50 protein-coding genes and 1 other RNA gene (2 of these 51 cut by a window edge) are annotated in these 57,111 nt (G+C 67.9%); 26 read left to right on the forward strand and 25 right to left on the reverse strand.

Annotated features, from left to right (window positions below):
• The 5 genes from leuS to DIE04_RS05470 form a co-directional block, all read left to right on the forward strand.
• Positions 1–1,745, forward strand: partial view of a leucine--tRNA ligase gene (leuS, locus tag DIE04_RS05450; protein WP_124519977.1) — the 3' portion only. The gene continues 850 nt to the left of window position 1, outside the view; the window shows 1,745 of its 2,595 coding nt (coding positions 851–2,595); its start codon lies off the left edge, out of view; the stop codon is at positions 1,743–1,745.
• 38 nt (positions 1,746–1,783) lie between these two features.
• Positions 1,784–2,338: an LPS assembly lipoprotein LptE gene (gene lptE / locus DIE04_RS05455; protein ID WP_124519975.1), complete on the forward strand. Its 555-nt coding sequence runs from the start codon at positions 1,784–1,786 to the stop codon at positions 2,336–2,338.
• An 18-nt stretch (positions 2,339–2,356) separates the two neighbouring features.
• Positions 2,357–3,451, forward strand: coding sequence for a DNA polymerase III subunit delta (gene holA / locus DIE04_RS05460; RefSeq protein ID WP_124488266.1), 1,095 nt, complete (start codon positions 2,357–2,359; stop codon positions 3,449–3,451).
• Positions 3,452–3,589: 138 nt separating this feature from the next.
• Positions 3,590–4,861, forward strand: coding sequence for a glutamate-5-semialdehyde dehydrogenase (locus DIE04_RS05465; protein WP_044844155.1), 1,272 nt, complete (start codon positions 3,590–3,592; stop codon positions 4,859–4,861).
• A 17-nt stretch (positions 4,862–4,878) separates the two neighbouring features.
• The gene (locus DIE04_RS05470) at positions 4,879–5,301 is read left to right on the forward strand and encodes a CopD family protein (RefSeq protein ID WP_124519973.1); all 423 of its coding nucleotides are present in this window, start codon (positions 4,879–4,881) and stop codon (positions 5,299–5,301) included.
• A 151-nt stretch (positions 5,302–5,452) separates the two neighbouring features.
• Here DIE04_RS05470 and DIE04_RS05475 read toward each other — a convergent pair whose 3' ends face one another.
• Positions 5,453–6,301: a MurR/RpiR family transcriptional regulator gene (locus DIE04_RS05475; RefSeq protein WP_044844153.1), complete on the reverse strand. Its 849-nt coding sequence runs from the start codon at positions 6,299–6,301 to the stop codon at positions 5,453–5,455.
• Positions 6,302–6,594: 293 nt separating this feature from the next.
• On the opposite strand from DIE04_RS05475, the gene edd reads away from it, so the two are divergent.
• The 4 genes from edd (at position 6,595) to DIE04_RS05500 (ending at position 11,189) form a co-directional block, all read left to right on the forward strand.
• Positions 6,595–8,451 (forward strand): phosphogluconate dehydratase, encoded by a 1,857-nt coding sequence (edd, locus tag DIE04_RS05480; RefSeq protein WP_124519971.1) that lies wholly within the window; start codon positions 6,595–6,597, stop codon positions 8,449–8,451.
• Between the two features lie 19 nt (positions 8,452–8,470).
• Positions 8,471–9,097, forward strand: a complete 627-nt coding sequence (eda, locus tag DIE04_RS05485; RefSeq protein ID WP_044844151.1) for a bifunctional 4-hydroxy-2-oxoglutarate aldolase/2-dehydro-3-deoxy-phosphogluconate aldolase — start codon at positions 8,471–8,473, stop codon at positions 9,095–9,097.
• 219 nt (positions 9,098–9,316) lie between these two features.
• The gene (locus DIE04_RS05495) at positions 9,317–10,678 is read left to right on the forward strand and encodes a GntP family permease (RefSeq protein ID WP_044844150.1); all 1,362 of its coding nucleotides are present in this window, start codon (positions 9,317–9,319) and stop codon (positions 10,676–10,678) included.
• A gap of 13 nt (positions 10,679–10,691) precedes the next feature.
• The gene (locus tag DIE04_RS05500; RefSeq protein ID WP_044844149.1) at positions 10,692–11,189 is read left to right on the forward strand and encodes a gluconokinase; all 498 of its coding nucleotides are present in this window, start codon (positions 10,692–10,694) and stop codon (positions 11,187–11,189) included.
• A 147-nt stretch (positions 11,190–11,336) separates the two neighbouring features.
• On the opposite strand, the gene purB is transcribed toward DIE04_RS05500, so the two are convergent.
• Positions 11,337–12,725, reverse strand: coding sequence for an adenylosuccinate lyase (gene purB / locus DIE04_RS05505; protein ID WP_044844148.1), 1,389 nt, complete (start codon positions 12,723–12,725; stop codon positions 11,337–11,339).
• 263 nt (positions 12,726–12,988) lie between these two features.
• Here purB and DIE04_RS05510 point away from each other — a divergent pair, with 263 nt between their 5' ends.
• The 6 genes from DIE04_RS05510 (at position 12,989) to DIE04_RS05540 (ending at position 18,875) form a co-directional block, all read left to right on the forward strand.
• Positions 12,989–13,942: a LysR substrate-binding domain-containing protein gene (locus DIE04_RS05510; RefSeq protein ID WP_044848296.1), complete on the forward strand. Its 954-nt coding sequence runs from the start codon at positions 12,989–12,991 to the stop codon at positions 13,940–13,942.
• A gap of 276 nt (positions 13,943–14,218) precedes the next feature.
• Positions 14,219–15,505, forward strand: coding sequence for a Glu/Leu/Phe/Val dehydrogenase (locus DIE04_RS05520; RefSeq protein WP_044848295.1), 1,287 nt, complete (start codon positions 14,219–14,221; stop codon positions 15,503–15,505).
• Positions 15,506–15,757: 252 nt separating this feature from the next.
• On the forward strand, positions 15,758–16,651 hold the full coding sequence (locus DIE04_RS05525; RefSeq protein WP_185500314.1) for a glutamate/aspartate ABC transporter substrate-binding protein: 894 nt from the start codon (positions 15,758–15,760) through the stop codon (positions 16,649–16,651).
• An 84-nt stretch (positions 16,652–16,735) separates the two neighbouring features.
• Complete coding sequence (locus DIE04_RS05530) at positions 16,736–17,476, forward strand: amino acid ABC transporter permease (RefSeq protein WP_044848294.1); 741 nt, start codon at positions 16,736–16,738, stop codon at positions 17,474–17,476.
• Positions 17,476–18,153 carry a glutamate/aspartate ABC transporter permease GltK gene (gene gltK / locus DIE04_RS05535; RefSeq protein WP_044848293.1) on the forward strand — a complete coding sequence of 226 codons (678 nt, stop codon included), beginning with the start codon at positions 17,476–17,478 and terminating at the stop codon, positions 18,151–18,153. The genes DIE04_RS05530 and gltK overlap by 1 nt, the downstream gene beginning before the upstream one ends.
• Positions 18,150–18,875 (forward strand): amino acid ABC transporter ATP-binding protein, encoded by a 726-nt coding sequence (locus tag DIE04_RS05540; RefSeq protein ID WP_044848292.1) that lies wholly within the window; start codon positions 18,150–18,152, stop codon positions 18,873–18,875. The genes gltK and DIE04_RS05540 overlap by 4 nt, the downstream gene beginning before the upstream one ends.
• A 126-nt stretch (positions 18,876–19,001) precedes the next feature.
• Here the strand turns inward: DIE04_RS05540 and DIE04_RS05545 are convergent, their stop codons facing one another.
• A complete protein-coding gene (locus DIE04_RS05545) occupies positions 19,002–24,248 on the reverse strand; it encodes an autotransporter outer membrane beta-barrel domain-containing protein (protein WP_124519969.1) in 5,247 nt (1,748 codons plus the stop codon).
• Positions 24,249–24,893: 645 nt separating this feature from the next.
• Complete coding sequence (locus tag DIE04_RS05550) at positions 24,894–25,808, reverse strand: class II glutamine amidotransferase (protein WP_124551328.1); 915 nt, start codon at positions 25,806–25,808, stop codon at positions 24,894–24,896.
• Between the two features lie 201 nt (positions 25,809–26,009).
• Between DIE04_RS05550 and pyrC the strand changes: the two genes are divergently transcribed.
• From pyrC to rnpB, 3 genes are all read left to right on the forward strand, one after another.
• Positions 26,010–27,074, forward strand: a complete 1,065-nt coding sequence (gene pyrC / locus DIE04_RS05555; RefSeq protein WP_044848289.1) for a dihydroorotase — start codon at positions 26,010–26,012, stop codon at positions 27,072–27,074.
• The gene (locus DIE04_RS05560; RefSeq protein ID WP_124519967.1) at positions 27,071–27,949 is read left to right on the forward strand and encodes a DUF3025 domain-containing protein; all 879 of its coding nucleotides are present in this window, start codon (positions 27,071–27,073) and stop codon (positions 27,947–27,949) included. Before pyrC ends, DIE04_RS05560 begins: the two co-directional genes overlap by 4 nt.
• Before the next feature lie 12 nt (positions 27,950–27,961).
• Positions 27,962–28,373, forward strand: an RNA gene (gene rnpB, locus DIE04_RS05565) — RNase P RNA component class A.
• 69 nt (positions 28,374–28,442) lie between these two features.
• Here the strand turns inward: rnpB and DIE04_RS05570 are convergent.
• A complete protein-coding gene (locus DIE04_RS05570; protein WP_072465471.1) occupies positions 28,443–28,907 on the reverse strand; it encodes an OsmC family protein in 465 nt (154 codons plus the stop codon).
• A gap of 436 nt (positions 28,908–29,343) precedes the next feature.
• Positions 29,344–29,649 (reverse strand): DUF1090 family protein, encoded by a 306-nt coding sequence (locus DIE04_RS05580; protein ID WP_124487992.1) that lies wholly within the window; start codon positions 29,647–29,649, stop codon positions 29,344–29,346.
• A 311-nt stretch (positions 29,650–29,960) separates the two neighbouring features.
• On the opposite strand from DIE04_RS05580, the gene rplM reads away from it, so the two are divergent.
• The 3 genes from rplM to erpA all read left to right on the forward strand — a co-directional run bounded on the left by rplM (position 29,961) and on the right by erpA (position 31,372).
• On the forward strand, positions 29,961–30,389 hold the full coding sequence (gene rplM, locus DIE04_RS05585) for a 50S ribosomal protein L13 (RefSeq protein ID WP_009687896.1): 429 nt from the start codon (positions 29,961–29,963) through the stop codon (positions 30,387–30,389).
• A gap of 11 nt (positions 30,390–30,400) precedes the next feature.
• Entirely contained in the window at positions 30,401–30,793 is a 393-nt protein-coding gene (gene rpsI, locus DIE04_RS05590) for a 30S ribosomal protein S9 (protein ID WP_011883283.1), read from the forward strand.
• A 207-nt stretch (positions 30,794–31,000) separates the two neighbouring features.
• Positions 31,001–31,372 (forward strand): iron-sulfur cluster insertion protein ErpA, encoded by a 372-nt coding sequence (erpA, locus tag DIE04_RS05595; RefSeq protein WP_006401687.1) that lies wholly within the window; start codon positions 31,001–31,003, stop codon positions 31,370–31,372.
• A gap of 158 nt (positions 31,373–31,530) precedes the next feature.
• Here erpA and DIE04_RS05600 read toward each other — a convergent pair whose 3' ends face one another.
• Positions 31,531–32,679, reverse strand: a complete 1,149-nt coding sequence (locus DIE04_RS05600) for an anhydro-N-acetylmuramic acid kinase (RefSeq protein ID WP_124487991.1) — start codon at positions 32,677–32,679, stop codon at positions 31,531–31,533.
• A gap of 142 nt (positions 32,680–32,821) precedes the next feature.
• Here DIE04_RS05600 and tyrS point away from each other — a divergent pair, with 142 nt between their 5' ends.
• Genes tyrS through DIE04_RS05615 form a run of 3 tightly spaced genes read left to right on the forward strand, consistent with a single transcriptional unit; the run spans position 32,822 to position 35,204 of the window.
• On the forward strand, positions 32,822–34,063 hold the full coding sequence (tyrS, locus tag DIE04_RS05605; protein ID WP_044848285.1) for a tyrosine--tRNA ligase: 1,242 nt from the start codon (positions 32,822–32,824) through the stop codon (positions 34,061–34,063).
• Complete coding sequence (gene dtd, locus DIE04_RS05610) at positions 34,060–34,518, forward strand: D-aminoacyl-tRNA deacylase (RefSeq protein WP_124487990.1); 459 nt, start codon at positions 34,060–34,062, stop codon at positions 34,516–34,518. Before tyrS ends, dtd begins: the two co-directional genes overlap by 4 nt.
• Before the next feature lie 23 nt (positions 34,519–34,541).
• Positions 34,542–35,204, forward strand: coding sequence for a histidine phosphatase family protein (locus DIE04_RS05615; protein ID WP_124487989.1), 663 nt, complete (start codon positions 34,542–34,544; stop codon positions 35,202–35,204).
• Between the two features lie 40 nt (positions 35,205–35,244).
• Here the strand turns inward: DIE04_RS05615 and DIE04_RS05620 are convergent, their stop codons facing one another.
• The 9 genes from DIE04_RS05620 to DIE04_RS05660 form a co-directional block, all read right to left on the reverse strand.
• Positions 35,245–36,198, reverse strand: coding sequence for an oxygenase MpaB family protein (locus tag DIE04_RS05620; RefSeq protein ID WP_044848283.1), 954 nt, complete (start codon positions 36,196–36,198; stop codon positions 35,245–35,247).
• Positions 36,199–36,222: 24 nt separating this feature from the next.
• A complete protein-coding gene (ruvB, locus tag DIE04_RS05625) occupies positions 36,223–37,290 on the reverse strand; it encodes a Holliday junction branch migration DNA helicase RuvB (RefSeq protein WP_044848282.1) in 1,068 nt (355 codons plus the stop codon).
• A 108-nt stretch (positions 37,291–37,398) separates the two neighbouring features.
• Positions 37,399–37,980, reverse strand: coding sequence for a Holliday junction branch migration protein RuvA (gene ruvA, locus DIE04_RS05630; protein ID WP_044848281.1), 582 nt, complete (start codon positions 37,978–37,980; stop codon positions 37,399–37,401).
• Positions 37,981–38,166: 186 nt separating this feature from the next.
• The gene (ruvC, locus tag DIE04_RS05635; RefSeq protein WP_044848280.1) at positions 38,167–38,709 is read right to left on the reverse strand and encodes a crossover junction endodeoxyribonuclease RuvC; all 543 of its coding nucleotides are present in this window, start codon (positions 38,707–38,709) and stop codon (positions 38,167–38,169) included.
• Positions 38,710–38,860: 151 nt separating this feature from the next.
• The gene (gene purH, locus DIE04_RS05640) at positions 38,861–40,426 is read right to left on the reverse strand and encodes a bifunctional phosphoribosylaminoimidazolecarboxamide formyltransferase/IMP cyclohydrolase (protein ID WP_044848279.1); all 1,566 of its coding nucleotides are present in this window, start codon (positions 40,424–40,426) and stop codon (positions 38,861–38,863) included.
• A 44-nt stretch (positions 40,427–40,470) separates the two neighbouring features.
• Entirely contained in the window at positions 40,471–40,704 is a 234-nt protein-coding gene (locus DIE04_RS05645) for a Fis family transcriptional regulator (RefSeq protein WP_006476892.1), read from the reverse strand.
• A complete protein-coding gene (dusB, locus tag DIE04_RS05650) occupies positions 40,701–41,768 on the reverse strand; it encodes a tRNA dihydrouridine synthase DusB (RefSeq protein WP_006751898.1) in 1,068 nt (355 codons plus the stop codon). Before dusB ends, DIE04_RS05645 begins: the two co-directional genes overlap by 4 nt.
• A 136-nt stretch (positions 41,769–41,904) precedes the next feature.
• Positions 41,905–43,083 carry a UbiH/UbiF/VisC/COQ6 family ubiquinone biosynthesis hydroxylase gene (locus DIE04_RS05655; RefSeq protein ID WP_124487988.1) on the reverse strand — a complete coding sequence of 393 codons (1,179 nt, stop codon included), beginning with the start codon at positions 43,081–43,083 and terminating at the stop codon, positions 41,905–41,907.
• Between the two features lie 102 nt (positions 43,084–43,185).
• Positions 43,186–44,583: an aminopeptidase P N-terminal domain-containing protein gene (locus tag DIE04_RS05660; RefSeq protein ID WP_124487987.1), complete on the reverse strand. Its 1,398-nt coding sequence runs from the start codon at positions 44,581–44,583 to the stop codon at positions 43,186–43,188.
• 187 nt (positions 44,584–44,770) lie between these two features.
• Here DIE04_RS05660 and DIE04_RS05665 point away from each other — a divergent pair, with 187 nt between their 5' ends.
• On the forward strand, positions 44,771–45,382 hold the full coding sequence (locus DIE04_RS05665) for a glutathione S-transferase family protein (protein WP_044848297.1): 612 nt from the start codon (positions 44,771–44,773) through the stop codon (positions 45,380–45,382).
• Between the two features lie 94 nt (positions 45,383–45,476).
• On the opposite strand, the gene DIE04_RS05670 is transcribed toward DIE04_RS05665, so the two are convergent.
• The 4 genes from DIE04_RS05670 to DIE04_RS05690 all read right to left on the reverse strand — a co-directional run bounded on the left by DIE04_RS05670 (position 45,477) and on the right by DIE04_RS05690 (position 50,202).
• Positions 45,477–47,096: an FMN-binding glutamate synthase family protein gene (locus DIE04_RS05670; RefSeq protein WP_044848276.1), complete on the reverse strand. Its 1,620-nt coding sequence runs from the start codon at positions 47,094–47,096 to the stop codon at positions 45,477–45,479.
• A 400-nt stretch (positions 47,097–47,496) separates the two neighbouring features.
• Positions 47,497–48,666: a tRNA 2-thiouridine(34) synthase MnmA gene (gene mnmA / locus DIE04_RS05680; protein ID WP_124487986.1), complete on the reverse strand. Its 1,170-nt coding sequence runs from the start codon at positions 48,664–48,666 to the stop codon at positions 47,497–47,499.
• On the reverse strand, positions 48,663–49,172 hold the full coding sequence (locus tag DIE04_RS05685; RefSeq protein WP_124487985.1) for an NUDIX hydrolase: 510 nt from the start codon (positions 49,170–49,172) through the stop codon (positions 48,663–48,665). Before DIE04_RS05685 ends, mnmA begins: the two co-directional genes overlap by 4 nt.
• A gap of 109 nt (positions 49,173–49,281) precedes the next feature.
• Entirely contained in the window at positions 49,282–50,202 is a 921-nt protein-coding gene (locus DIE04_RS05690; protein ID WP_124487984.1) for a LysR family transcriptional regulator, read from the reverse strand.
• 80 nt (positions 50,203–50,282) lie between these two features.
• On the opposite strand from DIE04_RS05690, the gene DIE04_RS05695 reads away from it, so the two are divergent.
• A complete protein-coding gene (locus DIE04_RS05695) occupies positions 50,283–51,206 on the forward strand; it encodes a carbon-nitrogen hydrolase family protein (RefSeq protein ID WP_044848272.1) in 924 nt (307 codons plus the stop codon).
• Between the two features lie 155 nt (positions 51,207–51,361).
• On the opposite strand, the gene DIE04_RS05700 is transcribed toward DIE04_RS05695, so the two are convergent.
• The 5 genes from DIE04_RS05700 to DIE04_RS05725 all read right to left on the reverse strand — a co-directional run.
• Entirely contained in the window at positions 51,362–52,048 is a 687-nt protein-coding gene (locus DIE04_RS05700) for a YafY family protein (protein ID WP_124572910.1), read from the reverse strand.
• Positions 52,049–52,121: 73 nt separating this feature from the next.
• Entirely contained in the window at positions 52,122–52,532 is a 411-nt protein-coding gene (locus tag DIE04_RS05705) for a VOC family protein (protein ID WP_044848270.1), read from the reverse strand.
• A 279-nt stretch (positions 52,533–52,811) separates the two neighbouring features.
• Positions 52,812–54,110 carry a class I SAM-dependent RNA methyltransferase gene (locus DIE04_RS05710; protein ID WP_044848269.1) on the reverse strand — a complete coding sequence of 433 codons (1,299 nt, stop codon included), beginning with the start codon at positions 54,108–54,110 and terminating at the stop codon, positions 52,812–52,814.
• 166 nt (positions 54,111–54,276) lie between these two features.
• Positions 54,277–56,400 carry a site-specific recombinase gene (locus DIE04_RS05715; RefSeq protein ID WP_124487983.1) on the reverse strand — a complete coding sequence of 708 codons (2,124 nt, stop codon included), beginning with the start codon at positions 56,398–56,400 and terminating at the stop codon, positions 54,277–54,279.
• A 513-nt stretch (positions 56,401–56,913) separates the two neighbouring features.
• Positions 56,914–57,111 carry the final stretch of a membrane integrity-associated transporter subunit PqiC gene (locus tag DIE04_RS05725; RefSeq protein WP_044844013.1) on the reverse strand. The gene runs 540 nt beyond the window's last position, so 198 of the gene's 738 nt are visible here — the last part of the coding sequence; the start codon falls outside the window, past its right edge; its stop codon occupies positions 56,914–56,916.

Consider the following 57,111-nt stretch of genomic DNA (forward strand, 5'->3'; position numbering starts at 1 on the left):
ACGAATGCAAGCGCGGCGGCGTCGCCGAGGCCGATGTCGCGACGATGGAGAAGAAGGGCGTCGCGACCGGCTTCTCGGTCCAGCACCCGCTGACGGGCGAGCCGGTCGAGGTGTGGATCGGCAACTACGTGCTGATGAGCTATGGCGAAGGCGCGGTGATGGGCGTGCCGGCGCACGACGAGCGCGATTTCGCATTCGCGAAGAAATACGACCTGCCGATCAAGCAGGTGATCGCGGCCGAAGGCCGGACGTACTCGCTCGACGCATGGCAGGAGTGGTACGGCGACAAGGAAGTCGCGACCTGCATCAACAGCGGCAAGTACGACGGCCTCGCGTACGGCGCGGCGGTCGACGCGATCGCGGCCGACCTGAAGGCCGGCGGCTTCGGCGACAAGCAGGTCACGTGGCGCCTGCGCGACTGGGGCGTGTCGCGCCAGCGCTACTGGGGCACGCCGATCCCGATCATCCACTGCCCGTCGTGCGGCGACGTGCCGGTGCCGGAGCAGGATCTGCCGGTCGTGCTGCCGGAAGACCTCGTGCCGGACGGCTCGGGCAACCCGCTCGCGAAGTCGGAAGCGTTCCTGAACTGTTCGTGCCCGAAGTGCGGCGCGGCCGCGAAGCGTGAAACCGACACGATGGACACCTTCGTCGATTCGTCGTGGTACTTCTCGCGCTACACGGCGCCGGACGCCGAGACGATGGTCGACGCGCGCACCGATTACTGGATGCCGATGGATCAATACATCGGCGGCATCGAGCACGCGATCCTGCACCTGCTGTATTCGCGCTTCTGGACCAAGGTGATGCGCGACCTCGGCCTCGTGAAGTTCGGCGAGCCGGCGAAGAACCTGCTGACGCAGGGCATGGTGCTGAACGAGACGTTCTACCGCGAAGACGCATCGGGCAAGAAGACCTGGTACAACCCGGCCGACGTGACCGTCGCGTTCGACGAGAAGGGCCGCCCGGTCGGCGCGACGCTGAACGCCGACGGCCAGCCGGTCGTGCTCGGCGGCATCGAGAAGATGTCGAAGTCGAAGAACAACGGCGTCGATCCTCAGGTGCTGATCGACCAGTACGGCGCCGATACCGCGCGCCTGTTCACGATGTTCGCCGCACCGCCCGAGCAGCAGCTCGAATGGTCGGGCGCGGGCGTCGAAGGCGCGAGCCGCTTCCTGCGCCGCGTGTGGAGCTTCGGCGCGACGAACCGCGAAGCGCTCGCCGCGCGCGCGGGCTTCGACGCGGCCGCGCTCGGCGATGCCGACAAGGCGCTGCGCCGCGAGATCTACAGCGTGCTGAAGCAGGCCGATTTCGACTACCAGCGCCTGCAGTACAACACGGTCGTGTCGGCCGCGATGAAGATGCTGAACGCGATCGACGGCGCGAAGGGCGCGACGCCCGGCGTGCTGCGCGAGACGTACGGCGTGCTGCTGCGCGTGCTGTACCCGGTCGTGCCGCACGTCACGTTCGAACTGTGGAAGGCGCTCGGCTACGCGGACGAATTCGGCCCGCTGCTCGACGCCCCGTGGCCGAAGGTCGACGAGGCCGCGCTCGAGCAGGCCGAGATCGAACTCGTGCTGCAGGTGAACGGCAAGGTGCGCGGCGCGCTGAAGGTCGCGAAGGACGCGAGCCGCGAGGCGATCGAAGCGGCGGCGGTGGCCGACGAAGCATTCGCGAAGTTCAGCGACGGCAAGCCGGCGAAGAAGATCGTCGTCGTGCCGGGCCGCCTCGTGAACATCGTCGTCTGACGGCCGTTGGCCGCCGGGCGCACACAGAAGGAGCGAAGGTGATCCGCAGATCGTTTTTGATGCTCGCCGTCGGCAGCGCGCTCGCGCTGTCGGCATGCGGTTTCCAGTTGCGCGGCCAGCAGGACTACGCGTTCAAGCGCCTGCTGGTGGCCGGCGCGCCGGCGCCCGTCGAGGCGCGCCTGGTGCGCCTCGTCGAGGCCGGCAGCGACACGAAGATCGTCAAGTCGGCGGACGACGCCGATGCCGTGCTGCGCATGTGGGAGTCGCGTGGGCAGAACACGCTGACGCTCAACAAGTACGGCTCGGCGCAGGAATACGCGCTGTTCTATACGCTGAACTACACGCTGACGAGCAAGGACGGCACCGTGCTGATCCCGCCGAGCGCGATCGCGCTGAACCGCGCGATGACGTACAGCGACCAGTACACGAACGCGAAGGCGCAGGAAGCCGAGATCCTGTACGGCGACATGGAGAACGACGCGGTCGACCAACTGATGCGGCGTCTCGCGATCGTCCACACGCTGACGCCGGCGCCGGAAGACGTGGTGCCGGGCGTTGCACCGGGCGCACCGCTGCCGCCGCCGCCGCTCTGATCGCCGGCGCACGTATCGATGCAATTGCGACTTGATGCGCTGGAGCCGCACCTCGCGAAGGGGATGGCCGGGCTCTACACCGTCTACGGCGACGAGCCGCTGCTCGCGCAGGAAGCGTGCGACCGCATTCGTGCGGCCGCGCGCGCGGCCGGCTTCACCGAGCGTTCGGTGCACACGGTCGAGCGCGGTTTCGACTGGAGCGTGCTGCTCGGCGCGACCCAGGCGATGTCGCTGTTCGGCGAGCGTCAGCTGATCGAGCTGCGCATTCCGTCGGGCAAGCCCGGCAAGGAAGGCGCCGACGCGCTGAAGACGCTCGCGGCCGCACCGAACCCCGATGCGCTGATGCTCGTCACGTTGCCGCGCCTCGACGCGGCAACGCAGAAATCCGCGTGGTTTACCGCGCTGCAGAACGGCGGCGTCGCGCTGAAGATCGATCCGGTCGACCGCGCGCAGCTGCCGAACTGGATCGGCCAGCGTCTGTCGATGCAGGGCCAGCGCGTCGCGCCCGGCGACGACGGCCGGCGCGCGCTGCAGTTCATCGCGGAGCGTGTCGAGGGCAACCTGCTCGCCGCGCACCAGGAAATCCAGAAGCTCGGGCTGCTCTATCCGCAGGGCGTGCTGACGTTCGAGCAGGTGCACGACGCGGTGTTGAACGTCGCGCGCTACGACGTGTTCAAGCTGAACGAGGCGATGCTCGCGGGCGACGCCGCGCGGCTCGCGCGGATGATCGACGGGCTGAAGGGCGAGGGCGAGGCGATCGTGCTCGTGATGTGGGCCGTCGTCGAGGAACTGCGCACACTGCTGCGGATCAAGCGCGGCACGACGGCCGGCAAGCCGCTGGCCACGCTGCTGCGCGAGAACCGCGTGTGGGGGCCGCGCGAGCGGCTGATCGGCCCCGCGTTGAACCGCGTGTCGGAAGGCGTGCTCGAGAAGGCGCTCGCGTTCGCCGCGAAGCTCGACCGGCAGGTGAAGGGGCTGTCGGCCGTCACGCCGGGCCGCCGCACGCAGGACGAGCCGCCGCCCGATCCGTGGGACGGCCTGTTCCAGCTCGCGATGACGGTGGCGGGCGCGCGCGGCGAACGACCGCCGACCGCGGGTCGCGTGCGGCGTTAAGCCCCGTCCGGGCCTTCAGCGCACGCATCGCAACCCGCTTACAATATTTCGATAGCCGGCGCGGCCTTCCTGCCGCCGCGCCTCACGCTTCTCCACGAATTCATGCCGCGCCAAGCGGCTCGCTTCTCGAGTCACACGATGGATATCGACCAGTACATGACGGACCTGGGCCGCCGTGCCCGGCACGCTTCCCGCGCGATGGCGCGCGCCAGCACGGCGGCGAAGAACGCGGCGCTCGACGCCGTGGCCCGCGCGATCGAGCGCGACGCGCAGGCGCTGAAGGACGCGAATGCGCGCGACGTCGCCCGTGCCCGCGAAAAGGGGCTCGATGCGGCGTTCATCGACCGCCTGACGCTGTCGGACAAGGCGCTGAACACGATGGTCGAGGGCCTGCGCCAGGTCGCGTCGCTGGCCGATCCGATCGGCGAGATCGGCAATCTCAAGTATCGCCCGAGCGGAATCCAGGTCGGCCAGATGCGCGTGCCGCTCGGCGTGATCGGCATCATCTACGAGTCGCGTCCGAACGTGACGATCGACGCGGCCGCGCTGTGCCTGAAGTCGGGCAACGCGACGATCCTGCGCGGCGGCTCCGAGGCGCTCGAATCGAACGCGGCGCTCGCGAAGCTGATCGGCGAAGGGCTCGAGGCGGCCGGCCTGCCGCAGGACGCGGTGCAGGTCGTCGCGACCGCCGATCGCGCGGCGGTCGGCAAGCTGATCACGATGACCGAATACGTCGACGTGATCGTGCCGCGCGGCGGCAAGAGCCTGATCGAGCGCCTGATCAACGAGGCGCGCGTGCCGATGATCAAGCACCTCGACGGCATCTGCCACGTGTACGTCGACGATCGTGCCGATCTCGCCAAGGCACTGACGGTGTGCGACAACGCGAAGACGCACCGCTACGGCACCTGCAACACGATGGAAACGCTGCTCGTGTCGGGCGGCATCGCAGCCGCGCTGCTGCCGCCCCTCGGCAAGCTGTATCGCGACAAGCAGGTCGAGCTGCGCGTCGATGCAGCCGCGCGCGCGGTGCTCGCCGAGGCGGGCGTCGGTCCGCTCGTCGACGCGACCGACGAAGACTGGCACACCGAATATCTCGCGCCGGTGCTGGCGATCAAGGTCGTCGACGGCCTCGACGCCGCGATCGAGCACATCAACCATTACGGCTCGCACCACACCGATGCGATCGTCACCGAGGATCACGACCGCGCAATGCGCTTCCTGCGCGAAGTCGATTCGGCGAGCGTGATGGTCAATGCGTCGACGCGCTTCGCGGACGGCTTCGAATTCGGCCTCGGTGCGGAAATCGGCATCTCGAACGACAAGCTGCACGCACGCGGCCCCGTCGGCCTGGAAGGGCTCACGTCGCTGAAGTACGTCGTGCTCGGGCACGGCGAAGGCCGCCAGTAAAGCGAGGCGCACAACCGATGGCAATGCTCTGGGTCAAGACGTTCCATATCGTTCTGATCGCCGCGTGGTTCGCGGGACTGTTCTACCTGCCGCGCATCTACGTGAACCTGGCCATGGAGACCGATCCGGCCGCGGTGCGGCGCCTGCTGCTGATGGCGCGCAAGCTGTTCCGCTTCATGACGATGATCGCCGTGCCGGCGCTCGCATGCGGGCTGTGGCTGTGGCTCGTGATCGGCATCGGCCAGGGGCAGGGCTGGATCCATGCGAAGGTGACGGTGGTGCTGCTGCTCGTCATCTACCACGCGTATTGCGGGCACCTGCTGAAGATGTTCGAGCGCGGCGAGAACCGTCGCACCGACAAGTGGTATCGCGTGTTCAACGAACTGCCGGTGCTCGGCATGCTCGTGGCGGTCGCGCTGGTCGTGATCAAGCCGTTTTGAGCTGAGCGGCCGGTTGGCCGCACCGACTCAAGCGCAACGGCGCCCCGCGGGGCGCCGTTCTTCGTTTACGTGCGTGCCGGGTAGCGGCTGATGCGCCGGACCGTGCGTCGGTTCTGCATCGCTCATGCGCCGGCGGGGCGCCGTGCGTGGGTCAATCCTTCGTGCCGTCGTCGATCCGGCGGCGCGTAATCGCTTCCTTCGCGCGGCCGACGCGCTCCATCAATGCGGGCCCGCGCGACAGCGCGACGCCGACCGCGAGGATATCCCCGATCGCGAGATGCGACATGCGCGACGTCATCGGCGAGAACACGTCGGTTTCCTCCGCGACGTTCGACGCGAGGCTCACCGTCGCGAGCTTCGCGAGCGGCGAATGGCTCTGCGTGATCGCGACGACCTTCGCGCCGCACGCGAGCGCGGAGCGCGCGGCCTCGACGATGTCGCGCGTGCGGCCGGTGTTCGAGATCGCGACGACGACGTCGTGCGGCCCGAGCAGCGCCGACGACATCGAGAACGTGTGCGGGTCCGAATACGCGACGCTCGGCACGCCGAGCCGGAAGAACTTGTGCTGGATGTCCTGCGCGGCGATGCCGGAGCCGCCGGCGCCGTAGAACTCGATGCGCGACGCGTTCGACAGCAGCGCGATCGCGTCGGCGACGCTGCCGGCCGACAGGCTGTTGCGCACCTCGATCAGCGCGCCGATCGTGCGGTCGAACACCTTGCCGATGATGCCGGGCGCGGGCTCGTCGGGCTCGACGTCGCGATACACGGACGACACGCCCGGCGCGACGCTCTGCGCGAGCCGGATCTTGAATTCGCGAAAGCCGCTGCAGCCGAGCGCCTGGCAGAAGCGCGCGATGGTCGGCTGGCTGACGCCCGCGCGGGTCGACAGCTCGGTCATCGCGAGGTCGAGCACCTCGCGCGGCGCGGCGAGGATGTAGTCGGCGAGCTTGCGCTCGGACGGGCGCAGGTCGGCGCGGATCGCTTCAATGCGAGGCAGCATGGGACGGCGGATGGAAATCGGGTTCGGATGAGCGAGTGTATCGCAATCGAATTGTAGAAAATCTACATGAAAATGCTAGCTCTATCGTCGGCAATTTCTGCAGTGGACGATGCCGTGGATTAGGGTTTTCACTAGGAAAGCCTTGCTGGTGGCGGGGATGTGAGTTGCGCGTATGCTGATCCGCATTGCGCGCTTGTAGTTTTTCTACTAGACTGACTTCGTTCGTTCGATGCACTCGACCGTCCCCACGATTCCAACCGCCGGTGTCCGTCCGGCATACAGGAGCGCCCAGCATGACGTCGCTGCACCCCACCCTGGCGAAAGTCACCGATCGCGTGATCGCCCGCAGCCAATCGACCCGTTCCGCCTATCTGCAGCGCATCGACGGCGCGCAAGGCAAGTTCCCGGCGCGCGGCGCGCTGTCGTGCGCGAACCTCGCGCACGGCTTCGCGGGTCTCGAAGGCAGCGACAAGTTCCAGATCAAGGCGATCCGCGAGCCGAACATCGGCATCGTGTCCTCGTACAACGAGATGCTGTCCGCGCACGCGCCGTACAAGGATTTCCCCGACATCATCAAGGCCGCCGCGCGCGAGAACGGCGGCGTCGCGCAGTTCGCGGGCGGCGTGCCGGCGATGTGCGACGGCGTCACGCAGGGCAACCCGGGCATGGAGCTGTCGCTGTTCTCGCGCGAGGCGATCGCGATGGGCACCGCGATCGCGCTCACCCACAACATGTTCGACGCGGCGCTCTGCCTCGGCATCTGCGACAAGATCGTGCCGGGCCTCCTGATCGGCGCGCTGCAGTTCGGCCATCTGCCGACCATCTTCGTGCCGGCCGGCCCGATGACGAGTGGCCTGTCGAACGACGACAAGGCGAAGATCCGCCAGCAGTTCGCGACCGGCCAGGTCGGCCGCGACGCGCTGCTCGAAGCGGAATCGGCGGCATATCACGGCCACGGCACCTGCACGTTCTACGGCACCGCGAACAGCAACCAGATGCTGATGGAGCTGATGGGCCTGCACCTGCCGGGTTCGGCGTTCGTCCATCCGCACACGCCGCTGCGCGACGCGCTGACCGCCGAAGCCGCGCGCCGCGTGCTCGACCTGACGGTCGAGCGCGGCCACTACACGCCGATCGGCCACGTGATCGACGAGAAGGCGATCGTCAACGGGATCGTCGCGTTGCTCGCGACGGGCGGCTCGACCAACCACACGCTGCACCTCGTCGCGATCGCGCGCGCGGCCGGCATCCTGATCGACTGGAACGATTTCGACGAGCTGTCGGCGGTCGTGCCGCTGCTCGCGAAGATCTACCCGAACGGCAAGGCCGACGTGAACCACTTCCACGCGGCGGGCGGCGTCGCGTTCCTGGTGCGCAACCTGCTCGAGGGCGGGCTGCTGCACGAAGACGTGACGACCGTGGCGGGCAAGGGCCTGTCGCACTACACGAAGGAGCCGAAGCTGATCGACGGCAAGCTGACGTGGGTCGACGGCACGGCCGAGAGCCACGACACGAAGGTGCTGCGCGGCATTCGCGACCCGTTCCAGCCGGACGGCGGCCTGCGCCTGATGCAGGGCCGGCTCGGCCGCGGCGTGATCAAGATCTCGGCGGTCGCGCCCGAGCACCGCAAGGTGACGGCGCCCGCGATCGTGTTCGATTCGCAGGAAGCCGTGCAGGAGGCCTTCGATCGCGGCGAGCTGAAGCGCGATTTCGTCGCGGTCGTGCGCTTCCAGGGCGCGCGTGCGAACGGGATGCCCGAGCTGCACCGTTTGACGCCGCTGCTCGGCGTGCTGCAGGATCAGGGCTTCCACGTCGCGCTCGTCACCGACGGCCGCATGTCGGGTGCGTCGGGCAAGGTGCCGGCCGTGATCCACGTGTCGCCGGAAGCGCTGCTGGCCGGCCCGCTCGGCAAGGTGAAGACGGGCGACACGCTCGTGATCGACGCGGAAGCCGGCATCCTCGACATCGAGGTCGACGACGCCGAGTGGCAGGCGCGCCCGGTCGCGCAGCCGCTGCACCAGGCCGACAACGAAACGGGTTTCGGGCGCGAACTGTTCGGCGTGTTCCGCGCGGCGGCCGCGCCGGCCGAGCAGGGCGCATCGGTTTTCGGGACGCTGGTCGGCGAAACGGCCGTCAGCGTCGCTGCATGAATTTCAAGGAGTGTTCCAGATGAAGACGATTGCTGAAATCGTGAAGCTGGGCCCGGTGATTCCGGTGCTCGCATTCGACTCGGTCGAGCAGGGCGAACACGTGTCGCGCGCGTTGCACGCGGGCGGCGTCAAGGTGCTCGAGATCACGCTGCGCACGCCGGCCGGCCTGGAGGCGATCCAGCGCGCGAGCCAGCTCGCGGACGACATCGTCGTCGGCGTCGGCACGATCACGAAGCCCGAGCACTGCGAGCAGGCGAAGCGCGCGGGTGCGAAGTTCGGCGTGTCGCCGGGCCTGACGAAGGACCTGCACCTCGCGTCCCTCGACGCCGGCCTGCCGCTGCTGCCGGGCGTGATGACGCCGAGCGACATCATCCAGGCGCTCGAGTTCGGCTACGAGATCGTCAAGTTCTTCCCCGCGCAGCAAGCCGGCGGCGTGCCGATGCTGCAGGCGTTCCACGGTCCGTTCCCGGCGCTGAAGTTCTGCCCGACGGGCGGCATCACGGTCGACACCGCGCCGAATTTCCTGAAGCTGCCGAACGTCGTATGCGTCGGCGGTTCGTGGCTCACGCCGAAGGCCGCGCTCGCCGCGCAGGACTGGGCCGAAGTCACGCGCCTCGCGCAAGCCGCGAGCCAGCTGCCCCGTTAAGACTTGTACGAAACGAACGTTTGACCCTCGGTAAGCGAGCGCTTAGTGCTTGTTTTACCGAGGGTTTTTGCTGATGGAACCGGTTCTATCCGCGGACCGTAAAGATAAGTAAAATTCAGCGTCCTCGCGGGGTGGGAACCCCCGTGTTTCGGAGACCTGCATAGCCGGGCATACTCGCAACAACTCGCCCGGTTCGAACAATCCTAGGAGGAGTGCCACATGGGGGCTGTCCAAGGCAGCATGCTGCTCATTTATACCGTGATCGCGATCGTCGCGCTGATCGTGATGATCGCGCGGTTCAAGATCTATCCGTTCCTGGTGCTCATCATCGTCTCGCTCGGCCTCGGCCTCGTGGTCGGGATGCCGATGGACAAGATCGTCAAGTCGTTCGAGACCGGCAACGGCAACACGCTCGGCCACATCGCGGTGGTCGTCGGCCTCGGCACGATGCTCGGCAAGATGATGGCCGAATCGGGCGGCGCGGAGCGGATCGCGACCACGCTGATCGACTGGTTCGGCGAGAAGAACATCCATTGGGCGATGATGTTCGTCGCGATCATCGTCGGCCTGCCGGTGTTCTTCGAAGTCGGCTTCGTGCTGCTGATCCCGATCGCGTTCAACGTCGCGAAGCGCACCGGCAAGTCGCTGCTCGTCGTCGGCCTGCCGATGGTCGCGGGCCTGTCCGTCGTGCACGGGCTGATTCCGCCGCACCCGGCCGCGCTGCTGGCCGTCCAGCAATACGGTGCCGACATCGGCAAGACGATCGCGTTCGGCCTGATCGTCGGCGTGCCGACCGCGATCGTCGCGGGCCCGCTGTTTGCGCTGATGATCTCGAAGTTCGTCAAGCTGCCGGAGAACAATCCGCTCGCCGCGCAGTTCGTCGAATCGCACACGGAAGGCAAGCAGCGCGAACTGCCGAGCTTCGGCATCACGCTGTTCACGATCCTGCTGCCGGTGATCCTGATGCTGGTCGGCAGCTGGGCCGACCTGATCTTCACGCCGAAGTCGCTGCCGAACAGCCTGCTGCGCTTTGCCGGCAACTCGGACGTCGCGCTGCTGATCGCCGTGCTGGTGAGCTTCTTCACGTTCGGCAAGCTGCAGGGTTTCAACCGCGACCAGATCCAGAAGTTCTGCGGCGAGTGCCTGGCACCGATCGCCGGCATCACGCTGATCGTCGGTGCGGGCGGCGGCTTCGGCGGCGTCCTGCGCGACAGCGGGATCTCGCAGCAGATCGTCGAGACCGCGAAGCACGCGCACCTGTCGCCGCTGCTGCTCGGCTGGTTCGTCGCGGCGCTGATGCGTCTCGCGACGGGTTCGGCGACGGTCGCGATGACGACGGCCTGCGGCATCGTCGCGCCGATCGCGGCGGCGTCGGGCGCGGCGGTTCGTCCGGAGCTGCTGGTGCTCGCGACGGGCTCGGGCTCGCTGATCTTCTCGCACGTGAACGACGGCGGCTTCTGGCTGATCAAGGAATACTTCGGGATGACGGTTGGTCAGACGTTCAAGACCTGGTCGCTGCTTGAAACCATCATCTCGGTGCTCGGTCTGAGCTTTACGCTGCTGCTGAGCGTGGTTTTGTAACAAGGGGTAGTCAATGATTCTGATCGCAATGGGCGTGTCGGGCGCGGGCAAATCGCGAATCGGCGAAATGCTGGCAGAACGCCTGTCGTGCAGCTATACCGACGGCGACGCGTTTCACAGCGCGGCGAACAAGGAAAAGATGCACAACGGCATTCCGCTGACCGACGACGACCGCTGGCCGTGGCTGCGCACGATCCGCGCGGCCATCGAGGAAAAGCAGCGTGCCGGCGAGACGGCCGTGTTCACGTGCTCTTCGCTGAAGCGGTCGTACCGCGACGTGCTGCGCGGCACCGACACCGACGTGCGGTTCGTGTATCTGAAGGGCTCGTTCGAGGTGTTGCACGAGCGCCTGAAAAGCCGCACCGGCCATTTCTTCGATCCGTCGCTGCTGAAGAGCCAGCTCGACACACTCGAGGAGCCGGGCCCGGACGAGGCGATCGAGGTCAGCATCGAGCTGACGCCCGAACAGATCGTCGATCAGGTGATGGCGAAGATCGGCCACGCGCACTGAGCGCGGTTCGCGGCAATCGTGATGCCGCAGTGAGACAGGCGCCCCTCGGGGCGCCTTTTTTCGTCGAGCGCGCGCGAGCCGCCAAAGAAAAAGCCCGATGCGAGCAATTTCGCATCGGGCTTTTTTTCCGTCCGGCGACGGCGGCGCTTACGCGATCCGCTTCGCGAGTTCGACGGCCTTGCCGATGTACGACGCCGGCGTCATCGCGAGCAGGCGGTCCTTCGCATCCTGCGGGATCGCGAGCGTGGCGACGAATTCCTGCAGCGCTTCGCGCGTGATGCCCTTGCCGCGCGTCAGTTCCTTCAGCTGTTCGTACGGGTTCTCGATGCCGTAGCGGCGCATCACCGTCTGCACCGGCTCCGCGAGCACTTCCCAGCAGTTGTCGAGATCTTCGTTCAGGCGCTGCGGGTTGACTTCGAGCTTGTCGAGGCCGCGGATCAGCGAGTCGTAGGCGAGCAGCGAATAGCCGAGCGCGACGCCCATGTTGCGCAGCACCGTCGAGTCGGTCAGGTCACGCTGCCAGCGCGACACCGGCAGCTTGTCGGCGAGGTGGCGCAGCGTCGCGTTCGCGAGGCCGAGGTTGCCTTCCGAGTTCTCGAAGTCGATCGGGTTGACCTTGTGCGGCATCGTCGACGAGCCGATTTCGCCGGCCTTCGTCTTCTGCTTGAAGTAGCCGACCGAGATGTAGCCCCACACGTCGCGATCGAGGTCGAGCAGGATCGTGTTCGCGCGCGCAACCGCGTCGAACAGCTCGGCCATGTAGTCGTGCGGTTCGATCTGGATCGTGTACGGGTTGAACGTGAGCTTCAGGCGGTTCTCGATCACGTCGCGCGAGAACGCTTCCCAGTCGAATTCCGGATACGCGGACAGGTGCGCGTTGAAGTTGCCGACCGCGCCGTTCATCTTGCCGAGGATCTCGACCTTCTCGATGCGCGTGATCGCGCGTGCGAGGCGCGCGGCGACGTTCGCGAGTTCCTTGCCGAGCGTCGTCGGGCTGGCCGGCTGGCCGTGCGTGCGCGACAGCATCGGCTGCTCGGCGAGCGCGTGCGACAGCGCGACGAGGCGCTGGTGGACCGTGCGCAGCGCCGGCACGATCACGTGCTCGCGCGCACCGGCGAGCATCATCCCGTGCGACGTGTTGTTGATGTCTTCGGACGTGCACGCGAAGTGGATGAATTCGCTGGCCTTCTCGAGTTCGGCCTGGCCCTTGACCGATTCCTTCAGCCAGTATTCGACGGCCTTCACGTCGTGGTTCGTCACGCGCTCGATTTCCTTGATGCGCGCGGCGTCGTGCGCGGTGAAGCGCTCCGCGAGCTGCAGCAGGAATTGTTCGGACGCGTCGGAGAAGCGCGGGACTTCCGCGAAGCCGGCGCGCGACAGCGCGATCAGCCAGTGCACCTCGACGGTGACGCGGTGGCGCATGAAGGCGGCTTCGGAGAGCCAGTCGCGCAGCGCTTCGGTCTTGCTGGCGTAGCGGCCGTCGATGGGCGAGAGCGCGGTGAGGGCGAAAAGCGTATCGGGACGAGTGTCGGACATGATCGGGCGGGCCTTGGGGCCGGGTCGAGCGAGGGGGGAAGAATCCGGCATTTTACCATCGCCGCGGGGCGATCCCGGCCGAACCGGTCCGGCCGCGGCCGCCGCGGGCGATCGGCACGCGCCCGGCGCCCGGGCGGCGCGCGACCGGCCTGCCGGCAGGCGCCCGCGCCGGCTCGCCGGGGCGCCCGCCACGCCGCCGGGCCGGCCCGCCCGCCGGTAGAATGCAGGCTTCTTCCCGACCGCCGCCCGCCGCGCCCGCCTGCATGGAACTGAAATGGCTCGAAGACTTCGTCTCGCTCGCGGAAACGCGCAGCTTTAGCCGCTCCGCCGAACTGCGGCACGTGTCGCAGCCCGCGTTCTCGCGGCGTATCCAGGCGCTCGAGGCGTGGCTCGCGACTGAACTGATCGATCGTTCGGTCTATCCGACGCGGCTCACGCAGGCCGGCCAGATCTTCTACGAGCAGGCGCTGACGATGCTGTCGCAGGCGCACGAGGCGCGCACGCTGCTGCGCGGCCACGTCGGCGCGCCGGTGCCGACGATCGAGTTCGCGGTGCCGCACACGCTGTCGCTCACGTATTTTCCGCGCTGGCTGCAGCGGATCGAGGCGAAGATGGGGCAGGTCCACACGCGGCTGCGCGCGCTGAACGTGCACGATGCCGTGCTGTCGCTCGTCGAGGGCGGCTGCGATCTCGTGATGGGCTACCACCACCCGAGCCACCCGGTCGCGCTCGACCCGGCCCGCTACGACATGCTGGTGCTCGGCAGCGAGCCGATCAGCGCGTTTTCGGCGCCGGGCCGCGCGGGCCGGCCGCGCTATACGCTGCCGGGCACGGCCGAGGCGCGCGTGCCGTACCTGTCGTATACGCCGAACGCGTATCTCGGCCGGATGACCGAAGTCATCGTGGCGAATGCACCGACGTCGCTGTTCCTCGATCGTGTTTACGAAACCGACATGGCGGAAGGGTTGAAGGCGATGGCGCTCGCGGGCCACGGCGTCGCGTTCCTGCCGCACAGCGCGGTCGAGGACGCGGTGGCGAGCGGCCGCCTGATCCGGCTTGACCGTTCCGCGCGCGGCGGCACCCATCCGTTCACGCTGACGATGGAGATCCGCCTGTACTGCGACAAGCTCGCGCTGCAGGGCGACGATCCGCATCAGAAACTCGTGCGCGCGCTGTGGGACGTCGTGCGCGACGAACTGCGCGAAACCACCGGTTAACCGTGGGCGGTTAACCGGGCCGGTCGGGCGCGAGCGACTGACGAGCCGCTTTCGGCGCCTGTCGGACGCCCGTCCGGCGGGCGTCCCGCGACTTTCACGACGATTTTTCACGCCCGCGATGCACGGCCGATCGCGGGCGTTCTTGCGCAAATCGACCGCGGATTTGCGAAAAATCACGATCATGCAAGAAACGCATAATCGAATAAGCAAACGGCATTGGATAAAAAAAACGGGTTTTTCGACAATGTGCGCAATCCGTTGAACGTTGGAGTGTCCATGTCTTCGCAACTGCAGTCCATCCCGTCCTACCTTCACGCCGACGATCTCGGCCCGTGGGGCAACTACCTTCAGCAGGTCGATCGCGTCGCGCCGTACCTCGGCTCGCTGTCGCGCTGGCTCGAGACGCTGAAGCGTCCGAAGCGCATCCTGATCGTCGACTGCCCCATCGAGCTCGACAACGGCACCGTCGCGCACTTCGAAGGCTATCGCGTGCAGCACAACGTGTCGCGCGGCCCGGGCAAGGGCGGCGTGCGCTACCACCAGGACGTGACGCTGTCGGAAGTGATGGCGCTGTCGGCATGGATGTCGGTGAAGAACGCCGCAGTGAACGTGCCGTACGGCGGTGCGAAGGGCGGCATCCGCGTCGACCCGCGCAAGCTGTCGCGTGGTGAGCTCGAGCGCGTGACGCGCCGCTACACCAGCGAAATCGGCATCATCATCGGGCCGAACACCGACATTCCGGCACCGGACGTCAACACCAACGAACAGGTGATGGCGTGGATGATGGACACGTACTCGATGAACCAGGGCCAGACGTCGACCGGCGTCGTGACCGGCAAGCCGATCGCGCTCGGCGGTTCGCTCGGCCGCAAGGAAGCAACGGGCCGCGGCGTGTTCGTCGTCGGCTCCGAAGCGGCGAAGAAGAAGGGCCTGGAAATCGAAGGCGCGCGCATCGCGGTGCAGGGCTTCGGCAACGTCGGCGGCATCGCGGCGAAGCTGTTCCAGGAAGCGGGCTCGAAGGTGATCGCGGTGCAGGATCACACGGGCACGATCTACCAGCCGGCCGGCCTCGATTCGAACAAGCTGCTCGACCACGTCGCACGCACGGGCGGCGTCGCGGGCTTCGAAGGCGCCGAGCCGATGCCGAACGACGAGTTCTGGACGGTCGAGACCGACATCCTGATCCCGGCGGCGCTGGAAAACCAGATCACGGAAAAGAACGCGGCGAAGATCCGCACGAAGATCATCGTCGAAGGCGCGAACGGCCCGACGACGACGGCGGCGGACGACATCCTGAGCGCGAACGGCGTGCTCGTGATCCCCGACGTGATCGCGAACGCGGGCGGCGTGACCGTGTCGTACTTCGAGTGGGTGCAGGACTTCTCGAGCTTCTTCTGGACGGAAGACGAGATCAACCACCGTCTCGAGCGCGTGATGCGCGAAGCGTTCGCCGGCGTGTGGGCGGTCGCGGAAGAGCACAAGGTGACGGTGCGTACGGCGGCGTTCATCGTCGCGTGCAAGCGCATCCTGATGGCGCGCGAAATGCGCGGCCTGTACCCCTGATCGGTCGTTGCCGATCGCCGATCGGTTGACTACGATCAAAGCATGACGCAATCCACCCGATTGCGCGCATGAACCTTCGCGGGCGATGCCGAATCCGGCATCGCCCGCGCGCGCATTCAGGCGCCGAAACGGGCGCCCGGAGCCGGGAGGACGGCTTCGCACAGCGCGATTCGTAGTGCGGTTAACAACCAGTACTTTCAAAAATATTACTTTGATACACTGGCGCGGGTTTTAGCCAAGGAGATGACCAAAATGAAATACCAGAAGGCAGTCCTGATGGTCGCGGCGCTGTGCGCGTTCGCGAGCGGCGCGCACGCACAGGAGACCGGCACGCTGAAGAAGATCAAGGACACGGGCGTGATCGCGCTGGGCCACCGCGAATCGTCGATTCCGTTCTCCTACTATGACCAGAACCAGCAGGTCGTCGGCTATTCGCGCGAATTCCAGTTGAAGGTCGTGGACGCGGTGAAGAAGAAGCTGAACCTGCCGAACCTGCAGGTCAAGAACATCCCGGTCACGTCGCAGAACCGCATCCCGCTCGTGCAGAACGGCACGGTCGACATCGAGTGCGGCTCGACGACCAACAACCTGGAGCGTCAGCAGCAGGCCGCATTCTCCGACACGATCTTCGTGATCGGCACGCGCCTGATGACGAAGAAGGATTCGGGCGTGAAGGACTTCGCCGACCTGAAGGGCAAGACGGTCGTGACCACCGCCGGCACGACGTCCGAGCGCCTGCTGCGCAAGATGAACAACGACAAGCAGCTGGGCATGAACATCATCAGCGCGAAGGACCACGGCGACTCGTTCAACACGCTCGAGTCGGGCCGCGCGGTCGCGTTCATGATGGACGACGCGCTGCTCGCGGGCGAGCGCGCGAAGGCGAAGCAGCCGGGCGAATGGGTGATCGTCGGCACGCCGCAGTCGGAAGAGGCGTACGGCTGCATGATGCGCAAGGGCGATGCGGACTTCAAGAAGGTCGTCGACGACGCGATCTCGCAAGTCGAGAAGTCGGGCGAAGCCGCGAAGATCTACGCGAAGTGGTTCGAGAACCCGATCCCGCCGAAGGGGCTGAACCTGAACTTCCCGCTGTCCGATTCGATGAAGAAGCTGTACGCGAACCCGAACGACAAGGCGCTCGACTGACCACGCGGCCGTTGACGCAGAAATGACGCTACTGAAACGGAAGAGGCCACGCTTCTTCCGTTTCTTTTTGCTGGAGTCTTGCCCATGTCTTACCACTGGAACTGGGGCGTCTTCCTGAGCCCCGTCTCGACCGGCGAGCCGACGACTTATTTCGGATGGCTGATGTCCGGCTTCTGGGTGACGATCGAGGTGTCGCTCGTCGCCTGGGTCATCGCGCTGATCGTCGGCTCGCTGTTCGGCGTGCTGCGCACGGTGCCGAACAAATGGCTGTCCGCGATCGGCACCGTGTACGTGTCGATCTTCCGGAACATTCCGCTGATCGTGCAGTTCTTCATCTGGTACCTCGTCGTGCCCGAGCTGCTGCCCGCATCGATCGGCACCTGGATCAAGCAGTTGCCGCCGACCACGCAGTTCTTCACCTCGTCGATCATCTGTCTCGGCCTGTTTACGGGCGCGCGCGTGTGCGAACAGGTGCGCTCGGGGATCAACGCGCTGCCGAAGGGCCAGCGCGCGGCCGGCCTCGCGATGGGCTTCACGCAATGGCAGACGTACCGCTACGTGCTGCTGCCGGTTGCGTACCGGATCATCGTGCCGCCGCTCACGTCCGAGTTCCTGAACATCTTCAAGAACTCGGCGGTCGCGTCGACGATCGGCCTGCTCGACCTGTCCGCGCAGGCGCGCCAGCTCGTCGACTACACCGCGCAGACCTACGAGTCGTTCATCGCGGTCACGCTCGCGTACGTGATCATCAACCTCGTCGTGATGGCGTTCATGCGCTGGATCGAAGGCCGCACGCGGCTGCCCGGCTACATCGGAGGCAAGTGATGCATCAGTTCGACTGGAGTAGTATTCCCGGCGCGATACCGACGCTGTGGACGGGGGCGATCGTCACGTTCAAGATCACGCTGATCGCGATCGTCGTCGGCATCGTGTGGGGCACGTTGCTCGCGCTGCTGCGGCTGTCGGGCGTGAAGCCGCTCGCGTGGTTCGCGAAGGCGTACGTGACGGTGTTCCGCTCGATCCCGCTCGTGATGGTGCTGCTGTGGTTCTTCCTGATCGTGCCGCAGGTGCTGCAGGGCGTGCTGGGGCTGTCGCCGACGATCGACATTCGCCTCGCGTCGGCGATGGTCGCGTTCTCGCTGTTCGAAGCCGCGTATTATTCCGAGATCATCCGCGCCGGCATCCAGGCGGTGCCGCGCGGGCAGGTCAACGCCGCGTTCGCGCTCGGCATGAACTACGCGCAGGCGATGCGCCTCGTGATCCTGCCGCAGGCGTTCCGCGCGATGGTGCCGCTGCTGCTCACGCAGGCGATCGTCCTGTTCCAGGATACGTCGCTCGTGTACGTGATCAGTCTCGCGGACTTCTTCCGCACGGCCGCCAACGTCGGCGATCGCGACGGCACGACCGTCGAGATGGTCCTGTTCGCGGGCGCATGCTATTTCGTGGTTTGCTCGGTGGCGTCTGCCCTCGTCAAAGGTCTCCAGAAAAAGGTCACAAGATGATTTCCATCAAGAACGTTTCCAAGTGGTACGGCCAGTTTCAGGTCCTCACCGATTGCACGACCGAGGTCAAGAAAGGCGAGGTGGTGGTCGTGTGCGGTCCGTCCGGCTCGGGCAAGTCGACGCTGATCAAGACCGTGAACGGCCTCGAGCCGTTCCAGCAGGGCGAGATCCTCGTGAACGGCCAGTCGGTCGGCGACAAGAAGACGAACCTGTCGAAGCTGCGCTCGAAGGTCGGGATGGTGTTCCAGCATTTCGAGTTGTTCCCGCACCTGTCGATCACCGAGAACCTGACGCTCGCGCAGGTCAAGGTGCTCGGCCGCGGCAAGGACGAAGCGGCCGAGAAGGGCATGAAGCTGCTCGATCGCGTCGGCCTGAAGGCGCATGCGCACAAGTTTCCGGGCCAGCTGTCGGGCGGCCAGCAGCAGCGGGTCGCGATCGCGCGCGCGCTGTCGATGGACCCGATCGCGATGCTGTTCGACGAGCCGACGTCCGCGCTCGATCCCGAGATGATCAACGAAGTGCTCGACGTGATGGTCGAACTCGCGCAGGAAGGCATGACGATGATGGTCGTCACGCACGAGATGGGCTTCGCGAAGAAGGTCGCCCATCGCGTGATCTTCATGGACAAGGGCGCGATCGTCGAGGACGACCGCAAGGATGATTTCTTCTCGAATCCGAAGTCGGACCGCGCGAAGGACTTCCTCGCGAAAATCCTGCACTGAGCGTTCGTGCAGCGCGTGCGCCGCATGCACGCCGATGAAAAAACCGCCCGGCTGAACACCGGGCGGTTTTTTTCGCGGGCTGCCCGTCGCCCGCCGGTGGCAGCGGACGGGTTGCCGAGTCGGGCGTTACCAGCTGTAGCGGTAGCCGACCTGCCCGGTCACGCCGCGCCGGTAATCGCCGCCGATGTTGCGCGCATATTTCACGTTCGCGTACAACGCGCCCGACTTGCCGAAGCCCGCGGTCACGCCAAGGCCGAGCTCGTACCAGGTGCGGCCCAGGTGCGTCGCGAACGGCGTGCCGCCGACGACGGTCTGGCCCGGCGACAGGAAGTCGTGCAGCACGTCGGCCGTGAAGTACGGTGTCGCGGCGCCGCCGCCCGCGTTCGCGTCGAGGTTCGGCCGGAAGACGCGCACGCCGACGCGTCCGCGCAGCGCGTGGGTCGTCGTGCCCGACACGGCCGATACGTCGTCGTTGAACCCGTTCAGCTTCAGGTACTGGTACATCAGCTGCGCCTGCGGCTCGACCGCGATCGGCGTGCCGCCGATCCCGAACGGCTTGCCGACCTCCTGCGACAGCGCGATGCCGAAGCCGTTCTGCGAGGCCTCGTTGCCGTAGCTGTCGCGATAGCGGTTGCCGTAGTGCGTGACCTGGCCGACGCTATCGAAGTAGGTGCCGTCGGACAGGTAGCGTGTCCAGTAGCCGCCGACGCTCTGCGCGTGCATCTCGACCGAGCCCGTCGACGTCGACAGCCCGGCCGTGTCGGCGCGTGCCGTGTCGCTGAAGCTCGCGTTCGCGACGCCGATGCTCGCCGTCACGCCCGCATGCGTGCTGCCGCCGGCGGGCGCCTGGTCGAGCGTCCAGTCCTTGCCGAACTGCGCGAAGAACGTGCGCTCGTCGGCCGCGAAGCGGCCCGCGTTCGCGTCGAGGCTCTGTCCGCCGATGCGGCCCCACACGCCGTCGCGGTTGCCCGGCGCCTGCTTCTCGAGGTTGTAGATGTCGCCGACGCGCTCGTGCAGCTTGCCAAGCGTCGAGAAGCCGTAGTCGGCGTTCAGCAGCGGCGTCATCGCATAACCCGCGACGCCAGGACGGTACGCGAGATTGCCGCCGTTGTTGCCGCCCTCGATGACGGACGGGCCGACCGGATCGCCGGGGTCCGTCGGGTCCAGTTGCGAGCGCAGGTACCAGCCGTTCGCATCGCCCTGTCCGCCGCGGTAGAGACGGTATTCGTACGCGCCGGCCTGTACGGGGCCCGCGAGATGGAACGCCGACGCGGTAGTCGTGCCGCCATTGGCCGTGACGACCACCGGAATCCCGTCGCCCGTCGTCTGCGCGCCGGTGCCGGCCGTGTTCGCGATTTTCAGCCCGGTCGTGCCGCTCGCGGTGCCGCCGTTCACGATCAGCCGGTCGGTCGGCGATGCGTCGGCGCCGAGGTAGGTGTTCAGCGCGATCGTGCCGCCGTTGCCGACGTAATTGCCGGTCGTCAGCGTCCGGTAGCTGGCGGCCGCCGTCGGTGAACCGGACGGTGCGGCGAACGCGACCAGGCCCGCGTTGTTCAGGCTGCTCAGCACGGAGCTGCCGGTCATGTGCCACGTGCTCGAGCCGTCGACGCTCAGCGCGACCGGGTCGATCGTGCCGGTCAGGGTCGTGCCGTTCGTCAGGAACACGTTGCCGGTGCTCGACGCGTCCGACACGATGTCGCCCGCGAGATTCACGGCCGATGCGTTGAAGGTCGCGGTGCTGCCGTTCGCGAGGTCCAGCAGCGTGCCGTTGCCGGCCGTCACGACGGTGCCGTTGCGCACCGCGATGTCGACGGTGCCGGCGCGTGCGGCGAACGCCGGCCCGGTGACGGACGCGACGCTGCCGCCGTCGACGCGCACCGAGCTCGTCGCGCCGGTCGCGAGCGTGTCCGTGCTCATGACGCCGGCCGTCGCGCCCTTGAGCGTCGTGCCCGTCAGCGCGAGCACGCCGCCGCCGTCGACGGTCGCGCCGTTGCCGGCCGCGCTCGCGAGCGACGAACCCGTGTCGCCGATACGGCCGCCGTTGCGCGCGACGAGACCGTCGGCTGCCACGCCCGCCGCAGAGACCTTCGTGCCCGACAGCCACACGGTCGCGCCGCTGCCCGCGACGATCGCATGCGCGCCGGCGCCGGTCGTCGCGACGGTCGTGCCGTCGGCCGCCAGCGTCGAATCCGCGCCCGTCACAAAGAGGCCGCGTGCGTTGTCGCCGGCGGTGCGTACGACGGTCGCCGCGTCGGTCGCGATGCGTGCGCCCGTGCCCGTCGACGACAGCCCGTCGGCGCCATTGCCGGTCGTGCCGATCTGCGTGCCCGACAGCGCGATCGTCGTGTTCGTGCCGAGGTTGTCGATGCCCTTGCCGGCGCCGCCCGCCGCGATCGACGTCGCGCCGGCCGCGATCCCGCCGTTCGAGACGGTCGAGTCGATCAGCACGCCGTCGGCACTGCCGTTCGCGACGACGGTGCCCGCGCCCGACAGCGCGACCGACGCACCCGCGCCGGTCAGGTGCACGCCCGCGACGCCGTCGTCGGCCTCGATCGTGCCCGCGTTGGCAAGCGTCGCCGACGCGCCCTGCACGAGCGCGCCGGTGCCGTTGGCCACGCGGATCGCCGACGCGTTGTTCACGGTGCCGAGCGTGCCGACCACGACGCCCGTCGAGCCTGCGCCGCTCAGCAGCACCGTGTCGCGGTTATCGAGCGTGCCGAGGTTCTGCGCGACGAAACCCGTCACGCCCGCGGTCGACGAGGTGACCGCGGCATCGTTGGTCAGCGTCGTCGCGACCGGTGCGCCGGCATTCGCGCCGGCGAGGTCGTGCGCCTGGCCGTCGACGACGCCCGCGATCGCGCCGGCCGCATTCAGGTTGATGGTCGCGCCCGAGTCGATCGTGCCCTTCGCGCCGCCTTCGACTGCAACCGCGATGCCGTTCGCGCCGTTGACGTTGTAGGTGGCGTGGCCGGTGGACAGCGTCGTGCCGGCGCCGGTCGCGAGCACGCCGCGCGCGCGCTGGCCGTTGACGTCGGTCGTCAGCGTGCCGGCGGCCGATGCCCCCGTATAGGCCGCGCCGCCCGCCATGCGGAACAGCGTCGAATCGTCGGTATCGACGCTCAGGTGCTGCGCGGCGACGTTGATCTTCGAGCCTGCGCCATACGCATAGAAGCCGATCTGGTTCGTGCCCGACATGAAGTGGGGCACCGCGTTCGCGTCGACGTTGATCGTCGCGCCCGAGCGCGCATGGACGCCGATCGCACCGGTGCCCGTCAGGTTGAGCGCGCCGTCGACCGTGGCCTTCGCGCGCGGCCCTTCGGCCCACACGCCGTAGTTGCGCGTGTCCGATGCCGGATCGAGCCCGCCGGCCACGTTGATCGTGCCGGTCGACGTTGCGGCCGTCGCGGTCGAGCCGGTGCCGACCACCATGATGCCGATGCCGTTCACGCCGTTCAGCGTGATCGTGCCGGTGTTGGTCACGGTCGCGGCCGTGTTGGCCGCGAGCATGCCGACGTTGGCGAACGGCGTGCCGGGCGCCGCGCCGTTCACGACGATCGTGCCCGCGTTGCGCAGCGTGCCGGACGACGAACCGATGCTCGCCATTCCGGCGCCGTTCTGCGTCTGCGAGCCGATCACGATCGAGCCGAGGTTGCTGGCGGTGCCCGACGCGCCGAGCAGGATCCCGTACGCATGCGCGGACAGCGCGACGTCGTTCGCCGCCGCCCCCGGCCCGTACTGGGCCGCGCGGCCGAGATAGATCGTGCCGCCGGCCGCGTTCGTGAAGGTGCCGCCCACCGCGAAACCGCCGATCACCTCGCTGTCGAGCGTCGTCGCGTTGACGCCGACGTTGATCGTGCCGGCGTTCGACGCGTTCGCGCCGCCCGTCACGGCCACCGCGTAGTTCTGCAGGTCGGGGCGGTCGCCGGCGAGCGTCCACGCGCCGACGTTCATCACGCCGTGGTTGACGAACGAGGTGCCCGAGCCGTTCGCGTACACGCCGTTGCCCTCGGTGTACGCATGGAACCCGAAGTTGTCGGGCGGCGTGCCGCTGCTCGTGTCGAAATTGTCGCCGGACGCGTAGCCGGACGAGATCACGCCATTGTTGACGCCGCTCGCGCCGCTCAGCAGGCGCACCAGCGTGAAATCGCCCGACAGGCGGCCGTCGTTGACGAAGTGCGCGCCGTTTTCCGCGAGAACGGCCGAACTCGATGCGATCGTGTTGGTGCCGCGGAAGTCGATCTGGCCGTCCTTGCCGATCTGCAGCGTCGCGTTCGCGCCGGTGCCGTGCATTGCCGACAGGTGATCGATCGGCAGCGTGTTCTTGTCGCCGGCGGACACGTTGTTCGCGTACTGGAAGGTCTCCTTCGAGAACGTGACGGCCTGGCCGAACGCGGTGTCGTACGCGGCCTGCGAGCCGAGCGCGCCGCTCCGGACCGAACGCACGAGGAAGTCGTTGTAGGCGGCGAGCGACGCGGCGTCGCTGACGGTCCACGTGCTGCCGTCGAACGCAGTGAAAGTGCCCGCATAGGCCGGCACGTCGAGCTGGAGGTTGCCGACGGAGCCGCCGCTCGCGAGGTAGTCGCCGGTGGTGAACCAGACCTGGTTGCGCGAATTCCAGTTGACGACGCTCGGGGTGGCGCCCGTCCCGTCCGCGACGGTGAGGTCCGTCTGCTTCGCGGCCATCGTGATTGCGTTGCCGGCCGAGCCGGGCGCGTTGGCGGGATTGCCGATCGACACGTTCAGCGTGCCGCCGGAGCGGTCGACGGTGCCGATCCGTGTGTTCACGTACTGGTCGCCGTTGACGTCGCGGTAGACGGGCACGTCGGTCGTGCCGACCGTCGACGCGGAGAACGCGGACGAGTCGTAGGTGGCGACCGACGTATGGGTGCCCGTGATCGTGTCGGGCGTGCCGATGTTTTGCGTCTTGCCGCCGAGCGACACCAGCGGCTGATCCGGATTTCCCGACACGATCGTCGTCGTGCCGAACGGGATGCGCGTGTAGCCGGCGTCGCCGCTGTTCTGCGCCGTCCATGCGCCCGTCACGCCGACCGCGTCGCCGCCGGACACGGTCGTGGCGCCGGCCAGGTTGTCGTTCACGGTCGGGCTGACGCTGCCGAGCGCGCAGCTGCCGCCGCTCGCGACCGCCGAACCGTCGCCGCAGCTCGACGCGTACGCGGAGCCGGCCGACAGCGCGGCCAGCGCGGCACCGAGCGCGGCGACGCGCAGCGGCGAGCGGCGGATCGCCGTGCGGCCGGCGCGGGTGCTTGCGCCCGATTCGCGGCCTGAACGCTTGCCGCGCGCCCGTGTCGTTTCCGCGACCGCGACCCAGCAGCCGGCGGCGTCGCTCCAGATCGATCGAAATGAGTGATTCACGACATGCCCTCTTTCTTGTTTTGACGTGTTATTCGCCGCATGCGGCGAATGCGCATTCCACGGTGCTGCGTGACGCGAATGGACATGCGGCAGCCGTGGCTGCATGACGCGCCGGTCGGGTTTCGTTACACCGAAGATGGAGCGAGTCTACTAATTGGCGGGGCGGGCGATTTTCAAAAAATAAGAAAATGTGGGGATGGTAACGGTATTGAGTGGTATTTCTGAGTTGTGTGGGTAACCGAACTGAAAGCCTTTGTGGGTAAGGGCTTGGTGGATTTTTTATAGAACAGGCGGAAGCGCCGGTTCGGTAGGCTGGCGCACGATAGGCGTGGGGATTTTGCTTTAAGCTGAGGCTTCCGGATTATCCGGTTTCGAATATCTTGTTTTATTTGTTTCGACGGTTAACTATTTTTACTTGAAAATTAATTAAATAAAAGTGAATGTCGTGTGGCGACGCACGCGTGCTTGAAATGGCAGCCTGAATGGAGTTGTCGGGGGGAGATTTTCAATGCGGGCAATCATCGGCGGATGCCGGGCGCCGGATGCGTGGTTCGACGATCCGGGCATGACGCGGGATCGCCGGGCCGCGACGCTGGCGGAACAGCGCAACGCATGAAGCGCGCGCCCGGCGGCGGCGCGGCGCGCTCAGAAATCGATCGAGTCGTCGGAATCGTCGTCGGCGCCGGCCGCGAGTGCGGCGTGCTGCGTACCGCACGGCGCGGACGCCGACGCGTCGAGCGCCGGGTTGCGCAGTTTCTCGAGCACGCACTCGGGCACCGGAATCTGCATCCGCGCGGCGACGTCGCCGCACTGGAACATGATCAGCTCGCCCGGTTCGAACGAGGTCCAGATTTCGTTGTCGGTCAGCGGCTGCGTGGCGATCACCGCGACGCGATCCTCGGGCGTCGTGTATTTCGCGAAGTCGATCGACAGGTCTTCGTCGACCAGATGCGCGGTCGAGAACGGCCAGCGCCGCACGAGGTAGTGCAGCCGCGTCGAGCAGTGCGCGAAGAGAGCCTGGCCGTTCGACATCAGGAAGTTGAACACGCCGTGATCGGTGATGTCGCGCGTCAGCTCGCCGACGCGCTCGAACAGCTCCGGCAACGGCGGCTGCGCGCCGGGGAACGCTTCGCGCAGCCCCTGCATCAGCACGCAGAACGCCTTCTCGCTGTCGGTGGTGCCGACCGGATGGTAGACGCTGCCGTCGAGATCGGGTTCGTACTCCTGCAGATCGCCGTTATGCGCGAAGATCCAGTGCCGCCCCCACAGCTCGCGCATGAACGGGTGGCTGTTCTCGAGCAGGATGTGGCCTTGCGTGGCCTTGCGGATGTGCGCGATCGTGTTCTTGGACTTGATCGGGTAGCGCTTGACCATTTCGGCGAGCGGCGACGTGGCCGATGCCTGGTGGTCGACGAAGAGGCGACAGGCCTTGTCCTCGAAGAACGCGATTCCCCAGCCGTCGGCATGGTGATCGGTGAGGCCGCCCCGGGCCGCGAAACCTGTGAAGGAGAATGTGACGTCCGTCGGCGCGGCGCAGTTCATTCCTAGGAGTTGGCACATTTTACTTGGGGCGGGGCGGAAGCAGGGTAACCAACCGGGTGAACCCCGGTACAATGTGGCTTCTAGCATATCACCGAGCCTTGAGCGGTAAAAAGCGGATTCCGCCGGCCGAAGGCCCCGTGTTGCGGTTTGCCGTCAGTCGGCCCGCGCACGCGCGTTCCGGCCCCGCAGATGGCCAGCCCGTTCCTCACGACGCCTCCTATGACTGCCTCGAACGCTTCCTCTCCGGCGACGCTCACGCTCGCCCGTCCCGACGACCTGCACCTGCACCTGCGCGACGGCGACATGCTGGCCGCGGTGCTGCCGCACACGGCGCGCCAGTTCGCCCGCGCGATCGTCATGCCGAACCTGAAGCCGCCCGTCACGACCACCGCGCAAGCGCAGGCCTATCGCGAGCGAATCCTGGCCGCGCTGCCGGCGGGCATGGCGTTCGAGCCGCTGATGACGCTGTACCTGACCGACAACACGTCGCCCGACGAAATCCGCCGTGCGCGCGACAGCGGCTTCGTGCACGGCGTGAAGCTGTATCCGGCCGGCGCGACGACGAATTCCGACCACGGCGTCAGCGATCTCGCGAAGTGCGCGAAGACGCTCGAGGTCATGCAGGAAACCGGCATGCCGCTGCTCGTGCACGGCGAGGTGACCGACCCGGCGATCGACATGTTCGATCGCGAGAAGGTGTTCATCGACCGCGTGATGACGCCGCTGCGCCGCGATTTCCCCGGCCTGAAGGTGGTGTTCGAGCACATCACCACGAAGGACGCGGCCGACTACGTGCGCGACGCCGATGCGGCGCCGGGCCTGCTCGGCGCGACGATCACGCCGCAGCACATGCTGTACAGCCGCAACGCGCTGTTCGTCGGCGGGATCCGCCCGCATTACTACTGCCTGCCGGTGCTGAAGCGTGAAACGCACCGCGTCGCGCTCGTCGAAGCCGCGACGTCGGGCAACCCGCGCTTCTTCCTCGGCACCGACAGCGCGCCGCACGCACGCGACGCGAAGGAAACCGCGTGCGGCTGCGCGGGCTGCTACACGGCGCTGCACGCGCTCGAGCTGTATGCGGAAGCGTTCGACAAGGCGGGCGCGCTCGACAAGCTGGAAAATTTCGCGAGCCGCTTCGGCGCCGATTTCTACGGGCTGCCGCACAGCACCGAGACGATCACGCTGCGCCGCGAGACCTGGGAACTGCCGCGCGAGGTGTTCGCGGGCGATACGCCGGTCGTGCCGCTGCGCGCCGGCGAATCGATCGGCTGGAAGTTCGCGTGACCGGCACGCCGCCGCGCGCGGCCGGCCACGCGGCCGGCGGCGGCGCGGCGGCGTTCGCGCGGATCGACTGGTCCGCGCCGTGGCTCGCGCGTTACGCGGAACCGGGCCGCACGCTTCAGGCGGCCGCGCTCGTCGGCGAGGCCGCGCTGCTCGACGCACTGAACGGCGCGCTGCGCGGTGATGCCCGTGTCAGCGGCCGCGGCAAGCCGCTGCGCTTCGTGCCGCAGGCCGAGCTGCCGCCCGGCATCGCATACGAAACCCATATCGCCGACACCGGCGGCGTCCCGACCCGCCACAATCTTCACGACTTCTTCAATGCGCTCGTCTGGTTCGCGTATCCGCGCACCAAGGCTGCGCTGAACGCACGCCAGGCCGCGGCGATTGATGCCGCGGGCGGCGTCGGGCCGGTGCGCGGCACGCTGCGCGATGCGCTGACGCTGTTCGACGAAAATGCCGCGCTGTTCGTGACGGCCGACCGCGCGCTCGCCGATGCGCTGCGCGGCTTCAGCTGGCAGCAGCTGCTGGTGGCGGCGCGCGACGCGTGGGGCACGCGCTGCGAGGCGCGGCTCGTCGGCCATGCGCTGCTCGAGAAGCTCGTCGCGCCCTACAAGTCGTGCACCACGCACGCATGGATCGTCGAAGTGGGCGACGACTATTTTTCGTGGCCTGACGCGCAGCGTGCCGCGCATGTCGATGCGCGGATCGCCGGCGAGCTCGCGACCCGCGACCTGACGAGCCGCGATTTCGCGCCGCTGCCGGTGCTCGGCGTGCCTGGCTGGTGCGAAGCGAATGCCGCGCCCGCGTTCTACGACGATCCGGCGGTTTTCCGCAGCGGCCGCCGCTCGCGCGCTGCCGGCGGCGGCGCACAGTGCTAGAATGCGCGTCGCAAAGCAGGCCAGGCAGTCGCGGCCTCGCCGCCTTCGGGCAGGCGGGGGCGAGGAAAGTCCGGACTCCACAGGGCAGGGTGATGGCTAACGGCCATCCGTGGCGACACGCGGAACAGGGCAACAGAAAGCAAACCGCCGATGGCCCGGCGCAAGCCGGGATCAGGTAAGGGTGAAACGGTGCGGTAAGAGCGCACCGCGGCGACGGCGACGTTCGCCGGCACGGTAACCTCCACCCGGAGCAATTCCAAGTAGGCAGGCGCGCATTTTCGGATGCAGGACGGGGCCCCCGTCTCGTCTGCGGGTAGGAAGCTTGAGCGCGTCAGCAATGGCGCGCCTAGAGGAATGGCTGCCACGCGCCGCGCGCTTCGGCGTGCAGCGTGCACAGAATCCGGCTTATCGGCCTGCTTTGCCGTTCGAATGCGAAAGGGCCGGCGCTCCGTCAGGAGCGCCGGCCCTTTTTTCATGCGTGGCCGCCGTGCGTTCAGTCGGCGACGATGTCGAACGAATGCGTGAGTTCGGCGGTCTTCGCGATCATGATCGACGCGGAGCAGTACTTGTCGTGCGACAGGTTGATCGCGCGCTCGACCGTGGCCGGGTTCAGGTTGCGGCCGGTGACGGTGAAGTGGAAGTGGACCTTCGTGAACACTTTCGGATCTTCGCTCGCGCGTTCGGCCTTCAGCGTGACCGAGCAGCCGGTGACTTCCTGGCGGCTCTTCTTCAGGATCAGCACGACGTCGTACGCGGTGCAGCCGCCGGTACCGACCAGCACCATTTCCATCGGGCGCGGCGCGAGGTTGTGGCCGCCGCCTTCCGGCGCGCCGTCCATCGCGACGAGGTGCCCGCTCCCGGTCTGGGCGGAAAACGCCATGCCGTCCTGACCCATCCAGCTTACTTTGCATTCCATGCTTGCACTCCAGCGTTGCCTGATTCGGATTCGATCCGGCATTGTAGCCCGCAGCGCTTCGCTCGGCTGATGCGCTGCACGACGCGCCACACCATGCCGCCGCGTGCGGCGCGCGGCGGGGCGCCGAACGGCGATTTCCCTGCTGTCTTTAGGGGTTTTACTCTAGGCGTGGCGGGCTTCCGGCTGCGCGCTTTCTTGCCAGTTGATTGATTTTAAAAGGGAAAATCCAATCATCGCGTGAGGCTTACCGGATTCCGCATTATGGTGTTGGATTTCGTAATGCAAATTTTCTTGTGAAGTCGGCGACGCATTCGTATAATGAGCCTCATTGGTTGTCGCGCTGCGGCAACCTCCGCATGTCTCCTCCACCCTCCTCCTAAGGTGGATTAAGCCCGAACCAGCCGTTCGGGCTTTTTTTCGTCCCATGCAAGCATCGGTGCGCAGTTTGCGCGCGTCGATATCCGTCATTGACTCCCGTTTACGCCGGCCGCCGCGCGGCTGGCTGCGATGCCGCGCCGGGCGGCGTGTCCGTCGAACGGGCGGCAGGGGCCGGAACGTGTGCGGCCGATGCATGGCCATGACCACGCGCGCAGAAGTGGCGCACGCGTTCGCGCACCGCGCGCAGGCGGGCGATGCGATCTTCGGCATGGGCGTGGCGGGCGTCGGCGATGCGGGCGTCGAGAGCGTCGAGCTTGGCCTCGCAGCCGGCCCGGGCGGCGACGGCGGGCGCCGCGGCGGCCAGCAGCGCGGCCGCGAGAAAGGGCGTAAGTCGTTGTTTCATCATGCTTGTTTGTTGTTTTCCGTGATCGGCCGGTCTGGCGCGGCAAGGTCAGGTGCCGCGCGTCGATGGGTGCCGCCCCAGGCGCTCGGTTCGCCTGGTGTATCGGGGCACGACCGAATTTTGGCCCATTTCGGGCGCCGCCGGCACGGGGCGTGGATTCTCTTTGACCGCGCTGCGGTATTTCCTTTATAATTCAGGGCTTTTCCGCATTCATGCCCACGGAAAAAGAACAGGGAGAGCCTGCACCGCGCCTCGAAGCGCACACAGACAAGCAGGAAGAACACATCGGGCAAAGCATTTTTTTTGGATCGATCATGAAGACGTTTTCCGCAAAAGCCCATGAGGTGACGCGCGAATGGTACGTGATTGACGCGACGGATAAGGTTCTCGGCCGTGTTGCCAGCGAAGTGGCACGCCGTCTGCGCGGCAAGCACAAGCCTGAGTTCACCCCGCACGTCGACACTGGTGATTTCATCATCATCATCAACGCGAGCAAGTTGAAGGTCACGGGCAACAAGACTCTGGACAAGAAGTACTACCGTCACTCGGGCTACCCGGGCGGTATCTATGAAACGACGTTCGGCAAGATGCAAGAACGCTTCCCGGGCCGTGCGCTCGAGAAGGCGGTCAAGGGCATGCTGCCGAAGGGCCCGCTCGGCTACGCGATGATCAAGAAGCTGAAGGTCTACGCTGAAGCTACGCATCCGCATTCGGCTCAACAGCCGAAGGCGCTCGAGATCTAAGGGGAGCCCACATGATCGGTAACTGGAACTACGGTACGGGCCGCCGCAAGAGCGCAGTCGCACGTGTCTTCATCAAGGCTGGCAAGGGCGACATCATCGTCAACGGCAAGCCCATCGCCGACTACTTCTCGCGTGAAACGTCGCTGATGATCGTGCGTCAACCGCTGGAACTCACGAACCACGGCCAGACGTTCGACATCAAGGTCAACGTCAACGGCGGCGGCGAAACGGGTCAGGCAGGCGCAGTGCGTCACGGCATCACCCGCGCGCTGATCGACTACGATGCAACGCTGAAGCCGTCGCTGTCGAACGCAGGCTTCGTCACGCGCGATGCACGTGAAGTCGAGCGTAAGAAGGTTGGTCTGCGCAAGGCACGTCGCGCAAAGCAGTTCTCGAAGCGTTAATTCCGCTTCATGGCCGCGCCGCTTCCGGGCGGCGTCCGCCGGAAAAACCGCCAGTTTTCGCGCTGGCGGTTTTTTTATGCCCGCGCGGCGGCGCCCCGCGGGCAGTTTCCTTTACTGAAATCAACAAGAACCTATTGATTTCATGGACATCAGCACGATCTTCTGATCGGCCCTACAATAGCGGCTAAAGCTTTTTGGAGAGTTCGCATGAACGCTGTTACCGAATCCGCAGCAACGACCACCGAAATGCCGGCACCGTTCGTCTTCACCGACGCCGCGGCCGACAAGGTCAAGCAACTGATCGACGAAGAGGGCAATCCCGACCTGAAGCTGCGCGTGTTCGTGCAGGGTGGCGGCTGCTCGGGCTTCCAGTATGGCTTCACGTTCGACGAGGAAGTCAACGAGGACGACACCGTGATGAACAAGAACGGCGTCCAGCTTCTGATCGACTCGATGAGCTACCAGTACCTGGTCGGCGCCGAGATCGACTACAAGGACGACCTCAACGGTGCCCAGTTCGTGATCAAGAACCCGAACGCCACGACCACCTGTGGGTGCGGCTCGTCGTTCTCGGTCTGAACGCACGACGGATCCTGTCCGGTTCGCCGGAATGAAAAACGGGGCTTGATGCCCCGTTTTTTTGCGTCCGTTGTACGCGACGAACCGCGCGGGCGGCCTCTCGGCGCGTCCCGGACGCGCCGCATCGGGGCTCCCGCTCGTTTCGTCGTTTTCTCGTATCAGCGCGGATAAAGTGCGCCGAGCACGCGCTCGCCCGCGGCCCCCGTCACGCTCGCGAGATTGCCGGGCTGGCGCGCGGTGAAGCGGTACGCGAGCCACGCGAACGCGAGCGCCTCGACCTGCTGCGGCGGCACGCCGAGCGCGGCCGTCGTCTCCACCGTCGCCGGCACGCCGGCCTCGTGCAGTGCATGCCGGAGCGCATCGAGCAGCACCGGGTTGCGGGCGCCGCCGCCGCAGACGAACACGGCCTTGCAGCCGGCCGCGTGCCGGGCGATCTCGCGCGCGACCGAGACGGCGGTGAGTGCCGTCAGCGTCGCCTGCACGTCTTCCGGCGCGACCTGCGTGAACGCGGCGAGCTTCGCGTCGAGCCACGCGGGATTGAACAGGTCGCGGCCGGTGCTTTTCGGCGGCGGCGCGACGAAGTAGGGTTCGTCGAGCAGCGCGTCGAGCAGCGCCGCGTGCACGGTACCGCGCGCGGCGAACTTGCCGCCGTCGTCGTAGGGCTTGCCGAGATGGCGCGTCGCCCATTCGTCGAGCAACGCGTTCGCGGGCCCGCAGTCGAAGCCGCGCACGTCGCCGCCTTCGCCGGGCAGGATCGTGATGTTGCTGATGCCGCCGAGGTTGCAGACGACCCGCGTCTCGCCCGGCGCGCCGAACACCGTCGCGTGGAACGCCGGCGCGAGCGGCGCGCCGTGGCCGCCGGCCGCGACGTCGCGGCTGCGGAAATCGGCGATCACGTCGAGATGGGTGAGTTCGGCGAGCAGCGCCGGATTGTTGAGCTGGCGCGTGTAGCCGCGCTCGGGACGGTGCCGGACCGTCTGGCCGTGCACGCCGATCGCGCGGATCTCCTCGCGCGACAGGCCGGCCGTGCGCTGCAGCTCGTGACAGCACACCGCATAGCGCGCGACGAGCGCATTCGCCGCGACCGATTCGCGGTCGATCTCGTTGTCGCCGGGCTGCTGCAGCGCGAACAGCGCGTCGCGCAGCGATTGGGCGAAGCCGACGAACGCTTCCGCGAGCACGACCGGCGCGCGGCCGGTCTCGAAACGCACGGCGACGCCGTCGACGCCGTCCATGCTGGTTCCCGACATCAGCCCGAAGTAGATGCCGTCGGCCGGATGGGCGGGTTGCGGATGTCGTTGCGGCACGTTGGGTCCTCCTGGATCGAGCGGCGCGGGCCGGTGCCACGCGCCTTGCGCCCGATTATCCGCGCAACCTGACGCGTCGTTAAGCGATGCACGCGCAAGTTATGGGAAAATCCCTGTCTTTGCGACATTCTTCCTGGCCCCGATGAGCACCGAACCCAGTTCCAAGCCTGTTTTCCCGATCACCGACGAAGTCCGCCATGCGCTCGCCGTCACGAAGCGCGGCGTCGACGAACTGCTGATCGAGGAAGAGTTCGCGCAGAAGCTCGCGCGCAGCGCGGCCACCGGCACGCCGTTGCGCATCAAGCTCGGCCTCGACCCGACCGCACCCGACATCCACATCGGCCATACGGTCGTGCTGAACAAGATGCGTCAGCTGCAGGACCTCGGCCACACGGTGATCTTCCTGATCGGCGATTTCACGTCGCTGATCGGCGACCCGTCGGGCCGCAACGCGACGCGCCCGCCGCTCACGCGCGAGCAGATCGAATCGAACGCGAAGACCTACTTCGAGCAGGCTGCGCTCGTGCTCGACCGCGCCAAGACCGAGATCCGCTACAACAGCGAATGGTCGATGCCGCTCGGCGCGGACGGGATGATCAAGCTCGCGTCGCGCTACACGGTCGCGCGGATCCTCGAGCGCGAGGATTTCACGAAGCGCTTCCAGGGCGGCGTGCCGATCTCGATCCACGAATTCCTGTACCCGCTGATGCAGGGCTACGACTCGGTCGCGCTGAACGCCGACCTCGAGCTCGGTGGCACCGACCAGAAGTTCAACCTGCTGGTCGGCCGCGAACTGCAGAAGCAGTACGGCCAGGAACAGCAGTGCATTCTCACGATGCCGCTGCTCGAAGGCCTCGACGGCGTCGAGAAGATGTCGAAGTCGAAGGGCAACTACGTCGGCATCAGCGAGAAGCCGACCGACATGTTCGGCAAGCTGATGAGCATCTCGGACACGCTGATGTGGCGTTACTTCGAGCTGCTGTCGTTCCGCAGCATCGAAGAAATCGCGGGCTTCAAGCGCGACGCCGAAGGCGGCCGCAACCCGCGCGACTTCAAGGTGCTGCTCGCGCAGGAAATCGTCGCGCGCTTCCACTCGCAGGCCGATGCCGAGCGTGCGCTGGAGGACTTCAACCACCGCGCGAAGGGCGGCGTGCCGGACGACATCCCGTCGGTCACGCTCGCGGGCGCGCCGCTCGCGATCGGCCAGCTGCTGAAGCAGGCGGGCCTCGTGCCGTCGACGAGCGAAGCGCTGCGCAACATCGAGCAGGGCGGCGTGAAGATCGACGGCGCGACCGTCTCCGACAAGGGACTGAAGGTCGAGGCCGGCGAGTTCGTCGTCCAGGTCGGCAAGCGCCGCTTCGCGCGCGTCACGCTGACCGCATGATCGCGCTGATCCAGCGCGTGAAGCGCGCCGACGTGCGCGTCGGCGACCGTACGACGGGCGAGATCGGCGCAGGGCTGCTCGCGCTCGTCTGCGCGGAGCGTGGCGACACCGAGGCCGCGGCCGACAAGCTGCTCGCGAAGCTGCTCGGCTATCGCGTGTTCAGCGATGCCGCGGGCAAGATGAACCTGCCGGTGTCGAACATCGACGGCGCGGGCTGCGCCGGCGGCCTGCTGCTCGTGTCGCAGTTCACGCTCGCGGCCGATACCAACAGCGGGCTGCGGCCGAGCTTCACGCCGGCCGCGCCGCCCGACGAAGGCGCGCGCCTGTTCGACTATTTCGTCGCGGCCGCGCGCGAGCGTCATCCGGTCGTCGAGACGGGCGAGTTCGGCGCCGACATGCAGGTGTCGCTCGTCAACGACGGCCCCGTGACGTTCTGGCTGCAAGTGCGGCCCTGATTCATTCCCGGAGACGCGCCGCGATGGCCACCACGCAGATTCTCTTCATTCGCCATGGCGAGACGGCCTGGAACCGCATCAAGCGCATCCAGGGCCATATCGACATTCCACTGGCCGACACGGGGCTCGCGCAGGCGCAGCGGCTGGCCGTCCGGCTCGCGCGGGACGCGCGCGAAGGACAGCGGATCGACGCGATCTATTCGAGCGACCTGATGCGCGCGCAACAAACCGCGCAACCCTTTGCCGATGCGCTCGGGCTGCCGCTGCAGTTGCGCGAAGGGCTGCGCGAACGCGCGTACGGCGTGTTCCAGGGGCATGACAGCACCGAGATCGAGACGCTGTTTCCGGACGCCTACGCCGCGTGGCAGACGCGCGACCCGGGCTTCGCGCCCGACGGCGGCGAGTCGCAGCGCGAGTTCTATCATCGCGTGCTGCATGCGCTCGAGCCGATCGTCGCCGCGCATCCGGGCGGCCGGATCGCGTGTGTTGCACACGGCGGCGTGCTCGACTGCGTGTACCGCTTCGCCAACGGTATCGACCTGTCGGCGCCGCGCAGCTATCAACTGCTCAACACGAGCATCAACGTCGTCGATTACGTCGATGGTCGCGCACAGGTCGTGCAATGGGCCGACGTGTCGCACCTCGACGCCGCGAGCGACGACGACGGGTATCGCAAGGTACTCTGATCCGGTCGTACCGGCTCCGCCCGGCGGAAGAATCAGATCGTCAGGCGGGCGGGGTGCCGTCGGGCGGTGTCGCGGTTGCGCGGCGGCGTGCGCGCTTCGACGCGCCGTTGACGAGCGCCCAGCGCAGCACGGGCGCGACTGCCCGCACACCGGGCCGGACCACCGCGCGTCGCAGCGGCGCGAACGTCGACACGTCGAGCATGCGCTGCGCCCAGGGCGGCAGCAGGTCGATTCCCGCATGCATGATCAGCGACGCGGCTGGCCGCAGCGCGGGCGTTGCGACCGGCACGTTCAACAGGATGTCCATGACCTCGAAGGTGTGCGGCCCGGCTTCGAGTTCGGGCTGCATGCGCGCGAAATAGGCCGCTACCTCGGCGCGTGAACGGGGCACATCCCGGGCGCCGAGCAACTCCGCGATCAATGCCGTTTCCGCGTAGTAGCCGTCCTGCAGCTCGCCCGACAGCGACGGATTCACATAGCGCAAATGCGCGGCGAGGAAGCTCGAAACTTCCGCGACATGCACCCACGTCAGCAACGCCGGATCGTCGGCTCGATACGGCCGGCCGTCGGGCGCAGTGCCCGATATGCGCGCGTGGATCGTTTTCACGCGCTCGATGAGCGCGAGTGCGTCCGCGCGGCTGCCGAACGTCGTGCCCGTGATGAACGTGGCGGTGCGCCGCAAGCGGCCGAGGATGTCGGTGCGAAACGACGAGTGATCCCAGACGCCCGCGAGCGCGAGCGGATGGAGCGCCTGCAGCAGTAGCGCGGCAATGCCGCCCGTCATCATCGACGTGAAATCGGCATGCACGCGCCAGCAGATCGCGTCGGGGCCGAACAGCCCCGGGTCTCCGGGCGGCGACGAGAGATCGATCGACGGACCGCCGCCGCCCGTCGTCAGGTGCGTGATGCCGGCCACGAGCCGCTTGCGGATCGGTTCGACCCAGCGCGGGCCCGGTGTGGGCGGGGCGGGGTGCGGGCTGGGCGGCGTGGTCATGGCGAGCTTGGCGCGGGCAGCGGGTTACTTCCCGTCGGCGGTATCCCACATCCCGCGTTCGGGGTTGCCGGCGTCGGGCGCGGAGAGCCCGAAGTGGCGGTACGTGAGCAGCGTCGCGACGCGCCCGCGCGGCGTGCGCTGCAGGAAGCCCTGCTGGATCAGGTACGGTTCGAGTACGTCCTCGATCGTGTCGCGCTCCTCGCCGATCGCAGCCGCGAGGTTGTCGATGCCGACCGGGCCGCCGTCGAACTTGTGCAGGATCGCCTCGAGCAGCTTGCGGTCCATCAGGTCGAAGCCGACCGGGTCGACGTCGAGCATCGCGAGCGCGGCGTCGGCGACGGCCGCGGTGATCTGGCCGTCGGCCTTCACTTCCGCATAGTCGCGCACGCGGCGCAGCAGCCGGTTCGCGATCCGCGGCGTGCCGCGCGAGCGCTTCGCGATCTCCAGCGCGCCGTTCGGATCGATCTGCGCGTTCAGCAGCGACGCCGAGCGCCGCACGATGCGCGACAATTGCTCGGCATCGTAGAACTCGAGGCGCGCGACGATCCCGAAGCGATCGCGCAACGGGTTGGTCAGCATCCCCGCACGCGTGGTCGCGCCGACCAGCGTGAACGGCTGCAGGTCGAGCTTCACGCTGCGCGCGGCCGGCCCTTCGCCGATCATGATGTCGATCTGGTAATCCTCGAGCGCCGGATACAGGATTTCCTCGACGACCGGCGACAGCCGGTGGATCTCGTCGATGAACAGCACGTCGTTCGCTTCAAGGTTGGTCAGCAGCGCGGCGAGATCGCCCGCGCGTTCGAGCACGGGGCCCGACGTCTGGCGCAGGTTCACGCCCATCTCGCGCGCGATGATGTGCGCGAGGGTGGTCTTGCCGAGGCCGGGCGGCCCGAACAGCAGCACGTGGTCGAGCGGCTCGGCGCGGCGCTTCGCGGCCTCGATGAAGATCTCGAGCTGGCCGCGCACCTTTTCCTGGCCGACGTAGTCGTCGAGCTGGCGCGGCCGCAGCGCGCGTTCGAACACCTCCTCGTGCGACGAGGCGGGCGTGGCGGCGATGATCCGCTCGGCGGCGAGTTTGTCGGTTTCAATCATGCGGCCATTGTACCGCGCGCCGTCGCGCGGCCGAACTGGCCGAACGGCCGACTGGCGCGTGCCGCGCGACGGCGCGACACTGGCTCCGACAGCCGGCTCGGGCGGCCGTTACACCTTCGACAGTGCCTTGAGCGCGAGTTTGATGCCTTCGGACACGCCGGTGCCGGCCGGCACGTTCTTGATCGCGGCGAGGCCTTCCTTTTCCGAATAGCCGAGCGCGAGCAGCGCGTTGAGGATGTCGGTCGCGTGGTCGGACTGGGACGCGGCGCCGGCGAGTGCGCCGAGGTCCGCGCCGAGCTTGCCCTTCAGCTCGAGCAGCAGGCGCTCGGCGGTCTTCTTGCCGATGCCGGGCAGGCGCGTGAGGCGCGCGGCGTCCTGCATCGTCACCGCCTGCGCGAGCTCCTGCACGCTCATGCCGGACAGCACGGCCAGCGCCATGCGCGCGCCGATGCCGGTGATCTTCAGCAGTTCGCGGAAGGTCGTGCGCTCCTGCGGCGTCAGGAAGCCGTACAGCAGGTGCGCGTCCTCGCGCACGATCTGCTGCGTGAGCAGCACGACGCGCTCGCCCGTTTGCGGCAGGTTGTAGAAGGTGCTCATCGGCACGTCGATTTCGTAACCGACGCCGTTGCAGTCGACGAGCAGGTGAGGCGGATTCTTTTCGAGCAGGATGCCGGCGATGCGACCGATCATGGATGGCGGGATGCGAGGAAGAAAGCGCGAGTGTAGCGCAGGTGCGGCGCGATGCCGATGGGTTGGCCGTCAGGTCGGGGCGCCGCGCGACGCGGGGCGATCAGGCAGGCAGGCAGGACGGTGGCAGGCGCAATGCGCGCGACTCGGGTAGCCGCGCGCCGCGCCGAGGGGATGCGTGCCGTCGCGTCAGCCGACGAGCCGTCCGCGCCGCACGCGCAGCCCCCTTTTCGCGAGCGCCGGCGCGAGGCCGCCGATCGTGCCGAGCGTATTGCCGCTGTGCGCGTGGCAGATCGCCATCCCGAGCGCGTCGGCCGCGTCGCTGCCGGGCTGGCCGGTCAGGTTGAGCAGTCTCGTGACCATCTCCTGCATCTGCGACTTGGTCGCGCGGCCGTAACCGACGACCGCCTGCTTCAGTTGCAGCGCGGTGTATTCCGCCACCGGCAGGCCGCCGGAGACGAGCCCGCAGATCGCGGCACCGCGCGCCTGGCCGAGCAGCAGCGTCGACTGCGGGTTCACGTTCACGAACACCTGTTCGATCGCGGCCTGGTCGGGCGCGTGTTCGCGCACGAGCGTCGATACGCCCTGGAAGATCGTGCCGAGCCGGGTAGCCAGGTCAGCCGTAGGCGTGCGGATCACGCCGCTTGCGACATAGGCGAGCCGGTGGCCGCTGACGTCGATGACGCCGAAGCCGGTGACGCGCAGGCCGGGGTCGATGCCGAGAATTCGCATGAGTGAGGAGAAAAACCTGATGCCGCGATACTACAACGAATGGTGCGCGGGGCCGGCCGCGTGGCTGCGTGCGCCGGCGCCGCGCAATAAAAAACCCGGCGGGTATGATGCCGCCGGGTTTTCGTGCGGCGGCCGCGCGGGCCGCGTGCGATCAGTGACGGAAGTGGCGCACGCCCGTCAGGATCATTGCGATGCCGTGCTCGTCGGCCGCCGCGATCACTTCGTCGTCGCGCATCGAGCCGCCCGGCTGGATCACGCAGGTCGCGCCTGCCGCCACGACGACGTCGAGACCGTCGCGGAACGGGAAGAACGCATCCGACGCGACGGCCGAACCGGCCAGCGTGAGGCCCGCGTTCTGCGCCTTGATGCTCGCGATGCGTGCCGAATCGACGCGGCTCATCTGGCCTGCGCCGACGCCGAGCGTCATGCCGTTGCCGCAGAACACGATCGCGTTCGACTTCACGTACTTCGCGACGCGCCATGCGAACAGCAGGTCGTCCATTTCCTTCGCGGTCGGTTGACGCTTCGTGACGACGCGCAGCTCGCTCGGCTGCACGTTCTTCGAATCGAGCGACTGCACGAGCAGGCCGCCGCCCACGCGCTTCAGGTCGAACGCGTTATGGCCGTCGCCGAGCGCGATTTCGAGCAGGCGCACGTTCTGCTTCGCGGCGAACACCTGCTTCGCGGCGTCCGTGAACGACGGCGCGATCAGCACTTCGACGAACTGCTTGGCCACCGCCTGCGCGGCCGTCTCGTCGACTTCGCGGTTGAACGCGATGATGCCGCCGAACGCCGACGTCGGGTCGGTCTGGAATGCCTTCGCGTACGCGTCGGCCGAATCGTTGCCGACCGCGACGCCGCACGGGTTCGCGTGCTTGATGATCACGCAGGCCGGCGCGTCGAACGTCTTCACGCATTCCCACGCCGCGTCCGAATCCGCGATGTTGTTGTACGACAGTTCCTTGCCCTGCAGCTGGCGGTAGTTCGCCAGTGCGCCGGCCGGCGCCGCGAGGTCGCGGTAGAACGCCGCGCTCTGGTGCGGGTTCTCGCCGTAGCGCAGGTCCTGCACCTTGTCGAACGCCATGTTCAGCGTGGCCGGGTATGCGCTGCGCGATGCGTGCTGCAGCTCGTCGGTCAGGCTCGTCAGGTAGTTCGTGATCGCGCCGTCGTATTGCGCGGTGTGCGCGAACACCTTGGTCGCGAGGCGGAAGTTGGTCGCATAGCCGATCGCGTTGCCGTTCGCCTTCATTTCATCGAGCACGACCGCGTAATCGGCCGGGTCGACGACGACCGTCACGTCGCGGTGGTTCTTCGCGGCCGAGCGCAGCATCGTCGGGCCGCCGATGTCGATGTTCTCGATCGCGTCGGCGAGCGTGCAGTCGTCCTTCGCGATCGTCGCGACGAACGGGTACAGGTTCACGACCAGCAGGTCGATCGTCGGGATGCCGTGCTGCTCCAGCGCCTGCATGTGCTCGGGCAGGTCGCGGCGGGCGAGGATGCCGCCGTGCACCTTCGGGTGGAGCGTCTTCACGCGCCCATCGAGCATTTCCGGGAAGCCCGTGTAGTCAGCGACTTCGGTCACGGGCAGGCCCGCGTCGGCGAGGAGTTTCGCGGTGCCGCCGGTCGACAGGAGTTTGACGCCGAGGTCGGACAGCGACTTCGCGAAGTCGACGATGCCGGTCTTGTCGGAAACGGAAATGAGCGCTTGCTTGATCATGATGGAACCACCAATAGCCAGGGAAACGGGGACGGGACGGCTGCCTACAGCAAGCCGTGCTGCTGCAGCTTCTTGCGCAGCGTATTGCGATTGATGCCGAGGTACTCCGCGGCGAGCGACTGGTTGCCGCCGGCCTGTACGAGCACGACCTCGAGCATCGGCTTTTCGACGCAGGACATCACCATTTCATAGACGTCGTGCGGATTGGAGCCGTCTAGATCCCGGAAATACACGTCCAGGCTCTCGCGGACACATTGTTCGATGTTGTGCTTGCTCATGCTGCTAACTGGTTATGGTCGTCCGACTCGCCCTGGCCGTTTTCCTCTTCGTCATCGACGTAGACGAGGTGGTCCGACAGCGCCTTTTGCGCCTCGAAGAATGCATTGACGGCGGCGAGTTGCTCGCGGGTGGAATCGAGCGTGTTCATCCTGTGCCGGAACCCGTTGGCACCGGAAAGGCCGCGAGTGTACCAGCCGATGTGCTTGCGCGCAGTACGGACGCCCGTGAATTCACCATAGAACGCGTAGTGGTCTTCCAGGTGTTCGTTCATCACGTGCTGGATCTCGTCGATCCGCGGCGGGGGCAGCAGCTCGCCGGTTTGCAGGAAATGATCGATTTCACGGAACAGCCACGGCCGGCCTTGCGCGGCGCGACCGATCATCAGTGCGTCGGCGCCGGTGGCGTCGAGCACGGCCTTTGCTTTTGCCGGCGACGTGATGTCGCCGTTCGCGACGACCGGGATGCGCACGGCCGCCTTCACAGCCGCGATGGTGTCGTATTCCGCGTCGCCGCGGTAGAGGTCGGCGCGCGTGCGGCCGTGTACGGTCAGCATCGAGATGCCGGCCGCCTCGGCGAGGCGCGCGACCGTGATCGCGTTCTTGTGCTCGCGATCCCAGCCGGTGCGGATCTTCAGCGTGACGGGCACCGCATCCGGCCCCGTGCCGACCGCCGCGACGACGGCCTCGACGATCCGCTGCACGAGCGGCTCGTTCTGCAGCAGCGCGGAGCCGGCCGCGACGTTGCAGACCTTCTTCGCCGGGCAACCCATGTTGATGTCGATGATCTGCGCGCCGTTGTCGACGTTGTAGCGGGCCGCTTCGGCCATCATCGCCGGATCGGCGCCGGCGATCTGCACCGCGATCGGCTCGACCTCGCCTTCGTGGTTTGCCCGTCGCATCGTCTTCGCGCTCTTCCACAGCTGCGCATTGGACGCGACCATCTCGGACACGGCGTACCCGGCCCCCAGCCGCTTGCACAGCTGGCGGAACGGACGATCCGTCACGCCGGCCATCGGGGCGACGAACAGGTTGTTACGCAATACGTGAGAGCCGATAACGGGCATCGCAATGGCACCGCCCGCGAGCGCCGGGCGTCGCGGGCAAAAAAGGGCAGAGGGAAAACGGCTATTTTACCGTATTCCCATGCCCCGCCGATTTGACCCGGTTTGCGCGGCCTGACCGCGCGCAACGCGCGGCGTGTCAGTTGCGCTGGCCGAACATCATCTGGCGTGCGATCGCCTTCTTGAGCGGCGGCACGAATTCGAGCGCGGTGAGCGCCGCGCCGCGCAGCAGCGGAAGAGGGCCGGCGTCGACGGTAAACAGGCGCGCGAGCGTGTCCGTCGCGCCGATCGTGAAGCGCCGGTCGAGCGCGCGCCGTGCGTTGAAGGTGGCGAGCGCGGTCGCTTCGAAGCCCTGCGTGGACAGCGCGTCGACGAGCGTGTGCGCATCGCGCAGCCCGAGGTTGAGCCCCTGGCCGGCGACCGGATGCAGCGTTTGCGCGGCGTTGCCGACGATCGCGATGCGCCCGTTGACGAGCGTCTGTGCCGCGTTCAATCCGAGCGGGAACGATGCGCGCCCCGCGATCGCGACGAATCGGCCCATCCGCTCGCCGAATGCAGCGCCGAGTTCGCGCAGGAACGCGTCGTCGGGAAGGGCGGCGCGGCGGGCCGCCTCGTCGGGCGTGCAGCACCACACGAGCGAATAATCGGCACCGCCAAGCGGCAGCAGCGCGAGCGGGCCTTCGTGCGTGAAGCGCTCCCAGGCGACGTTCGGGCGCGGCGCCGAGACGGTGACCGTGCCGACGATCGCGGTCTGGCCATAGTCGCGGCGATGCTTGCCGGTATCGGCCTGCTGTTCGTGGAACAGCCCGCCTTCGGCGTTGATGACGATGCGCGCGCGCAGCGTGCGCTCGCCTTGCGGGCCGTCGAGCGTCAGCGTGACGCCGTCGGCGTCCTGTTGCGGCGTGCGTGCGGTGGTCGACGTGAGCCAGTCGACGCGCGTGCCGCGCACGGCCTGCGCGAGCGCCTGCACGATCGAGCCGTAGCGCACGACGTAGCCGAGCGCGGCGAGGTCGTGCTCGTCGCGGTCGATCAGCGTGCGGCCGAAATGGCCGCGCTGCGACACGTGGATGTGTTCGATCGGCGTTGCGTCGGCCGGCCATCCGAGCGTGTCGAGCAGCACGCGGCTGCCGTGCGACACGGCGATCGCGCGCGGGTCGTTCGCGCTCGCGGCCGGCTCGCGCGCGTCGATCAGCGCGATCGACGCGTGCTGCGTCGCGCTGCGTCGGGCGAGCCAGCCGGCGAGCGCGAGCCCGACGGGGCCCGCGCCGACGATGGCGAGGTCATGGTCCGGCGTGGCCGGGGAGGAAGCGGTCGTCATCAGTGTTCGTGAAACGGGGTAACGGTCAACTGCGGGTCAACGGCAGGTCAACACCGGGCCAACGACGGTCCGGCACCGGCGCGATGTCAACCTGCGGTACGCTCACGCGCCGTGCGCCGCGCCCGCACGCATCAGCGCCTCGATCTCGTCGGCCGCCACCGGCACGTCGCGCGTGATCAGCTCGCAACCGTGCTCGCGCACGATCGCGTCGTCCTCGATGCGGATGCCGATGTTCCAGTATTCGGACGGCACGTCGTCGGCGGCGCGCACGTACAGGCCCGGCTCGACGGTGAGCGTCATGCCGGCTTTCAGCGTGCGCCACGGCAGCGCGCCGTTGGCGTCGCGCGCGGCGAGCCGCTCGCGGTAGTCGCCGCAATCGTGCACGTCCATGCCGATCCAGTGGCCGGTGCGGTGCATGTAGAAGCGTGCGTACGCGCGCTCGGCGAGCACGTCGTCGACGCTCGAGAAGCGCGTCTTCGGGATGATGCCCGTATCGAGCAGCCCTTGCGCCAGCACCCGCACGGCCGCGTCGTGCGGCGCCTCGAACGGCACGCCCGCGCGCGTCGCGTCGATCGCGGCCTGCTGCGCGGCGAGCACGATGTCGTACAGCGTGCGCTGCGCGGGCGAGAAGCGCCCGTTGGCCGGGAACGTGCGCGTGATATCCGACGCGTAGCCGTCGAGTTCGCACGCGGCATCGATCAGGATCAGGTCGCCGTCCCGCGCGGCCGCGTTGCCGGCCGGGTAGTGCAGCACGCACGCGTTCGCGCCGGCCGCGACGATCGAGCCGTACGCGGGCGCCTGCGCGCCATGCTTGCGGAACGTGTACAGCAGCTCGGCCTCGAGTTCGTACTCGCGGATCCCCGGGCGGCACACCTGCATCGCGCGACGGTGCGCGAGCGCGGAGATGTGTGCGGCGCGCATCATGATCGCGAGTTCGTGTTCGTCCTTCACGAGCCGCATGTCGTCGAGCAGGGGCGTGAGGTCGAGCAGCGCGTCCGGTGCGGCGACGCCGCTGCGCGCCTGCGCGCGCACCGCATCGATCCAGCCGGCGAGCTGGCGGTCGAACTCGGCCGACGCGCCGAACCGGTAGTGCACGGTGCCCGCATCGGCGAGCAGGCGCGGCATTTCGGTGTCGATCACGTCGACCGCGTAGGCCGCGTCGAAGCCGAACGCATCGCGCGCGGCCTCGGGCCCGTAATGGAAACCTTCCCAGATCTCGCGGTCGGCATTCTTCGCGCGGCAGAACAGGATCGATTCCGGCGCGCCGTGCGACCCGGCCGCGTTCAGCACGAGCACGGCGTCCGGCTCGGTGAAGCCCGTCAGGTAGTGGAAGTAGCTGTCATGCCGGTACGGAAAGGCCGTATCGCGGTTGCGCAGCATTTCCGGCGCGGTGGGAACGATGGCGACGCCGCCGCCGGCGGCGCGCAGTGTGGCAAGCACGCGTTCACGGCGCTGGCGGTAGACGTCGACGGCGATGGCGGTATCGAGGGGCGCATTCATCGTGCGATTGTAGCGCCGCCGGACGCGGCGCGTGAGAGACACGGCCGCAAGCCGCGCCGGACGGGGCTCGGCGGCGGCTGTTGCAAACCATCCACAGGCCGGACGGGCGATTTTCTATCGGGCCGCGCCGGCCGGTTATGATCGGCGACAACGTATACTCTCGGCAGTTCCCTTGAAAAGGCAGATGATGAAATTAATCGGTTCGCTCAGCAGCCCGTACGTCCGCAAGGCGCGGATCGTGCTTGCTGAAAAGAAGATCGACTACAAGCTGGAGCTCGAGAACGTATGGGCGCCGGAGACGGACATTCATGCATCGAATCCGCTCGGCAAGGTCCCGTGTCTCGTGATGGAGGATGGTGCCGCGGTGTTCGATTCCCGCGTGATCTGCGAATACGTCGACACGCTGTCGCCGGTCGGCAAGCTGATTCCGCCGTCGGGACGCGAGCGGCTCGAAGTGCGGTGCTGGGAAGCGCTGGGCGACGGCGTGCTCGACGCGGCCGTGGCGATCCGTCTCGAACACACGCTGCGCGACGAAGCGCAGCGCAGCGCGAGCTGGATCGCGCGCCAGCAGCGCAAGATCGACGACGCGCTCGTCGCGATGTCGCAGGGCCTCGGCGGCAAGACGTGGTGCGTCGGTAATCATTACACGCTCGCCGACATCGCACTCGGCTGCGCGCTCGGCTACCTCGACTTCCGGATGTCCGAACTCAACTGGCGCGACCGCCATCCGAATCTCGACAAGCATTTCGTGAAGCTGTCGCAGCGGCAGACGTTCGTCGACACGCTGCCGCAAGGCTGACCTGCCGCCGCCCGCGGATCGGGCAGACAAGAGAAAAGCGCCCCGCGGGGCGCTTTTCTCTTTGGCGAGCCGCCCGGCGGCGGGCGCTCGCGCGTTACTCGATCGACGTGTAAACGGTTTCGCCGAGCACGAACGAATCGCTGCGCGCGATCGGCCACCACTTGTCGTACAGCGTATAGCCGCAGGTCTGGCCGTCGAGCAGCGCGCCGGGCTTCAGGTACTTCAGCAGCTGCGACATCAGCCGCACCTCGTGCGGCGCGACGCGCTGCACGATGTGATGCGCGCGCAGCTCGGACGGATGGCCGAGGCCGGCCGCCTGCACGAGTTCCTGCAGTGCGTGCAGCGTATTGCGGTGGAAGTTGAACACGCGCTCGGCCTTGTCGGGCACGACGAGGGCGCGCTGGCGCACCGGGTCCTGCGTGGCGACGCCGGTCGGGCAGCGGTCGGTGTGGCAGTGCTGCGCCTGGATGCAGCCGACCGCGAACATGAAGCCGCGTGCCGAGTTCACCCAGTCCGCGCCGATCGCGAGCGTGCGTGCGATGTCGAACGCGCTGATGATCTTGCCGCTCGCGCCGATCTTCACGCGATCGCGCACGCCGATCCCGACGAGCGTGTTGTGCACCAGCAGCAGGCCCTCCTGCAGCGGCACGCCGACATGGTCGGTGAATTCGAGCGGCGCCGCGCCGGTGCCGCCTTCCGCGCCGTCGACGACGATGAAGTCGGGCACGATGCCCGTCTCGAGCATCGCCTTCGCGATCCCGAAGAATTCCCACGGATGGCCGATGCACAGCTTGAAGCCGGTCGGCTTGCCGCCCGACAGCGTGCGCAGCCGTTCGACGAATTCGAGCAGCCCGCGCGGCGTCGAGAATTGCGAGTGCGTCGCGGGCGAGATGCAGTCCTTGCCCATCGGCACGCCGCGCGTCTCGGCGATCTCGGGCGTGATCTTCGCGGCCGGCAGCACGCCGCCGTGGCCCGGCTTCGCGCCTTGCGACAGCTTGATCTCGATCATCTTGACCTGCGGATCGGCGGCCTGCTTCGCGAACTTGTCCGGGTTGAACGTGCCGTCCTCATTGCGGCAGCCGAAGTAGCCGGACGCGATTTCCCAGATGATGTCGCCGCCGTTTTCGCGATGGTACTTCGACAGCGAGCCTTCGCCGGTGTCGTGCGCGAACCCGCCTTTCTTCGCGCCGAGGTTCAGCGAGCGGATCGCGTTCGCGGACAGCGAGCCGAAGCTCATCGCCGAGATGTTGAAGATCGAGATGTCGTACGGCTGCGCGCGGTTCGCGCCGACCCGGATGCGGAAGTCGTGGTTCGGCAGCTTCGTCGGCGCGAGCGAGTGGCTGATCCATTCGTGCGCGACGGACTTCACGTTCAGTTCGGTGCCGTACGGGCGGTTGTCGGCGACGTTCTTCGCGCGCTGGTAGACGAGGCTGCGCTGCGCGCGCGAGAACGGTTTCTCGTCGGTGTCGTCCTCGACGAAGTACTGGCGGATTTCAGGCCGGATGAACTCGAACAGGAAGCGGAAATGGCCCCAGAGCGGGTAGTTGCGCAGGATCGCGTGACGGTCCTGGTTCAGGTCGTACAGGCCGACGGCGACGAGGGCGACGGGGATGATGATCCACAGCCAGGAAAGCACGTGGATCGACGCGAGCGCGGCCGCGGCAACGAGCAGCAGGACGGCACACCACATCGCGAGGTAGCGTCTGGAAAGCATGGGGACTCCTAGGGTCTATTCATGTATGGAACGCGCATGCGAATGCCCGAAAGCGCGCGCAGGGCAAGGAGCGAGGAGCGCCGTTTGGCCGAGCCAAACAAGTGACGAGCGACGCCGCCATGCGGGCGATTTCGGGCATTCCCGTGACTTGAATTTCTTAATTTGGGGTTGCCACGAGAACGGCCGCTCGCCGCGTTGCGCTCCTTGCGAATACGTCAGTATTCGCGGCGTCGCGCGCCTCGCGAGCGGCCGTTCTCGTGGCAACGCATGTGCGTTCCATACATGAATAGACCCTGCATCTTGAAATGCCGCCATGCGTACGCTGCGCGGCGGCGCACCGGCCGCGGCGGAATCGTGTTCCGCCGGGCGCGGCGTGCCGCAAGTCTAAACCGAATGGATGTCAGCGTGCTTCGGCGAGCGCACCCGCGCGGGCTGCCGCCGGTGCCGGCGCCGTCTGGCCGGGCTGGCCGGTGGCCGCGAACTCGATGATGCCGCCGCCGAGGCAGATCTCGCCGTCGTACAGCACGGCCGACTGGCCGGGCGTGACCGCCCATTGCGCGTCGTCGAAGGCGAGCGAGAAGCGGGCTTCGCCGGCCGGGCCGGGTGCGGCGGCGCCGAACGCGCATGCCGCATCGGCCTGCCGGTAGCGCGTCTTCGCGCCGCACGCGAAGCCGTCGGCCGGCGGTTCGCCCGCGACCCAGCTCACGTTGCCGGCGACGAGCTCGCGCGACAGCAGCCACGGATGGTCGTGGCCCTGCACGACGTACAGCGTGTTCGACGCGATGTCCTTCGCCGCGACGAACCACGGCTCGCCGCTGCCGCTCTTGCTGCCGCCGAGGCCGATGCCCTTGCGCTGGCCGAACGTGTAGAACGCGAGGCCGATGTGCTCGCCGACCACCTTGCCGTCCGGCGTCTTCATCGGACCGGGTTTCGTCGGAAGATAGCGGTTCAGGAAGTCGCGGAACGGCCGTTCGCCGATGAAGCAGATGCCGGTCGAGTCCTTCTTCTTCGCGTTCGGCAGGCCGATCTGCGCGGCGATCTCGCGCACCTTCGTCTTCGGGATCTCGCCGAGCGGGAACATCGTCTTCGACAGTTGCGCCTGGTTCAGCCGGTGCAGGAAGTACGACTGGTCTTTCGTATGATCGAATGCCTTCAGTAGTTCGAAGCGGCCGTCGCGCTCGCGCACGCGCGCGTAGTGGCCGGTCGCGATCATTTCCGCGTCGAGCGACATCGCGTGGTCGAGGAACGCCTTGAACTTGATCTCGGCGTTGCACAGCACGTCCGGGTTCGGCGTGCGGCCGGCCGAATATTCGCGCAGGAATTCGGCGAACACGCGGTCCTTGTATTCGGCCGCGAAGTTCACGGCTTCCACGTCGATGCCGATCAGGTCGGCCACCGACACCACGTCGATCCAGTCCTGGCGCGTCGAGCAGTATTCGCCGTCGTCGTCGTCTTCCCAGTTCTTCATGAACAGGCCGACCACGTCGTATCCCTGTTCCTTCAGCAGCCACGCGGTCACCGACGAATCGACGCCGCCCGACATGCCCACTACTACACGGCGCTTGCTCATTTGTTTACCGCCTGACGGTCGAATGCGTCCGGGCGCGGCGCGACCGAATGCGTGTGCACGAAATCGAGCGGAATGCGCCGCCCGGCCAGATAGTCGTCGACGCAGCGCATCACCGCGGGCGAGCGGTGACGCTCGCTGCACGCGCGCAGTTCGTCGGCGCTCATCCACAGCGTGCGGACGATGCCGTCGTCGAGCACGTGGCCCGGCAGCGGCTCGCCGGCCGTGCCGCAGAACGTGAAGCGCAGGTAGGTCGCGCCGGCGCTGCCGGGGCGGTCGTAGTGCGCGAGATAGACGCCGACGAGCGCATCGGGGACGAACGGATGCGCGGTTTCCTCGAGCGTCTCGCGGATCACGGCGTCGGCGAGCGTCTCGCCGGCCTCGAGATGGCCGGCCGGCTGGTTGATGCGCAGGCCCGTCGAGGTTTCTTCCTCGATCACGAGAAAGCGACCGGCGCGCTCGACGAGCGCCGCGACGGTCACATGCGGGGTCCAGATTTCGGGTTTCATGGATCGGCATTTTACCGGTTGCGCCCGGACGCTGCCGGCCATTACGTTAGACGAATCCGACCCCGTGCTCTCGCGCTCGCCTCGCCGGTGCACGCCGCATCGCGCCCTTTTATGGCGCGACGATCGTCGCGACGCAGGCGGCGATCGAGTCCCGCACGCGCACGATCGCCGGGTCGCGCTGCGTGCTCGTGCGCCAGCCGATTTCCACCGGGTAGCGCGGCAGCTCGACCGGGCATGCGAGCGCGCGCAGCGACGTCGACTGCGCGATCGCGCGGGCCGCGTGCGCCGGTATCGTCGCCACCGCGTCGGAGCCGGCGAGCAGGTACGGCAGCGCCGCGAAATGCGTGGTCGACGCCGCCACGCGCCGCTTGTGGCCGAGCGCGGCCAGCGCTTCGTCGACGATCCCGATCACGCCGCCCGACGACACGAGCAGGTGATCGCGCCGCAGGAAATCGGCGAGCGCGAGCGTGCGCGGCGCGCGCGCCCGGCCGGCCGGATCGATCAGGCATGCGTAGCCGCCCGTCGCGACCGCGCGCCGGCTGAGCCCGTTCGCCGAGAACCCGCCCGACGCGATCGCGAGATCGACGCCGTGCCGCAGCAGCGCGTCGCCCGCGATGCCGCTGTGGGTCTGCCGGAAGATCAGCCGGATGCCCGCGGCTTCCCGCGCGACCGCGTCGATCAGCGCGCGGCCGAGCGCGATCTCGAAGTCGTCCGACAGCCCGATCGAGATCGTGCGGCCGACCCGCTCGCCGTCGTCGGCCGCGATCGCGAGGCTCGCGCGGCAGCGGTCGAGCGCGTCGGACAGGATCGGCTTGAGCTCGTCCGCGCGCGGCGTCGGCGCGAGCCCGCGGCCAGTGCGCACGAACAGCGGGTCGGCGTAGATCACGCGCAGCCGCGCGAGCGCCGCGCTGACGGCCGACTGCGTGAGGCCGAGCCGCAGCGCCGCGCGGCTCGCGCCGCCTTCCTCGTACAGCGCCTCGAACACCTTCAGCAGGTTCAGGTCGAGCCCGGCGATATCATCCGTATTCATGTCAGTTATCGTTGTATCGATTTGATCGATGAAATGATATCGATAAAGATGGCGTCACCCCATTCACCGGAGACGTCGTCATGTCCACCTCAGTCATCGCCGCGCTGCAGATCGGCGCATCGCCCGCCGGCACGCGCGCCACGCTCGACACGATCCTCGGCTACGAAACCGCGATCCGCGACAGCGGCGCGTCGCTCGTCGTGCTGCCCGAAGCCGTGCTCGGCGGCTATCCGAAAGGCGAGATCTTCGGCACGCGGCTCGGCTACCGGCTGCCCGAGGGCCGCGACGCGTATGCGCGCTACGCCGCGCAGGCGATCGACGTGCCGGGCCCCGAAACCGACGAACTGGCCGCGCTCTCGCAGCGCACGGGCGCGAGCCTCGTGGTCGGTGTGATCGAGCGCGGCGGCAGCACGCTGTACTGCACGGCGCTGTTCTTCGATCCGCGCGACGGGCTCGTCGCGAAGCACCGCAAGCTGATGCCGACCGGCACCGAACGGCTGATCTGGGGGCAGGGCGACGGCTCGACGCTGCCGGTGGTCGACACGGCCGCGGGCCGCGCGGGCGCCGTGATCTGCTGGGAGAACCACATGCCGCTGCTGCGCTGCGCGATGTATGCGAAAGGCGTGCAGATCTGGTGTGCGCCGACCGTCGACGAGCGCGACCTGTGGCAAAGCTCGATGCGGCACATCGCGCACGAGGGACGCTGCTTCGTCGTGAGCGCCTGCCAAGTGCAGCCGTCGCCGCGCGCGCTCGGCATCGACGTGCCGGGCTGGGATCCGGAGCGGCCGCTGATCCGCGGCGGCAGCGTGATCGTCGGGCCGCTCGGCGACCTGCTGACCGAGCCGCTGATCGGCGAGGCCGGGCTCGTGACCGCGCGTATCGATACCGACGAACTCGTGCGCGCGCGTTACGACTTCGATGTGGTCGGGCACTATGCGCGCCCGGACGTGTTTTCGCTGCACGTCGACGAGCGGCCGAAGCGGTCGGTGGTGTTCGGCGAGTGACGGGTGCGACCGGGGCGCGGACGCCCCGGCGTGCGAATGGCGGCGAGGTGGCCTGACAGTCGGGCGGCCGGACAGCCAGACAGACCGCCGGACAACCAGGTAGCCGAACCGCCGAACCGCGGCGCGGCATTCAGCGGGCGGCGGCTCTCCCCGCCTCAGCGCATCGGCGCTTCCGCGATCCGCATGTAGTCGGCGATCCGCCGGCCTTCCATGTCCGGAAACTGCTCGTGCACGGAGATATCACCCATCCGCGCGATGTCGAAGGTGCGGAAGTCGTCGCGGAGCTCGCACCATGCGCCGATCGTCCAGCGTCCGCCCCAGTAGACGAGCCCGAGCGGCCACACGCGGCGCTTCGTGTGCGCGCCGAGCCGGTCGCGGTAGTCGAAGCTGACGACGTGATGCGTGTCGACCGCCTGGTGGATCGCGTCGACCTTCGCGCAGAACGTCTCGTCGATGTGGAACGACGGCGCGAACACCGGCAGGCGATCGAGCGCGGTGCGCTTGTCGGCCGGCATCGCCGACGCGATCTTCGCGAGCGCCGAACGCGCGCCGCCCGCGAAGCGCGCGCCGCCCCAGGTCTCGAGCATGCGCGCGCCGGCCGAGAGCGCCGCGAGCTCCTCGGCCGTGAACGTGAGCGGCGGCAGGCTGGCGTTGCGGTTCAGCCGGTAGCCGATGCCGGCTTCGCCTTCGATCGGCACGCCCGACAGCTGCAGGTCGCGCACGTCGCGATAGACCGTGCGCGGCGACACCGACAGCCAGTCGGCGAGTTGCTGCGCGGTCGTGAGACGTCGCCCGCGCAGCAGCTCGGCGATCTGGAACAGGCGGTCGGCACGGCGCGTCATGGCTGCACCTCGACTCCAACGGCTACGGGGACTTCGCGATGATAGCGCCGCGCCCGCCGGAGCGTGGACGCGCTCAGTGGCATTTCGGCGCGTGCAGGCCGACGCGGTTGCCTTCGGTGTCGATCAGGTAGCCGATGTAGCCGTAGTTGTTCGGCAACTCGACGACCGAACCCTGCACGACGCCGCCCGCGCGCTTCGCGCGTTCGAGTGCCGCGACGACCGACTCGCCGGCGTTCAGGTAGACGAGCACGCCGTTCGCGCTCGGCTTCATCTGCTGCGGATCGAACACGATGCTGCCGCCCGTGCTCGACGCTTCGTGATCGAACATGGCCATCGGCACGCCGCCGATGACTTCGCGCTGCAGCGTCGTCTGCAGCACGGTTTCGTAGAAACGGATCGCCCGGTCGAAATCGAGGGACGGGATGTCGAACCACGCGATCGCGCGTTCCAGGGTTGCGGTGTCGGTTGCAGTTGCGGACGTCATGACGAGCTCCGTGTTGTTCGGGTTCTTGATGGAAACCAGCCTTGCATTGCGCCGGGATTGCAGTGTGACCGGGGGCTGCTGACAGCGTGCTGTCAGTAGTCGTGGCGACGCTGACAAATGACGCTGACAAATGGCGGCTTCGCTCCCGCAACGACCGCGCGGAACCTCGGTGGCGCGCGTGGCGCCGCTCGCCTGGGTGCGGCGGAAAGAAAAATGCCCGGCCGATTGGCCGGGCATCGTCAGGGTGTCAGCAGGCGGCCGCAGCCGCCGCCTCGCGTATCAGGCGTCGCCTTCCGGCGTGGCCGGGCGTGCCTTCACGCTGCCGGCGATCAGGTCGAAGCGGAACAGCCGGCATTCGAGCGCGCCGTTGAACAGCGGCGTCTTCGCCGATTCGCGCAGGCGCAGCTGGCCCGGCAGCGAGCGGTCCGACGTCAGCAGGAACGCCTGCCAGCCGGTGAAGCGCTGCTTGAGCGCATCGCCGAGCGCGTTGAAGAACTCGCTGTCCGGCGCGTCGGTGTGCGTGCGGCGGAATGCGTCGTCGTTGCCGCGGTTGCGGCCCGTCTCGCGCACCTCGCCGCGCGCGCTGCGGCCGCGCACCTCGATCCGCTCGCCGTACGGCGGGTTCGCGAGGATGATGCCCGGGCCGTCGCACGGCGGCGTCATGCCGCGCGCGTCGACCTGCTTGAGCCACACCGACGGCACGCCCGCGCGCTCGAGGTTCGCGCGCGCCTTCTCGAGCATGTCGCCCGAGATGTCGCTGCCGTACACGCCGAGCGAATCGCGCTTGCCGCGCGCCGCGCGTTTCGCGTCGAGCGCCGCGACCTTCAGGCCCTGCCATGCGGTGATGTCGTACTGCTTGAGCTTCTCGAAGCCGAAGCGGCGCTCGACGCCCGGCGCGACGCCGAGTGCGATCTGCGCGGCTTCCGCGAGGAACGTGCCGCTGCCGCACATCGGGTCGTACAGCGCGGTGCCGGGCGTCCAGCCCGTCAGGCGCAGGATGCCGGCCGCGAGGTTCTCGCGCAGCGGCGCCGCGCCCTTGTCGAGGCGCCAGCCGCGCTTGAACAGCGGCTCGCCCGACGTATCGAGGTACAGCGTGCACTCGGTGGCCGTCAGGAACGCGAACACGCGCACGTCCGGCGCGCCGGTGTCGATGCTCGGGCGCGAACCGGTCTTGTCGCGCATCCGGTCGCAGATCGCGTCCTTCACGCGCAGCGTCGCGAACTCGAGGCTCTTCAGCGGCGACTTGATCGCGGTGATGTCGACGCGCAGCGTCTGCGTCGACGCGAACCAGCGTTCCCACGGCTGCTCGAGCGCGAGCGCGTAGACGTCCTGTTCGTTGCGGTACGGGCGGTGCGCGATCTTCAGCAGGATCCGGCTCGCGATTCGCGAATGGAGGTTCGCGGCCATGCCGGCGGCCCAGCCGCCGCGGAAATGGACGCCGCCCGGCACCTGCGCGCCCGCAGTGAACGGCGCGCCGTCCAGATGGCGGCCGGCGATTTCGGCCAGCTCGGCGGCAAGCGCCGCTTCGAGGCCGCGCGGGCAGGGAGCGAAGAATTCGTACAGGGTGGGCGAGGACATAAGGCGGATGAGGACGTGCAAAAGTCCACTATTGTACGCGGCGCGGGCGCCCGGGGCCGGCGTTGCGTCGGATTCGGGACGCCGGCGCGGGTCGGCCGGCCGTGACGGGCGGCCCGCCGGGCCGCGCGGCGGCGCCCGCCCGGGCGGGCGCGCCGCCGTCGAACGCTCAGTGCGAGCCCGTCTGGCCGGCGCGCGCGGCAGTTCCGCCGGCCGGCCAGAACAGCGCGGACGGCTTCGCGAGCACCGTGCGGACGATCGCGCCGACCAGCGCGCGCACCTTGGTGCGGCGCAAGCTGCGCGAGCGCACGGCCATCGTGAACGCGAGCGCGAAGCTCACGAGCACGTTGAGGATCGCCATGCTCAGCACGCCGGCGCCGGCCCACCAGAGTTCGGGCGTGCTCAGCGCGCCCTTGCCGAGCACGCCGAGCGCGATTCCGATCGAGCCGGCCGACAGCGTCACGTGCCGCACCTCGAACGGGAACAGGAACACGGTGACGATCGCGGGGATCAGGCCGAGCATCAGGCCGAGGCCGACGTTGGCGACCACGCCCGCGACGTTCGAGCGGCAGAAGTGCGCGAGTTTCGCGGCGCCCGGCGCGCCGAGCGTGAGCCGCAGCCGGCGGTTGTACGTGAGCGCGTCGCCGACCCGGTGCAGCACGAACCAGTTGTCGGCCCAGCCCGCGAGCAGGCTCGACGCCCACAGCAGCACGCCCGTGAGCGCCGCATAGAACGGGGTCGGGCCCAGCAGCGAGAACGAATGCAGCGTCGCATGCGCCTTTTCCGGCGAGATCAGGTTCGCGTGCAGCAGGTTGCCCGCGAACAGCTGCACGAGCAGACAGACGGGCAGCACGACGAGCACGTTGCCGGAGATCGCCGCGGCCTGTGTGCGGATCAGCGCGATCACCGACGCGACGAACGCCTTCACGCCTTCCTCGTGACCGGTGTCGTCGAGCTCGCGCGCGAGCGTCGGCGCGGTCATCGCGGGCTGCTTGGTCGCGAGCGTGAAGTGCAGGAAGTGCATCAGCATGAAGCTCGCCGCGTAGTTGACGCCCGCGAGCAGCCCTTCGAGCATCGACTGCAGGTGCGCGCCCGTGATCGCGAACTTCACGCACACGGTCACGACGGTGACGAGCCCGCCGCCCGCGGCCATCCGCAGCATCTTCAGGTACTCGGCGCGGCCGCGCGAGATGTAGTGCTCGCCGGTGTCCGCGTTGGTCTCGACGAGCTTGCGCGCGAACAGCGAGAAGTTGCTGCGCACGAGGTGCGACACGCTCTGGCTGTTCTGGTTCGCGTCGACGAGTTCGGCCGTCAGGCGCGCCATCCCGCGCAGGTCGTCGCGTGCCATCCACGCGTTGAGCAGCAGTTCCGCGCGCAGGATGCGCATGCGCATCCGTTCGACCTGGAACACGATGTCGACCGACACGCCGTTGCGGTACAGGTGCGCGAACACGTCGTCGACCGCGATCCGGCATTCGTCGAGCAGCACGCGCAGGTAATTCACTTCGTGCAGCAGCTTGCTCGGGTCGCCGCCGTCCTCGACGGCCGCGTGGGCGGTCTCGACCGCGAGCATCGCACGCGTGAGGCGGTAGAACGGCTGCGTTTCGAGCGGCTTGCGCGCGTCGTCGTCGGACAGGCGGCTGCGCACCGTCTGCGACAGGCCGGTCGAGCTGATCTGGCAGGTCAGGTTGTGCAGCGCGGCCAGCAGGTCGCGCGAGAACGAGCCGGGCTCGTGGCGTTCTTCGTCGGTGACGTCGAACGAGATCAGCTCGGCGAGGCGGGCGAGCAGGTCGTCGGGCAGTGCGTCGATCCATTGCGCGTCTTCCGGCGTCGGGAACATCAGCGTGAACAGCGCCGTCAGCTCGCGGCGGTTCGGCGCCGGCGGGATCAGCGACGAGTCGATGCGCTCGAACAGCGCGCCGAAGAAACCGGAATGCACGGGCATCCCCGCGTCGCACAGCAGCGAGATGCCGTCGCATTCGCGCAGGATCCCGCGCAGGATGCGCGCCGCGTGCGATTTCCATGCCGGGTTGCGGTCGAGCACGTGGAACAGGTAGCGCAGCCGCGCGTGCGCCGGATACGCGCGTGCGTCGGCATCGCGTGCGGCCGGCGTGTCGTGCGCGGCCTGCATCGCGCCGTTGCGGCGCAGCCAGTGCGCGAGCTCGATCAGCCATTCGCTGCGCTCGGCGTACGGCGCGTCCGCGTCGGCATGCGCGAGCAGCGCATCGAGCTGGTGGCCCGCATTGCGCGACGCGCGCCACTTCTTGATCAGGGTCGTCAGGGAATGAAACATAAACGGAATAGCGATAGCCCTGGACGGGCGGGTTCGGGATGCCGGCCGGGAACAGACGGCGCGGCGCCGGCGAGAACGGTGAAGCTGGTCGGGATGCCGGACGATGCGCGGCGACCCGCGATGCGGCTGCCCCGATGCGGTGCACGCGAACACGCGTGCGAGCCCCGGGAGACGCGGCGGCCGGACCGGACACAACGGGCGGATCGCCGCCGGCTGGCGCGCGCGACAGGCGGCACGCGGCACGCGCCGGAAAGTGCGTAGGATCGTCAATCGGGCGCGAAAACGCAAGCCGACCGCATTGCATGGCGCCGGTTCCGGCGGATTTTGACAAACACTGCAAAGCGGCCGTCCGGCCGATGGATGCCGTGCTGCGTCGGCCGTGGCGACGAGGGCGGCGGGTTCGCGTGCGCGGCGGCGCGCGCACGCGGATCGATGCCGACGAGGACTATCGGGCGGCGCGTGCCGAATCCGGTCGCGGGCGCGCAGGCACCGGACGCCGGCCGCGCGCCGCGCTTACGCGCCGGACTTGACGCTCGCGCTCGCGTCGCCGCCGGGCGTCGGATTGGCCGGGCAGGGTATGACGGGCGCGGCGGCCGCTGCCTTGCCGGACGCGGTCGTCGACGGGGTCGAGGCAGCCGTCGAGCCGCGCCGCGCGGCGAGCGCGCGCACGCCGGACGCGGCCTGCGATGCAATCACGTCGAGCGCGCGCCG

Origin of the sequence: Burkholderia sp. Bp8994 (assembly GCF_003853805.1) — a bacterium.
Lineage (GTDB): Bacteria > Pseudomonadota > Gammaproteobacteria > Burkholderiales > Burkholderiaceae > Burkholderia.

Coding starts and splice junctions, on each gene's coding strand:
- holA (WP_124488266.1), top strand. CDS start 2,357: ATGCAATTGCGACTTGATGCGCTGGAGCCGCACCTCGCGAAGGGGATG.
- DIE04_RS05465 (WP_044844155.1), top strand. CDS start 3,590: ATGGATATCGACCAGTACATGACGGACCTGGGCCGCCGTGCCCGGCAC.
- DIE04_RS05470 (WP_124519973.1), top strand. CDS start 4,879: ATGGCAATGCTCTGGGTCAAGACGTTCCATATCGTTCTGATCGCCGCG.
- DIE04_RS05475 (WP_044844153.1), bottom strand. CDS start 6,301: ATGCTGCCTCGCATTGAAGCGATCCGCGCCGACCTGCGCCCGTCCGAG.
- edd (WP_124519971.1), top strand. CDS start 6,595: ATGACGTCGCTGCACCCCACCCTGGCGAAAGTCACCGATCGCGTGATC.
- eda (WP_044844151.1), top strand. CDS start 8,471: ATGAAGACGATTGCTGAAATCGTGAAGCTGGGCCCGGTGATTCCGGTG.
- DIE04_RS05495 (WP_044844150.1), top strand. CDS start 9,317: ATGGGGGCTGTCCAAGGCAGCATGCTGCTCATTTATACCGTGATCGCG.
- DIE04_RS05500 (WP_044844149.1), top strand. CDS start 10,692: ATGATTCTGATCGCAATGGGCGTGTCGGGCGCGGGCAAATCGCGAATC.
- purB (WP_044844148.1), bottom strand. CDS start 12,725: ATGTCCGACACTCGTCCCGATACGCTTTTCGCCCTCACCGCGCTCTCG.
- DIE04_RS05510 (WP_044848296.1), top strand. CDS start 12,989: ATGGAACTGAAATGGCTCGAAGACTTCGTCTCGCTCGCGGAAACGCGC.
- DIE04_RS05520 (WP_044848295.1), top strand. CDS start 14,219: ATGTCTTCGCAACTGCAGTCCATCCCGTCCTACCTTCACGCCGACGAT.
- DIE04_RS05525 (WP_185500314.1), top strand. CDS start 15,758: ATGAAATACCAGAAGGCAGTCCTGATGGTCGCGGCGCTGTGCGCGTTC.
- DIE04_RS05530 (WP_044848294.1), top strand. CDS start 16,736: ATGTCTTACCACTGGAACTGGGGCGTCTTCCTGAGCCCCGTCTCGACC.
- gltK (WP_044848293.1), top strand. CDS start 17,476: ATGCATCAGTTCGACTGGAGTAGTATTCCCGGCGCGATACCGACGCTG.
- DIE04_RS05540 (WP_044848292.1), top strand. CDS start 18,150: ATGATTTCCATCAAGAACGTTTCCAAGTGGTACGGCCAGTTTCAGGTC.
- DIE04_RS05550 (WP_124551328.1), bottom strand. CDS start 25,808: ATGTGCCAACTCCTAGGAATGAACTGCGCCGCGCCGACGGACGTCACA.
- pyrC (WP_044848289.1), top strand. CDS start 26,010: ATGACTGCCTCGAACGCTTCCTCTCCGGCGACGCTCACGCTCGCCCGT.
- DIE04_RS05570 (WP_072465471.1), bottom strand. CDS start 28,907: ATGCCGGATCGAATCCGAATCAGGCAACGCTGGAGTGCAAGCATGGAA.
- DIE04_RS05580 (WP_124487992.1), bottom strand. CDS start 29,649: ATGATGAAACAACGACTTACGCCCTTTCTCGCGGCCGCGCTGCTGGCC.
- rplM (WP_009687896.1), top strand. CDS start 29,961: ATGAAGACGTTTTCCGCAAAAGCCCATGAGGTGACGCGCGAATGGTAC.
- rpsI (WP_011883283.1), top strand. CDS start 30,401: ATGATCGGTAACTGGAACTACGGTACGGGCCGCCGCAAGAGCGCAGTC.
- erpA (WP_006401687.1), top strand. CDS start 31,001: ATGAACGCTGTTACCGAATCCGCAGCAACGACCACCGAAATGCCGGCA.
- tyrS (WP_044848285.1), top strand. CDS start 32,822: ATGAGCACCGAACCCAGTTCCAAGCCTGTTTTCCCGATCACCGACGAA.
- dtd (WP_124487990.1), top strand. CDS start 34,060: ATGATCGCGCTGATCCAGCGCGTGAAGCGCGCCGACGTGCGCGTCGGC.
- DIE04_RS05615 (WP_124487989.1), top strand. CDS start 34,542: ATGGCCACCACGCAGATTCTCTTCATTCGCCATGGCGAGACGGCCTGG.
- DIE04_RS05620 (WP_044848283.1), bottom strand. CDS start 36,198: ATGACCACGCCGCCCAGCCCGCACCCCGCCCCGCCCACACCGGGCCCG.
- ruvB (WP_044848282.1), bottom strand. CDS start 37,290: ATGATTGAAACCGACAAACTCGCCGCCGAGCGGATCATCGCCGCCACG.
- ruvA (WP_044848281.1), bottom strand. CDS start 37,980: ATGATCGGTCGCATCGCCGGCATCCTGCTCGAAAAGAATCCGCCTCAC.
- ruvC (WP_044848280.1), bottom strand. CDS start 38,709: ATGCGAATTCTCGGCATCGACCCCGGCCTGCGCGTCACCGGCTTCGGC.
- purH (WP_044848279.1), bottom strand. CDS start 40,426: ATGATCAAGCAAGCGCTCATTTCCGTTTCCGACAAGACCGGCATCGTC.
- DIE04_RS05645 (WP_006476892.1), bottom strand. CDS start 40,704: ATGAGCAAGCACAACATCGAACAATGTGTCCGCGAGAGCCTGGACGTG.
- dusB (WP_006751898.1), bottom strand. CDS start 41,768: ATGCCCGTTATCGGCTCTCACGTATTGCGTAACAACCTGTTCGTCGCC.
- DIE04_RS05655 (WP_124487988.1), bottom strand. CDS start 43,083: ATGACGACCGCTTCCTCCCCGGCCACGCCGGACCATGACCTCGCCATC.
- DIE04_RS05660 (WP_124487987.1), bottom strand. CDS start 44,583: ATGAATGCGCCCCTCGATACCGCCATCGCCGTCGACGTCTACCGCCAG.
- DIE04_RS05665 (WP_044848297.1), top strand. CDS start 44,771: ATGAAATTAATCGGTTCGCTCAGCAGCCCGTACGTCCGCAAGGCGCGG.
- DIE04_RS05670 (WP_044848276.1), bottom strand. CDS start 47,096: ATGCTTTCCAGACGCTACCTCGCGATGTGGTGTGCCGTCCTGCTGCTC.
- mnmA (WP_124487986.1), bottom strand. CDS start 48,666: ATGAGCAAGCGCCGTGTAGTAGTGGGCATGTCGGGCGGCGTCGATTCG.
- DIE04_RS05685 (WP_124487985.1), bottom strand. CDS start 49,172: ATGAAACCCGAAATCTGGACCCCGCATGTGACCGTCGCGGCGCTCGTC.
- DIE04_RS05690 (WP_124487984.1), bottom strand. CDS start 50,202: ATGAATACGGATGATATCGCCGGGCTCGACCTGAACCTGCTGAAGGTG.
- DIE04_RS05695 (WP_044848272.1), top strand. CDS start 50,283: ATGTCCACCTCAGTCATCGCCGCGCTGCAGATCGGCGCATCGCCCGCC.
- DIE04_RS05700 (WP_124572910.1), bottom strand. CDS start 52,048: ATGACGCGCCGTGCCGACCGCCTGTTCCAGATCGCCGAGCTGCTGCGC.
- DIE04_RS05705 (WP_044848270.1), bottom strand. CDS start 52,532: ATGACGTCCGCAACTGCAACCGACACCGCAACCCTGGAACGCGCGATC.
- DIE04_RS05710 (WP_044848269.1), bottom strand. CDS start 54,110: ATGTCCTCGCCCACCCTGTACGAATTCTTCGCTCCCTGCCCGCGCGGC.
- DIE04_RS05715 (WP_124487983.1), bottom strand. CDS start 56,400: ATGTTTCATTCCCTGACGACCCTGATCAAGAAGTGGCGCGCGTCGCGC.